The organism is Leptolyngbya sp. Cla-17 (assembly GCF_016807185.1).
Lineage (GTDB): Bacteria > Cyanobacteriota > Cyanobacteriia > Leptolyngbyales > Leptolyngbyaceae > ULC077BIN1.
In genome coordinates this window covers 2,693,491-2,751,037 of record NZ_JAEVYN010000002.1, presented here as the reverse complement: position 1 = coordinate 2,751,037, position 57,547 = coordinate 2,693,491, and the positions used below count along the sequence as shown (strand labels likewise).

Genomic DNA, 57,547 nt, shown 5'->3' with positions numbered 1-57,547 from the left:
CTGGCAGTGACAGCTTCCCCTCCGGCTTGCCGTTGCACCATAGACTTCATCTGGAGTTCTTCTTCCTCTGGCATGTCCTCGCGCTGGATCTGGTCAGCCATTGGTTTCATCTGGAGTTCTTCTTCCTCCGGCATGTCCACACGCTGGACTTGGTCGACCATTGGTTGCATCTGCAATTCGTCTTCCTCTGGCATGTCCACGCGCTGGATCTGGTCAGCCATTGGTTGCATCTGCAATTCGTCTTCCTCTGGCATGTCCACGCGCTGGATTTGGTCGACCATTGGTTGCATCTGCAATTCGTCTTCCTCTGGCATGTCCACGCGCTGGATTCGGTCAGCCATTGGTTTCATCTGGAGTTCTTCTTCGTCGGGTAAAGTTTCCCGTTGAACCGATGGGTCGGACTGAGATCGCCCTGGTGATGGTGGATTCGGGGGCGGGGCGTTGAGACGCTGCACGACTTGTGCCGCCACGCGATCGGCTTCCTGCTCATACACATCATTCGGCGCACCCACCGTTAGCTTGGGCTGAATGCCGAAGTTAATGGTACGGGGTCCCGGATCGTGGGCAAACAAATCGACGTGGGAAAAGTCGTGTCGGGTGGGTTGCGGGTGGGTGTCCTGCTGCTGTGGTGGGTCACTCCACGATCGCGGCTTAATGTTGGCAACCAAGCGATCGCTTGATTCAGAATTGCTGCGACGCTGAAGGGAAGAGCGAATCTGCATAAGGAGGCTCCAAGCACAATAGGGTCGGGAGAATGCTTATAGGTAATGCGATTGTGAAGCACTTTTTTAATCCTGACCATTGACTAAAGTCAGGACTTTTTTTATGGACCAATAAAAACGGTTGGGCATCCCATCACAATTTTGTTTGGTGGACCCACTGCTTCGACAATCGTATTACCTAGAAAACAGGCAGACAACCCATTGATCAACACGGTTTGGCTACCATTAATCACGACACCGGGTCCATGGGGTGGTATTGGCAAGGGAGTCGCGCAATTGTGAATATCGGCTCCGCCTGCGCTGGCTGTGATAGTGCTGCCCATTGTGGTTGCTGCCGTCGCTTTGGTGGTTTCTTCGGTTGCCTTGGCGGCTGGGGCACCGGGAGTTCCAGCCGCAGCGAGGGTGGCGGCTTCCGTGGTTTTAATCGTGGTATCGGAAGCTGCTTTGGCGTTTTGAATGGCAGCAGCGGCAGCCAGGGGCACCCCCCTCCAGGCGGGAAGTCCACCAATAAAAACAGTGGGGCTACCGGGTCCACCCGTGAGTACGGGTGGGAGCGGATGGGCAACAGGATCAGTCAGGCGGGCAGCGGGTTGTCCCATAGTGTTGGTTCTAATTGAGTTTAATCATGGCTCCCTGAACGGTGATCATGCCAGTGGCATTGATGTCAATGTTGCCCCCGGCTTGGATCTTCAGGTTTCCAGTTGATGATAGAGTGATGCTGCGATCTGTATCGTTCATCTGCACCAGATGCCCGCCAACGGTTTTGATGGTGATGCCCGCTTGACTGCCACCGTTGGGTTCTTCAACAAACTGTATTTGGTGCCCTGTTCGGGTTTTAATGGTGCGGAGTCGCACCTTACTTCCCATTACGCTACTGCTGACGCTTTCGGGTGGGCTATCCTGTCCGTTCCACAAACCACCAATCACAAACGGGCGGTGGATATCGCCATGCTCAAACCCAACCAGCACTTCATCATCGATTTCGGGCAAACAATCAAAGCCACGGTTCTTGCCAGCCCCGATCGCCACGACCCTAGCCCATTGACTTTCGTGGTCTTCTGTCAGGGTGGGAAATTTCACCCGCACTCGCCCTAAGCCGTCTGGATCATTATTGTTGGTCACTTTGCCAATGAGCAACGTTTGCCCCGGTTGCAACCGCGTGGCAGGAGAAAGCAGCGACAACAAATCGCCGCCGCGCAAACCGCGCACACTGAAGGAGGTGGTATAGGTGCGTGCGTTAAACACGTGATGAGTTTCGGTGATGTAATACTTGCCTGCATACTTGCCCATTTGCGCACCACTGAGCGTTACCACGCGTCCGGGGCGAATATCAGGATCGCCGGGCGCCTGAGCGTCAGCATGGACAAATTCATCACACAGTTCGTTGAACAGCGCTTTTGCCATCTTTTGTGCTTCGTTGATGTTATCAACCAGTTGGTCAACCACGATTAGTTTGGGGGCTGGGGGCTGAAACTTGGAACTGGTTCTTTGACCTTCACCGTGGTCGGTTTTAGTCAGAACTCCGTTGGTGCTGTGAGTCCCCACGATCGCCTGTTTCTGTTTGTAATTCCAACCGCGCACTTCCACATTGTTCACCTGTTCGGCGCTAGTAACTCGCACCCGAAAGCTGGACAGGTCATCCAGCCATGTCATCGTCAGGGATTGGTCTTGCTTGGGGGCGCGAAAATGCAGTTTACCATCCTGAACAAATAGCTCAAACCCATTGCGGGCAGCCCGTTCGCGCAAAAATTCCATGTTGGTCTGGTTTTCTTGAAACACGTAGTCGTGGGGTGCGCCGCTGTCGTTAATGGTTCCTGCTTGAATCCCGATTTCGCCAATTATCTTTCTGACGAGATCGGTGTCGGTCATGTTTTGGAAAGAACGGTTATACCGACCACGATGCAGACGATGGGAGCGATCGTAACCCCGGATGATAATCGGTGCTTGCGATCCGTCAGTGAAGTGGGTTTCGATCGCCGTCACTTCACCCGAAATCACCCAACCCGTTTTTTCCTGCTGATATTTGCCGGCTTGAGTCGTGCTGTTACTAAAGCCAATCCGAATCTCGGTACCCATCGCAAAATCGTTGCCGTGTTCCCACATCGTTTCGTCTGAGCGGCCGGAAAACGCTGAATTCTCTAACACAATGGTGAACATACTAGGCAGGTGCAAACTCTCCTCTACCGAGACCTGCAAAATGTCATTCATCAGCTCAGTGGACGCATTTGCTCCATTAATCTCTAGTTTCAGTTCGGGAAAATATTGTGGCATTGTGGTATCCCGGTTGGTAACTCAAATTAGCTATTCAAACAGTGGTCTGCCCTGAGTTTGGCGCTGTGCCAGACTCACATTGGGTGTGCCCAGCGATGGCTGAGGTGTACTGTCATCTGCTTGCTCCAGATTTAAATCCAGAATTGCCCGCACGGGTGTGCCATCAGGCAGAAACAGGGTCAGGCGAAAGTTGCAGGTTTTGACGAAACAGCGCAGGTAGGTGTTAGTGCCCCAGGTGAAGATATAGATGGGTGGACGCTGCTGATTTCCCTCTCCCCCTTTGGCGTAGGCAACGGCATCCGTAAACGGTTTGAGCGGTTTCAGCACGTTGCGATCGCCTTCCTTCTTCTCGTAAGTGTCCAGGATAATGTTGCTGATCGTTAGCGTGTAGGGGTTGGGATGTTTGAAGCTAGTTTTGTTTTGTCCAGAGTCTGTCCGCGCTCCTTCCGATTGCTCGATACTGACGCTACGAGCAAATTTCAACTCAGTCGGGTTAAACATAAACTCAATCTTTTGGGCCGTCTCGCCCTGGGCTGGCTGCATAACCGCTTTTTCTAACTGCATGATGATTCACCTCCAGATAATTACAGCCGTCCTGAATAAAACTGTCCCACTCTCTCCCGTTCCAGGGCTAACCGATGCCGCACCAATCGATACACCTCATGCGCCAACCGCTCTAGCTGCTCCGGTGAGGCGATGTCTTGCTGAGAGGCAGACGGCTCCTCGCTGGTTTCAATAGTTGCAGGTAAAGGAGTTGCAGGCAGGGTAATTGAGGAGTCTGGTTCTCGTTGAATCCGATCAACCCCAGCGGTAATGGGATACAAATTCAAATCCGCGTAACCTTCTGCTGTATCTAGTTGTGAGGACTGCGATTGGAACAGATCATTTGGTTCTACCCTGGTTTGCAGTTGAGGCGCAGGGTTAGATTCAGTCGATGATTGAAATAATTCTTCGATGCTTGCCCACTCCGAAACACTTGGCGCTGAAGTTGGGCGTGGCGTTTTCTCCGCTTGAAATAGATCGGCAATACTTGACCACTCAGTTGGTGAGTCAGATGACATACCTGGAATGGTGCCAGTTTGATTGAGAGATTGTGGCTCGTTCCAGTCGGTTTGCCAGTTTGAATGGGTGATCACTGGTTCATCTGTTGGCGTAGTACTCTGATCGTGGCTTGCTACAGGAGAGAGTGGTACTGGAGTTAGGGATTGCATTTGCACCAGAGGTTCCAACACGGATAACCGTTGCAACACCACAGGCAGTTCAGGCAGAGGATTCGATTGACCCTCTTTTTCACGCCTCTGAGACACTTCAGAGATCGCTGGCTCTAGCTTCGGCTGAATCGCTGTTGAAGCAGAGGATTCGATTGCATTAGCAGGAGCATCGACATTATCTAAGTAATTCTCCGCTTCAATCGCATCAGCTTGAGTATCGTTGATACCTGAATGCTCGATAATCGGTTGAGCAAAAGTTGCAAGGCGATCAGGATGACGAGTATCCGAGATCGTTGAAATGTTGGCAATGTCTGAGCGAGTTTCAACAGGTGTTTGAGGAGGTTCAAGGCGATCAAGCTGGACTGGAGTATCTGCGATTGTTGAAGTCTCAGCAATATTTGAGCGACTTTCAATGGTTGATTGAGCCAAAGTTTCAAGACGCTCGGGTTGAACAGGAGTATCTGCGATCGTTGAAATGTCGGCAATGTCTGAGCGAGTTTCAATGGTTGGTTGTGAAGTCTCAATGCGATCAGGTTGGACTAAACTATCGGCGATCGCTGAAGTCTCAGTAACATCTGAGTGAGTTTCAATAGTTGGTTGAGCAAAAGTTTCAAGACGATCAAGCTGGGCTGGAATATCTGCGATCGCTGAAGTCTCAGTAACATTTAATTGATGTTCAACAGGTGGTTGTGAAGTCTCAATGCGATCGAGTTGGACTAAACTATCGGCGATCACTGAAGTCTCAAGGCGATCAAGCTGGACTGGAGTATCTGCGATTACTGAAGTCTCAGTAACATCTGAGTGAGCTTCAACGGTTGATTGAGGAGTTTCAAGGCGATCATCAGCAATCGCTGAAGTCTCAGTAATGTCTGAGCGAGTTTCAATGGTTGGTTGTGAAGTCTCAACGCGATCAGGTTGGACTAAACTATCGGCGATCGTTGAAACCCCAGCAATATCTGAGTCATGCTCAACAGGCAATTGAGGAGGTTCAAGGCGATCAAGCTGGACTGGAGTATCTGCGATCACTGAAGTCTCAGTAATGTCTGAGTGGGTTTCAATGGTTGGCTGAGCAAAAGTTTCAAGACGATCAGGTTGGACTAAACTATCTGCGATCGCTGAAGTCTCAGTGACATCAGAGTAAGTTTCAATAGCTGGTTGTGAAGTCTCAATGCGATCGAGTTGGACTGGAGTATCCGGGATCACTGAAGTCTCAGCAACATCTGAGTGAGTTTCAACGGTTGGTTGAGGAATTTCAAGGCGATCAAGCTGGACTGGAGTATCTGCGATCGTTGAAGTCTCAAGGCGATCGAGTTGGACTGGAGTATCCGGGATCACTGAAGTCTCAAGGCGATCGAGTTGGACTGGAGTATCCGGGATCACTGAAGTCTCAAGGCGATCGAGTTGGACTGGAGTATCCGGGATCACTGAAGTCTCAGCAACATCTGAGCGAGTTTCAATGGTTAGTTGAGGAGTTTCAATGCGATCATCAGCGATCGTTGAAGTCTCAGTAATGTCTGAGTCGTGCTCAACAGGCAGTTGAGGCGTTTCAACGCGATCAGGTTGGACTAAACTATCTGCGATCACTGAAGTCTCAGTAATGTCTGAGCGAGTTTCAATGGTTGATTGAGGAGTTTCAATGCGATCATCAGCAATCGTTGAAGTCTCAGTAATGTCTGAGTCGTGCTCAACAGGCGATTGAGGAGGTTCAACGCGATCAGGTTGGACTGGAGTATCTGCAATCTCTGAAGTCTCAGTAATGTCTGAGCGGGTTTCAATGGTTGGTTGAGCCAAAGTTTCAAGACGATCAAGCTGGACTGGAGTATCTGAGATCGTTAACTGTGACTCTACTGGCGATATTGATGAAATAAGGTTGCTTTGCTCTTGCTGAACTGGAGCATTGCTGATCTCTGGTTCGGTTTCAATCTTCTCAGTCATCGGTTGACTGCTGACATCTGCGATCAATTCTCGTTGAAGTGCAGCATTAGATAATGGATTGGTGGGTGGTTGACTGACTAGTTGAGTCGTAGTTTCAATTGATTTGGGCTGAGTGGCAGCATTTGCCTGACTCACTTTTGGCGATGGGACAGGTGCAACTTGATCGACTTTAGTTGGTGCATCTGTCAAAGTGGGTTGATCATACTGCTCATTAAGAATGGACTGAGCGGATGTTACCGTGGCACTTTCAACACGATCAAGTTGCAGCAAATCAGTGCTATCTGATTGATTTTCAGCGAGTTGATCTGTGGTTTGAGTCGCTTCAACGAGATCGTGAACGTTCAATCTGTCACTGTCAATAACAGCCTCTTGATTTATGGTCTGAGTCGTTTCGATGCGATCAGGCTGAAGTGAAGCAGAGGAATTAGATTGAGACTCTGGCGATCGTTGAATTGGAGACGGAATTGCAATTGAGCTAGGCTCGATCGCGGCATCAACCCTGACATCTGATTGGCTTACTTCTGGTTGAAGTGATGAAGTAGCTCTTGCTGAATCAGACTGCGATACGTTGATACTGTCTGACTGAGGCGTTATAAAACGTATTGGTTCAGGCTGCGATACATCAGCACCCGATTGGTCTGCTTTCAGTTGAACTGTTGGCTCGGACGTTGACTCCGTTCGCTCCGGCTGAATTAATGCCTCACTACCAGATAGTTGCTCGGATGCTGGTTGAATATCAGATTGTGAGAGGTTTTCGATGCGATCGCCGTGAACTGGCGCATCTGGAGTCAATGATTGAGTCTCTGGTGCTGGTTGAATGGCGGATTGAGATGGATTTTCGATGCGAGCAGGCTGGATTGCAGCCGCGATCGTTGATGATTGTTCTAGTGTTGAGGGAATCGATGAAACCTCGCGGCTAACTAGCTCTCGCTGCATAGGTGCATCACTAATGCCTGTTTCACTCTCCATGACGGATGTTGAATCAGATCCCCCTAAATCCCCCTCGATAAGGGGGACTTCATTCACGCCGATTTCCCCCTCATTGTTAAGGAAAACTTCATTCAGTTCTACTCCCCTCTTATTAAGGGGGGCAGGGGAGATCAAATTTGGAGATGGTTGCAACTGCACTTGAGGGGGAGCGGCTTCGGGCGATCTCAGAGTCTCTGGTGGGTCGAAAAAATCAGCTTCAAAGGGAGATTGCCAGTCAGGTTCAGCCGATTGTTGCCTGGATAAGAAGACCGCTGGATTGAGGACTGTTAACGGTTTCGCGCCTAAAGGGGTAAGAAATTTGGGTTGCAGCATTGCCTGCCCCAGCGGTGCAGTTGGCAGGAGGGGCCGTCGAATGCCGAGTGGCTGCTCCTCGGGTGGCAAAGAAAAAGTAGAGGATGGGTTATAGGCGTTTGTCATACAGGCAATTTTCCATACTTGGCGGTAACTCTATTCCGAACCTGGGAAGTAGCCTTTTTGATCGCGCATCATCGTTTGACCAGCCTCAGCCCCGCCGCTTTTATCCACTCGATATTTTGGATCGACGCTATCTTTATGAAACACCGTGAGTCCTTCATACGCGAGCACCAATTCTTCCAGGGCAACGGTACTTGAGTCAGCGTTGAGGGAGGGAGTTTTCCACTTAACAGGCACGGCTCCAATTAACTTCCACGCCTGCATGGTTTCTCCTGCCTGGTTAAATACGAGAATGTTGATATTGCGCCGCCGATAATTGCCAGCAGTCACGCTTTGTCTGATCCAATCCCAAAAGACTGGATCATCTGTGATCCCCCGTTTTAATGTGATGTCACCAAATTTAGTCTGTTTGAGAAAAATCCGCTGTTGGTTGTTCAGTCCGCCTTCTTGATACACCTCCTTCTCAATCTCCACATCCAGGCCAGAACACTCGCTAAACGCGGCAGTAACCAGCCTTTCCATCTCTACATAAAACCGATTGGTTGTGACGTAATTCAGTTCATTTAACTTTGCCATTACCAGCGCCTCCCATAGCCCCGATCTCGTTCTTGTTGCAATTTCAAATCCTGTTGCATCAGTTCCACCACTCGATCGCTCAACCGTTGAACTGCCAGTGGGTCATTCAGCAATTGAGCAGCAAGCTGAGATAGCATTTCTAGTTCAGCTGAGTCAATTTCCAAAAACTGAGCCGGAGCCGCATATTCGCCAGGGCTAACCGCCGCGATCGGACGCGAGTTGTAGGGAGCCTCTGAGCCGAGTTTGGGGGCGAGATCGTCAGGCATGGGAATTCTCCGGTGAGGGTGATTCTAGGTTAGCGTCCGTTGCAGGTTGAGTGCGAGATTGTTGGGCACGGCTTAACAACGCTTGCATCCGATTGGTTTTACTGGTACCACTGCCTGTTTGAGCTGTTGCCACCTTTTGAGCAAACTGTTCCGCCGCAAGTTCCTGTCTAACCTTGGTTGCCATTTGCTCATACAACGCTTTCATTGCAGGTGTGGCGGTTACGCCAGGTTCCATCCCCAGCGAAACCAACGCTGCTGCGTCTTCTCCCTGTCGGGCTGCCCGGGCGCGTCGGACTAAGTTTTCCAGGTAATCGCCTTTGCGATCGCGTCCCGCCCCACCCGACTGCATCTGCTCTCGCAACTGCTCGTACAGCGCTTGAGCATAGCCGCTCCGTTGCGCCAGATCTGCCAATCGTACACCCAACGCCGTTAAAATTGCGCCGATCAAGGTTGGCACAAATGGTATCCATAGCGCCTGAGACAGAAATAGCCCATAGGAAATTCCCCACAACGCTAAACCCGTGCCAATCAGCGCCAATATCAACAGCCCCAGTCGCCGACTGTAAAAGGCAAGCAAGCCGCCACTGATCGACCAGACCCAGATCCACAATGGCTCGCTCACGTCTGACCAACTCCGGATCGGAGGGCGTTGATTCAACACGGCACTGAGAATTTGACTGACAGCATGAGCATGAACTATGACCCCATGCATATTTCGCAGACCAAGCTGAGTTTGAATAAAGGGAGTCGCCAGAAAATCCTTTGACACTTCGGATGTGTTGCCAATCAGCACCACTCGATCGCGGATTGACCCAGGACTAACTCGATTTTGCAACACATCACTGATCGACACCTCCCGAAACACGGGTTTGGCGCTCCGGTAGTTCAGCATCATTTGATAGTCATTCACGTCAGCCCGGACGTAGCTACCAAAACTGGGATCGATGCGTTCCAACACTCGCTTACCCAACTGAATTTCACCCCTGGCATTCGGTTCGGGATTAATTCCCGTTGCCGCTAAATACATCACCGCTAGCTGAAAGCTAAGGGAGGGAATTTCATTCTCGGCGCTGGCATTGTTACAAAGGTGCTGAGTCCGACCTGGCTTTTTCGATGGAGCTGGGGTAGAAATCAGACGAACTCGTCGAATCACCTGATCGGTATCGGGGGGAAAATCGGCAAACGCGGCTCCGCCCTCAGGTGTTCCAGGAGCAGGCGGCGAGCCAGGATGATTTTCTGTACTAAGCAAACAGCCAGAGACGATCGTCTCACTGCTGGCGATTGTCTCAATCAGTTGCTTGCGTCCAGCAGGCGCACCTTGAGGCACATCTCGCGAAATGTCCATGCCGATCGCCCGTGGTTTATAACTCTCCAGCTTTTGAAGTGCCTGAGCTAATGTGCCATCATGAATCGGAAATTGTTGCAACCGCTCAATGTCATTGTCGCTAATGGTCATGATCACAATCCGATCGTCGGGTTGCTCGACCGAACGACGTCGCAAAAAATCATCGTAGGCAGCTAACTCTACGCCTTCAAAACCACCCAGCGATCGCACCGCGACAATCGGCAGGACAAACACCAGACTCGTCAACAACACGGTCTTGAGCACGGAACGTAAAGATGATTTTCCGAGTGCCATACAGGTGATTCCTGACTAAAGTAGGGCTGGCTGCATCAAGAACAATTCATGTTGGTGGGCATCTTGCCCGTCCAGCCAGTCGAGACGACTATTTTACGGGATCAGGTTAGAGTGGCTTGAATTTCCTGAACCCAACGGCGACGATCGCGATGCTCCAGGTTCAAAATATCTGCCAACGACCAATGAAAATGTAACGCGATAAATGCTACCTCCTGGTGGAGCCGTTCCAGTGGGTAGCTCACGACTCCCCCGACAACACCAACTCCGTCTCAAAGTGATGGTGGCATTGAGGACAGTCCACAGGCATCTTCGCGCTTCCCACTTGATTAATCCGGTTATGTAGTTCGCGCAAGTAGGCGAGATCTTGGGTAAACAGATGCTCTAGAGCCTCTGGTGTAAGGGATTCCAGTGTTCCCAGTTGGGTAATCACCTGAGCCAACAGCACCAGCGTTAGATATTCAGGATACACCTGCACCTGACGATGTTTGTGAGCCACCAGTTCATCTCGTGCCGTTGCCAACCGCATCACCCCAGTTTGATGCACCACGCCCCCGGCATCGACCAAACCGCGAGGCAACTTGAAGTTAAATTCGGTCAGAAGGGCTGTCTCCATCGTTCAATCACCTGTTAGATCGCGATCGCATCCAGTGTAGGAGAGCCATTCGTTGATCGCTCTGGTTCCTCCAATTCGTTGACTTGCCGATAAAACTTTTGCAGGTAGCTCAGATCGCAGGCAAAGAACCCTTCCACGACTTGAGGTGAAATTTCTTCTAATGCGCCTAGCTTGGTGATCACCCGCGACAGGATAATCACCGTGGCATAAGCCGGATTTGACCGAACTCGTGGATCACGGAGCGGCACAATTTCGTCGATCGCGGTGGCTAAACGCATCACCCCTTTGCGGTGCAAATTTCCGGCTTCATCCAGATAGCCCTTGGGTAACGTAAACTCAAACTCGGTTTGTAGCACAGCCCCTCCTTATGATGAAATTTCCGTGCCCTTTTCTGGATCCACGCGAACGAAATCGTCAACCGCCAGTTCCAACTCTTCCAGTTCAAAATCGCTACTAGACGCTTTCAAATCTGAAATTTTGTAACTCACAGGCCATGCGTTGTAAAAGCGAAATCGAGCTTTAATGGCCGCTTTCTGATCGTACAGGGTAATGTCTCCATCCCGCCGTTGCGCTCCCCATTTGCCATCCTCCGTCGCCTTAAACCAGCGCCAGAGCGTATCTGAGACATTCAAGCCACGTTTGAGGATAATGTTTTCGCTTTTGTTGTTTCCGGGTAGCTTCGTCCGTACGACTCGCCCCACTTTGGCATCCTTGCTGCCCCACTTTTGCGGCATCACTTCACAAACGGAGATAACTTCTTGCGATCGCTTAAATCCCTGGCAATCCATAAAGTAGCCATCAATTTCATCCTTCGACCCCGCTAGGGTAATCTCCAGATAATACCGAGAACTACTTAAAATTTCATATTTGGGTGCCGTCACAGCAATCACCTCCCCCATGGATAATCAGCCAATTAAACCTTATGCCTGAGTCAGGGATGACATGGCACCCAAACCTTATTTTGTCCGGTGACAGGTTTCATACACAAACTCCACCTTCTCCGTAAACAATTCCGTACTTCCTGGTTCCAGTTTAGACGTTGTGTAGGATTGAGGGAAAACCCCCGAAAAGTTCCACTCAGCCGCCGCTTCTCCTTTCTGGTTATACACCGTGAGCGTTGCATCTTTGCGTTCCCCACCGCTAGACGACCCTTTGCCTGCCGTCGGTCCCCCAGATGAATGGGAGGCTCGATACCAATCATGCATCGATTTATCTTCTTGAGTGGCAACAAATTCCACTGTCATCGCTCCACTCGTGACCCCCGTCACCGTGGCTTGCATAAAGCTGGCTGCGTCTTTACGCACCCCGAACGACTTCGTATCGCCAGCGGTATCGAACGTAACGGACAGCCCACTCACTTTTTTGACAATTAGTCCCGTGTAATCGCCAATGAGTAAATAGAACTTTGAATTCGCCAAAACTTCATCTTTTGCCATGAAACTCTCCAGTGATCAAATTAATGGGGCAAACAATGATTAGAGAAAGCTGATTAGCGCCATCTACTGTGTCGCATAATCCGTTTTCCCCGGATCAACGCGACGAATATCTTCACAAACCAATTCCAGCGTTTCAACGGCAAAATCGCTGCCATCCGCGGCAAAATCGGACAGCTTGTAGCTTTTAATCCAAGCGTTTTTGATGTTCCATCGCAAAATGGGTTTATCGCCGGGATCGTAAGCCGTGATCGCGCCGCTGCGGCGGTTATCGGCCCATTTCCCTTTGCCCGCAGCCCCACCCGTACCAGCCGAGTAGTTGGTAGGCATTGTTTCGTTGAACCAGTTGTAAAAATCCATGTCGCCTTCACGCAGATACACTTCGATCGTGAAGTTGGGATTTTCTTCAAACCCGGTTGAGGTACTCTGACGCAAGGTTTTACCGCCTTTGGTGGATGCTAGGGCTTTTTCGTGACCCTTCACCTGTCCCGAGAACTTAATCTCCTGCACACTTTTGACCGGCTTCTCGGTCAAGCGATCAAATTCAACGTAGAAATAACTCGTTGTAATTGGTTTGACCGGATTTCCACCTGCTTGCATAATCGATTCCTTTGAAATAAAAGGGGAGTGTTGTCACAATGTTGGTTTCATAGGTAGGGAGGTCAGTGGAACATCCCTGCCTATGGTCAATCATCGGTCTAAAGCACGACCGCATGAAAAGTGCTTACTGGTTCGGAGCCCACTGACTGATGCGGAAGATGACAAATTCTGCCGGACGCACTGGGCAAACCCCCACTTCGACATACAGACGACCGAGCATCATCGTGTCAGGGGTATTTAACTCCCCATCACATTTGACATAGAACGCCTCATTAGGACTGGCTCCAAATAGCGCTCCATCCCGCCATAGCCGTGTCAGGAAGCCTTCGACAGTGCGGTTAACTCGCGCCCACAAGTCTTCATCGTTGGGTTCAAAAACGACCCATTGGGTGCCAAGTTCGATCGTCTTTTCGATGTAGCTGATCAAGCGCCGCACACTGATGTACCGCCATTGCACATTATCGGGTTCAACTAGGGTACGGGCACCCCAAACTTTATACCCGCGATTGAAGTTGGCAAAGTTGCGGATGCAATTGATCCCTAGTGGGTTCAGCAGTTCTTGTTCGCGCATATTAGTTTCATATGCCAATCCCAACACACCTCTTGGGGTTTCGTTTGCGGGGGCTTTGAATACGCCGCGAGACTCATCGGTGCGACACCAGATCCCCATCATGTGTCCACAGGGCGGGATCATGATCGGGCGATTGTTGTTGCGCGGATTGGCGACCTTAATCCAGGGATAGTAGAGTGCGCCAAACATTGAGCGCCGATTGAAATGGCTCAGCCACTGCGCTACATCCTGGGGTTTTTGTTCCTCTGGCGCGACTGGCGCTTCACCCCGTCGCAATTTTACGGGCGGTGCATCCAACACCACCATGCGATAAGCAGGACCTGGGAAAGAGTTTTCGCACGTACTCACCATCATTTCCATAATGGCGTGAATCTGGTCGAGATCCAGCATGCCGTTCTGAAATGCCCGCATCAGGTCGGGGCAGGCAATCATCGCCACTTCATCAATTTCAAACAAGCCTTGAATGCCGCATCGTTCATCCCGCACCCCGTGCATGTCTCTCGACAGGCGCTCAACGGGGGCAATGTAAGGCGGCGGTGCCACTTCGTAGCGCCCATTGTTCGGGCGGCGCGACAGGGGGCGACCAGTCTCGGCGGATAGGTCGGCAACCGTGAGATATTCGGATGCTTCCAGAGCCGTCACCGCATAATCTGCCACAGCCGTTTCCACTTGTGGGTTCATCGACAGATGAGGGAAGGTTTCCAGCACCCGACCGTCGCTACTAACCAGCACGGTGAAGAATTCCCCCGTGTTAAACGGTGGTTCAGCGTCGGAGTCAGCATCCTCTACAGGCTTGGGTTCACTTTCCTGGATGGTGACCGTAATTCGATCTGCACCTGGTAATGCCAAAGCACCATCCTCCTCCGCTTCCGACGGCTTGAGGTTGAAACTGAGGGAAGGCTTGCGGGCAGAGGTGAGCAATCGGGTCGCAGTTTCATCGGGCGAGGGGGCTGGAGTTCCCGGCAGCTTGGTGCCAATGCTCACTACCCAACAGCGTCCGCCACCGTTCTGAAACCAGCCCTGCACCGCGAAGGGCAGGTAGGCATCAAAGTCTGTGAAGCCATCTGAACCCGGCTTGGCAAAGCATTCCAGGTATTGTCCCCAATTGGTGATCAACAGGGGTTTAAATAAATCCGCATCGCCCCGCACGTCTTCAGTGAAGCCCACAAACCCCGCCACGCTCATGCTGATGCCTTCGAGGGGGCGACTGCCGCGATCGACCTCTTCAACGTATACACCAGGAGCAAAATAATCCAATGCCATGATTCACACTCCGTTTATGGATGAGGGATGGAAAGCACATTGCCCAGAGACGCGATCGCCTACAGGCATAACCAACAGAAAAACCTCAAGGCATCAGCGCAACCTGATTTAGAGGCAAGTAGGGAACAGTTAAAGTGACGTGTAACGCTAGCTGTAAAGGCGTACACAGTACAGCCCAGAACTGAATAGACTCAGCCAGTGCCTGCGGAAAAAAACGCAACCGTATCGCCCCCCCTCCGCAGAGCGTCCGATCCAAAACGGCATCAGGCAACGATTGATGCTGAGAGAGCATCGCTAACACATTAGAGAGCAAGTCCTGTTCCCCCAGACTGGTGTAATCGGCAACGCTAACTAAAAAAGTCAGATCGAACCAACGACAATCAGAGCTTCTTAGATGGTCTATTTCCTGAACGTGATAGCAATACAGGTTTAACCCTGGTTTGCCCTTCTGCCATAGACGCGGATGCTCAAACGAGATCTGTTCTTTAGAGATCTGAGACATCTCCTGAGCGATTAACCCAGCTAAGGTCTGTGAGGCAGCAGAAATCATAGGTCAGGAATCCAAGAACCCTATTTCCATACTTTAGGAAAAGGATTTGATAGACGAAACTCGACTTTAGTTAGGAATTATGAGTGTTGTTAGAAGTTGAGTCATGGTTTTTCTCGAATTAATACAGCGGATTGCAGTCAGATAGAGGACAATGAAGGATTACAACGTTGGGTCAAAAATGAAGCCGTATTCCATAGACTTTCGAGAGAAGATTGTAAGTGCTATGGAGAAGGGTGATAGCTCGATCCGAAAAGTTGCTGCCCGCTTTGCTGTCAGCAAGAGTTGCGTCGAGAGATGGATGATTCAGAAGCGCACAGAAGGTCACGTCGTTCCCCATAAGCAGGGTGGTTCGGTGAGTCCTGTGATGGAGCACAAAGACCAGTTAGTGGCGATCTTCGAGAACCAGCGCGATGCGACCTTAGCGGAATATTGTGAGCTACTCTTTGATGAGACTGGGCTATGGGTTAGCCAAAGTACTATGTGCCGAACCTTTCAGAGACTCAATTTACCGCGCAAAAAAAAACGCTCCGCTCCAGCCAAGCCACCAGCGAACGAGTCCAACTCCTGAGACAGGAGTACTGGGCACAGGTGACGAGTATAGAACTCAAAGATTTAGTGTTTCTCGATGAGATGGGTGTTCTACTGGGACTCATGCGAACCCATGCCCGTGCTGCACCTGGGGAACGAGCGTATGACTTCAAACCTTTTTATCGGGGCAAGAAGGTGAGTGTCATGGGCGCGATTACCGTCTCAAAGGTGCTGGCTGTGATGACGATAGATCAGTCGATGGACGCGGTTGTCTTTGAGGTGTACGTCTCAAAGTGTCTTGTGCCTCAACTGTGGAAAGGGGCTGTCGTGGTCATGGATAACCTGCCTGCTCACAAGGTAAAAGCCATTGCACCTTTAATTGAGGCGGTTGGAGCGAAGGTTCTGTATCTGTCTCCTTACTCTCCCGAATTTAATCCGATTGAGCATTGGTGGTCACAGTTAAAGGCTTTCCTAAGACAGTTCTCGCCGACAACCTCGAAAAGGGTAGATACCCTCATTGCCACAGCGATGGATTTGATAGATCCTCAACATTTGCACAACTGGTTTGCACACTGCTGTTACTGTCCCTCTTAACACTGCAATCCGCCGTAAAGTTAAGAATTCTAAAAATAAATGAATTGTACTCAGTAGTTTCTTGGAGAAAAACTATTCGCCGTGTAACGTGGGTAAAACTAGACATGAATTTAAAAGCGTCAATTCTACCGATCCGTGGCTAAGCCGGACTCCTTCTTTCGATAGATCTTTGTACCAAGGGGATTCAGGTGTCTATTCCAATCTCGGAATTTTCGATTCAAACTTATTTAGAGGCTGACTGTTATCCAACCGTTTTCCAGACCTCATTAACCCAATTTATTCAGCAATTCAGACTGGCGGGTGGTTGCCTGCTCAGACTTGATTCCAATCATAAACTTCAGCTGTTAAGCTATTACAACGCTTCTCTGAATTTAGCTGATACAGATCTCTCCCAATTATTAGAAATAGCGATTGCGCTTCAATCACGCACAGCGGAATCATTTGAACTAGTATCGCTAGAATGGAGAGCATTTCCTGATCAACATGTTTACGGTTGTTGGTGTCACGGCGTAAGTGGCGCAATCAACAGCTATTACCTGATGAGTTGGCAGAACACACCGCTATCTGAGCATCAGCAGTATGGCATTTGCCTGTACGCTCAAGCCATAAATTCCCAGCTTTTCCCTCAGCCAGTTTCCCAAACAGTTTCCCAGCCAGTGAAGTTAACTTCCGAGATGGGTCAGTCCCAGCTTCAAGAAATTTTGCAGCGCCAGCGCCACCAACTTCGCACGCCTCTGGCACTCATGCTGCTGTATGTTGATCTGTTAAAAAAGACTGTTGTTGATCGACGATCCCAAGACTGGATCCAACATCTGCATACCACGATCCAGGAGATGCATATCAGTCTCGATCACCTGACTGAATCGCCTGACTCCGCTAATCAGCTTGCTCCCTGCGATCTGCGACAGGTGTTGCACCAGTGCCTTCAAGGGATGCATCTCTGGATTGAACAGAAGCAGCTGAAACTGAGTTGCGATGCTGAACCACTGTGGCTGCGGGTAGACGAGTGGAAGATCAAGCAGGTATTTCAGAATTTACTCGCCAACGCGATCGCCTTCAGTCCGATTGCTGGACAAATCACCTGCACCTGGCAAACCTTTCAAACTGAGGTGTTAATCAAAATTAACGATAACGGACCGGGTCTATCCGGAGAAGATTTGCGATCACTGGGCACTCCATTTTACTCGCGTCGCCTTGGCGGAACGGGTCTAGGGCTATCGATCGCCAAGCAAATCATTCTGGAACATCAGGGTAGTTTATGGGGGAGTAACTTACCGGATGGCGGCGCACAGTTCTGCATAGTGTTACCAAGAAGTTCCTGAGACCAACGGAGATGGTTGGTGCATTATTGCCGCTGTACATCCGTATTGATTGATTAATGGTTGGTGCATTATTGCCGCTGTACATCCGTATTCATTGATTAAACGAATCAAATTTAGATTTTGCCTCGAAGGAACCGCCCCCATGTATTCTCTTCCTCCTATCGCTTCCCCTTTTACGCATCCCATTTCAACTCTACTGGTCGATGATTGTGCAGCTTTTCGGCAGGGGTTGCGCAACTTGCTCGACTTTCACAGCACAACCAGCTCTCTCCAGTTTCAAATTGTGGGGCAAGCCGCATCACCGCAACAAGCGATCGCACTGGCAATTCAGCAATCTCCCATGCTAATCTTGCTCGACATGGAACTAGCCCAAGATAGCGGTGTCGAAGTGTTGCAACACCTGCGATCTCACTCCAAAACTAATCACATTCTGGTGCTATCAGGGCATCACGAAGAAGAATGGGTGTTTAAAGCGATGCAAGCCGGAGCGAAAGGCTATATTTTTAAACACACCCTTTCCACCCAGTTGTTAGAAGCAATTCAAGCCGTGCTGCAAAATCAGATTTACTTATCGCCTGAAGTTGCTACCCAATTTTTTCATCGATTTCACTTCTGTGCTGGGCGTTCTATGCCCGGTACTCACACTATTCATTTGACCGAGCGAGAACGAGAAGTGCTGTACTGGCTGGTACAAGGTGCATCCAACGACCTGATTTCCCGGCAGCTCAATATCACTGTCGGCACCGTCAAAGCCTACCTGACTACCATCTTTGAGAAACTCAACGTCTCCAGCCGCACTCAAGCCGCTCTGCAAGCTCTCAAACTCGGACTTATCTCAGCCTAGGTCAGTTTTCCGTTACTCCCACTCCTTAATATTCTTCCCCTTCATGAGTAACTACCTCGCCGTAGCAACTGTCACTGCAACGCTCCAGCGAACGCTTCAAGCAGCCGTGCAGATGGACATTGAAGGAGCGCGAGTTACCACTGTGCGTCCTAGCGATATTGGCAATGGTACACCGGAGTCTGGAGTGAATCTGTTCCTGTACCAGGTGATCGCCAATCCAACCTTAAACAATATGGATGCCACGCCCTTTCGATCTCGGGGAATGCCGACTAAACGGCAAGCGGCGCTGGATCTATACTATATGTTCAGCTTCTACGGCAATGACACTGAGCTAGAACCCCAACGGTTGATGGGTAGTGTGATGCGAACGCTAAACGACAAGCGAGTGATTTCCAATGAGATGATTCGGACTGCCTGCCGCGACTCGACGCTACCGTTTTTGCAGGAATCAAACCTAGCAGAGCAAGTGCAGCAGATGAGCATTGTGCCACTTGACCTGAACTTAGATGACCTCTCTAAAACCTGGTCGGTCTTTTTCCAAACATCCTACATGCTGTCGGTTGCCTATAAAGTTTTGGTGGTGTTGATAGAGGGCGAAGAGTCACCCGCCCGAGGATTACCGATTCGCGATCGCCGCACGAATGGACTTTCACCCTACTTTAGTCAACCGCAAATTGAGCAAATTAGCGCTCAAGGAGGCGTTGCCGAAGCAATTTTGGCAGATAGCACATTGGTAATTACAGGTAGACAATTGAAAGGCGCTTGGGCAACCGGAGTGAGGCTCTGCGGGGTTGAAGTTATGCCGACTGACGTGACTGATTCTCAGATTGTGTTACCCCTTTCTCTAATCCCGTCAACCGTGCTGCAAGCCGGAATTCAAAGCTTGCAAGTGATTCATCCGCCTCAAGCGAGCGACAGTTCCCGCAGGCGAGGCAAGGAATCCAACGCTGCTCCGTTTGTGCTCCGTCCACGCTTGTTGACGGTGACTCAAGCCTCCACAGGCGGAGAAGACGATGAACTGCGATCTGGACGGCTGCAACTCCAAGTCAACTTGACGATTGGAGCTAAACAGCGAGTCGTAGTCGCGCTCAACGAATGGCACACCGATCGCCCAACATCCTATCTGTTTGATGCGCTAGTTCGGACTCAGGATGCTACTTCTGTTATCGTGCCGTTTCACGATGTCAGTCCGGGAGACTATTTAGTCCGGTTGATGATCGACGGCGCTGAAAGCCAACTCCAAGTAGACACCAACCCCGATAGCTCCACCTACGACTGGTATGTAGGTCCCAAAATTCTCATTCGCTAGCCTCCTTCTCTCTTTCCCCTTCTCCCTTCATCTATGCCAGACCCAATCGACAACCACCACCCTGAACCTGAAGCCGTCGAGCCGGACTATAACCAACTCAACACCCTGGGCAATCGGGCGATCACGCTGGGTGTAATTGTGGGGCACGGCTATCGGGGCGGAGACTATGAATTGTTGCAACGGGATCAAGTCGTGCTACTAAAGCCTCAGGAAGCCATTGCTTATTTGCAAACCTTGATCCAATCAACGGAGCAACTGAATGGTTGAGGCGATCCCGGCTGGCGCAGCTACGGCAGTCATATCCCACTGGACAGGGCAAAATTACCACTACTTGCTGGCGGCGATCGAACAGGTAGCCGCGTTTCTGCAACCAGAAGCGCTAACCACCGCGCCCCTAGAACCGCTCAATCCACCCGCTGCGATTGAACAATTGTGCAAGCTGTTGGGGCTATCGCAGTTTGAGCGATCGCTGCTGTTGTTGTGTGCCGGCATGGAGTTGCATAGCGAAATTGCCAAACTCGAAATTTTCCCCGGTCAATCCATTACGCCAACCTTCAGCCTTGCCCTGAGCCGTCTGCCACATGCACACTGGAGTGCTACAACTCCAGAATCACCCCTTCGCCGCTGGCACCTGGTCGAACTGGGAGACGCGCCCACGCTATCCCACCGTCCACTGCGAATTAACGAGCGAATCTTACATTTTTTGGTGGGAGATAATCAGTTAGAGCTGCAACTGCTGGGGCTTGTCACCGCCTTGCCAATTAATCCCTTTCCGCTGCCACCGTCGCAACAGCAGCTTGTGACGGAAATCGCCACCCTATTTCAACAAGCGTCGTCGCCGCCACTGGTGCAGTTGAGTGGTGCGGACAGCGCCATGAAGCAGGCGATCGCGGCGGCAGTGTGTGCCGAACTGGGCTATGGACTTCTAGACCTGACGGCGGAGTTGTTGCCTGCTGACTTTCAGCAGTTTCGCTCCATCCAAACTCTGTGGCAGCGAGAGGCGATTTTATCTCGCAGCCTGTTGCTGTTGGATTGTGACAATATGGCAGAGCCGACTGAAGCAGCCAACCCTTACCCCGCCCAAACCAGCGCGATCGCCCGAATGATGGAAGCCTGTCAGCAGCCGATGTTTGTGTTCAGCCGCGATCGACGTTCCGCCCGTCAGCGTTCTGTTTTCAGCTTTGAGGTGACTCAACCGACAGCGATCGAACAGCGACAATTTTGGCTACAAACTCTGGGAGCGATGTTGAAGACAGACGATCTCACCCTCTCAAACCAGGTTGACAAGCTGGTAAGTCACTTTAGCCTGTCTCCCCTCGCGATTCAAACGATTTGCACTCAAGGATTGTCTGGTCAAGTCAGCCACTCAACCGATCCGACCTTATCAAACCGCCTGTGGCGTGCCTGTTTAAGCCATGCTCGACCGCGCCTGGAAGAATTGGCACAACCGATCGCCAGTCAAGTGGGTTGGGATGACCTGGTGATGCCATTGAAGGAAAAGCAAACCTTGCAGGCGATCGTTGCTCAGGTGAAACAACGGGCAAAGGTCTACGAGCAATGGGGCTTTGGCAACAAAGGACAGCGGGGCTTGGGGATTAGCGCCCTGTTTGCGGGAGCAAGTGGCACTGGAAAAACGTTAGCAGCGGAAGTACTGGCAACCGAATTGCAGCTAGACCTCTACCGGATTGACTTGAGTTCGGTAGTGAGCAAGTACATTGGCGAAACGGAGAAGAATCTGCGGCGAATCTTCGATGCAGCGGAAACGGGTGGCGCAATTTTGCTGTTTGACGAAGCGGATGCCCTGTTTGGTAAACGCAGCGAGGTAAAAGACTCCCACGATCGCTACGCCAATATGGAAGTCGCCTACCTGCTGCAACGCATGGAAGCCTATCGCGGTCTGGCAATTCTGACGACAAACCTGCGAAACTCGCTTGATCAAGCATTCCTGCGTCGTCTCCGTTTCGTGGTGCAGTTTCCTTTTCCCGATGCTGCCCAACGTGCCGAAATTTGGCAGCGTGTCTTCCCCACCCTCACCCCCACCGAGAACTTGTCCTGCTCCAAGCTGGCAAAACTGAACCTTCCCGGTGGCAACATCCGCAACATCGCCCTGAATGCCGCATTTCTGGCAGCCGAATCCGAATCACCCGTGCAAATGCAGCACATTTTGCAGGCAGCGCAAAGCGAATATATCAAGCTAGAGCGCCCCTTAACCGATGCCGAAATTCGGGGCTGGGTGTAGTAGATTGGAGACGAGATGATGCTTGTAGGCTCAACACGATCGATAACTTTGGTCAGTTGCCAGTTTGGGCGAGATCTCTCACCATAAAGCCACGAGAGGTTATGCTGTTCCGTTACACTGGGTAATCAGGCATGAAACACTCCCAGCTATCGCGTCCAACTCACGAATCATCCCTCTTACCGACTGCCCAAATTCAGCCGCCCGGCTGGGGTGAGCCGCAGGTTGAGCCGTCACCGTTGCCCGTTCACGATTTTTCCCACGTCGATTTATTTTCCCACGCGCCACAGCACTCTCCGGTGCAACTGAAGTTGACCACTGAACAGGTTGATAAACCGCAAGATGAGTTGACAGATCGCGCGATCGAGCCAGAGACGACAACTCACGCACCACCCGACAATCCACAGCCACCCAACGGCAACCCATTACAGCCAAAATCCGTTGGCTCCTCACGGCAATCCTTCCCCCATTTTTTGCCAGTCGATGTGTTCACGCACGCGCCGCAACGTTCCCCAGTGCAGATGAAGCTGACGGTCGGTGCGCCGAATGATGTGTACGAGCAAGAAGCAGACCGCGTTGCCCAACAAGTGATGAGCATGGCTCCGCCCGCCACTCCCCATGTGCAACGCCGAACCGACGAGGAAGAAATCCAGACAAAACCCTTGGTTGAGACAATTACGCCGCTCGTTCAGCGCCAGGAAGCAGAGGAAGACGAACCCATTCAGGCGAAGTGTGAGGATTGTCAAGCAGAAGAACCGATCCAGCGCTTTGGCGATAGCCCTGCTCAAGCCCAGCCAGACTTAGAGAATCGGCTGAATGCGAGTCAGGGTGGAGGAAATGCCTTGCCGGATGAGGTGCGATCGTTCATGGAACCCCGCTTTGGTGCCGACTTCAGCCAAGTGCGAGTCCACACAGGCAGCGAAGCCGCGCAAATGAACCGGGATTTGAATGCTCAGGCATTTACCCACAAGCAAGATGTTTACTTTGGGTCAGGGAAGGCTCCTGCGAAGGATGAGTTGACTGCCCATGAGTTGACCCATGTGGTGCAGCAGACGAGTGGAGTTCGGCAAAAGCTGACTGTCGGGCAACCCAATGACCAATATGAACAAGAGGCGCAGCGATCGTATAACGGAGTTCCTCAAGTCCAAGCTGATTTGGATGGTAGGTTGAATGCCAACAAAGGAGGGGATAGCCCATTACCGGATAAGGTGAGATCGTTGGGTGGGTTCGAACCGGGGACGAATGAAGTCCGGCGTTTGCTGGCCCACGGATTGACGCATGTGGTTCAACAGGGCGGGATCGGGGAGCTTCAAGCGAAATCGTTCAGCGTGCAGGAAAGACAGGTGGACAGGGCAGCAATGCCTTTGACGGTGCAGCGGCAGAAAAACACCCCCTCCAAGCCCCGTAACATAACTATTCCCATCGGGCCGAGTGATACCGTTGTCTTTCGCACTTCCTCGGTAGCCTTAGGAACGCTCAGGGTCTATATCACCGGGCGTATGGCCATCCGTGGCAAGGGCTTGTTGACTAACGAAGAGATGCCAAGGAAGGATGCCGACCTGAAGGCGCGCGTACGCGAAGTGGCCAAGACGGCCTTCGATGCGACCAAGCCAACCGGCGACCCCAAAAAGATCGAAATGGTGCTGGGCGGCCAGACGCTGACGCTTGAGCTGGCCGCGGGTGCCGAACAGTCGTTGCCCTTCCAGGTCTCTGGGCGCTTTGAAAATGAAAAGATCAGGCTAACCTTTACCGAGTGTGAGATAACGGAGGCGATGACTACCCTGGATGCAACGGTCTGGATTGAGCCACCAGCGAAGACCGGCGCATCCACGACGACCACACCCGGTGATGCCAGTGTGCAACGTTACGCCTTTGCGGGCAGTGAAGCCGCGTTCGGCGGCTTCACTGCCCGCAAAGGCACGGTGGTCCTAAAATCGGCTATGGAGGCCTTCGATGCCAGGCTGCCGGACTTTGTCAAGCAGATCAAGTTCTTGAACCTGCCGGAACAGCGTGCGGCGTTTTTCCAGGAGATGCGCGCTTACTTTGGCACGGATGAAAACACCGTGGCGCATTTTGCCAGGATGCGCAAGGCCAACGTCAAGGGGGCAACGACGTGGCTTCACGACAAGGCAGCTACTCGGCTGGAGGCGGTGCAGGCTGAGCTTGGCGACGCGATGCCGACCAGCGGCGGTGTGGGTTGGCCGCGCGCGGAGTGTAAGCTATCCGGCAAGCAGGGGTTGGGAAACCTGCACAACATTGGCTATGCGGTTGACTACAATGCCTACCAGACTCCCCATCTCAAAGACCAGCGTATTCTTGACATGATTCAGATCGTCACCGGCGGCTCGGCTTCACTGAGCTACGAAACGCCGAAGGGGCTGGATACCCGTCAAGTCGGTGAGACCTTTACCGGTGGCACGGATGAGGAAAAAGCCAAGCTGGAGGCCGACCCCAAAGTCAAAGAGTGGCTTGATAACATTGGGAAAGGGGTCGAGACTCTAAGTAAGACTTCCGAAGATTTCCGCGCCAGCCTCACCACCACCAATGACAAGAAAGAGGTCGTTGATCTGGCTCCCAAGCTGCAAGAGCTGCGTGAGAAGTGGTTTGCGGCGATTGCTGCTAAGAATGAAGAGGAAAAACAGGCGGTCCTGGCCGAGTTGCTAAAGGTGATTAAGCCGTGGTTGGACAAGGTGGAGACGCAACGTAAGACCACGGAAAAAAAGATTACAGACGTGGGATTGAATCCAGCCGACCTGCCCTCCGATAAGAAACTCACGGCCGCCATCACCGCAGTCCAGGGGTTGGCGAAGCGTATGCAGACTTTGCAGGACAAGCTCGGTGCCACGCTCAAGAAGGGGCAGGGTACGCAGGTGGATAAGTTGATTGCCGAAGCGCGTAAGCTGCTCGCAGAAGCCGTACACCCGCTGGCGGATGATGCGGCGGCTGTGGCAGAGCTGAATCGCCTGCTCAACCTGGTGAATCAGCGCCAGGCGGCGTTGGTGCAGAAGAAATGGCTGGACCGGGTGAGCACGTTGCAGGGTGCACTCACCGGCAACCCATCGTTTGTCTTTGGCGCCACCGCTGACAAAGCCGTCTCGAACCCGCCGTTGACGCAGTTGGTTGACCAGGGCTTCTTCACGCTGCGTGGCAAGCCGGGGACTGGCAAAGGCGCCTTCGATGTCAACTTTGTCAAGAGTATGGCCAAGCACGGTTTCAACCTGGGGGCCACGTGGTCTACGCCGGATTCGATGCACTTTGAGCTGCGCTGGAAGGGGCCGGGGCAGAGCTAAGCGCGACGGTCCATCTTCACCGCTCGCCAGTACAGCCAGGGTAGAATCGCACAGCAGGAGTGCGATCTCTGATCGTGTTGGTGGATTGAGACATGAAACCCAACGTCCACGGGCTTTGATAGTGCAATCGCCACTCTCGTCGTGCGATCGCTGTTGAAAAGGGAAGTGGGCGATCTCCGATCGTCTGAGTGATCGCGTTAACGAAGTAATGCCCTAACTCCATTGATTAGAGAAAGATGAAAGGAACAATCGCCAGATCAACACGATCGCTAACTTTAGTCAAGTTGTCAGTTTAGGGCGAGATCCCCCAAGATCGAGCCACGAGAGGTTATGCTGTCCCGCTACACCTGGTGATCAGGCATGAACACTCCCAGCAATCGCGTCCAACTCACGAAGCATCACCCTTACCGACTGCCCAAGTTCAGCCGCCCGGTTGGGGTAAGCCGCAGGTTGAGCCGTCACCGCTGCCCGTTCACGATTTTTCCCATGTCGATTTATTTTCTCACGCGCCACAGCGCTCCCCGGTGCAACTGAAGCTGAACGCTGGACACGTTGATGAACCGCAAGATGAGTTACTTGATCGCGCGATCGAGCCAGAGACAACAACTCACGCACCGCCCGACAATCCACAGCCATCTAACGACAACCCATTACAGCTCAAACCTGTTGCCTCCCCACGGCAATCCTTCCCCATTTTTTGCCAGTCGATGTGTTCACTCACGTGCCACAACGTTCCCCGGTGCAGATGAATCCGGTGCAAACGAAGCTGACCGTCGGTGCGCCGAACGATGTGTACGAGCAGGAAGCTGACCGGGTTGCCCAACAAGTGATGAGCATGGCTCCTCCTGCCACTCCCAATGTGCAACGTCGAACCGACGAGGAAGAAATCCAGGCAAACCCCTTGGTTGAGACAATTACGCCGACAGTGTCAGGAGTTGGAGGAGGAAACCGTTCAAGCCAAATATGAGGCGTGTGAAGGGGATGAACGGGTACGCCGCTCCCATGTCGTATAGCACTACGAAATCTTATGAGGACGTATAGTTAAGATTGCAAAGAATATCAATGACCTTTTATGCCAGCCCCCTACAGTGACGACCTTCGTCAGAAAGCAATTGCAGCAGTCAAACGAGGAGACCGTAAAACCGAAGTCAGCCGGATGTTAAATATAGCTGTCGCCGGGTGTGTTAGGACAGATTGGTGATGAACATCAACACCCGTGAGCTTTGTGAATTGACCCTTGTCCTAAGTCTTCCGTCCGTTGCTATATCAGCCGCAATACCTTAGACCAGTGGCTCAAACGAGAAGCCCAAACCGGGAAGTGTGGAGCCATACGCAACTATCAGCAGGGGTGTAGACATAAAATCACCGATTGGCAACGGTTTAGGGAGTTTGTGCAAGAGCATGGCGGCAAGACCCAAGGGCAAATGGCAACTTTATGGGGAGAGGGTGTGACGCAACAAAACATCAGTGATGCGTTGCAAAAGCTGGGAATCAGTCGAAAAAAAAGACGTACGGGTATCAAGAGCGAGATGAGCTTAAGCGCCAAGAGTTTCAAGCGCGATTGAAGACCAAGACAGCGGCTCAGATGGTTTATGTCGACGAAGCAGGCGTTGATAATCGAGACGAGTATCCCTATGGCTACTGCGAGATTGGACACCGCTTTCATGCCCTCAAGTCGGGCAAACGCACCGAGAGAGTCATACCAATTTAAACAGTATTCAAGGCAGATAGGGCATCCAGGATAAAGGAATAACCTGTGAGAGAAGCAATTACTTGTGGTGTTAACTCAGCCAGGAGTTGATCGATTTTGACTTGTAGTTGGTCGAGCGTTTTGAACGCAGCCCACTTCAAACTTGCCTTGAGATGTTCCCACAACCTCTCAATAGGATTTAGCTCAGGGCAGTAAGGCGGTTGGAATAACAAGATGATGTTCTCTGGCACCACCAACGCTTTACCCTTGTGAAACCGCCCGTTATCCACTTGCAAGACGTTCAGACTATCCGGATAAGCGTTGGAAAATTCATTCAAGAATCGTTGATAACACTCGGTATCAACATGAGAAAATTGCAGAAAAAAGGACTCTCCCGTGGCAGGTTCAACCGCCCCGTAGAGCCAGAACGCTTTGAACAACCACTGCCACTGCCCAATCGGTTTGATGCCACACGCCGTGATCAATCGTCCCATCAGAGTATGCAGTCCAAAACGACTCTCATCCTGAGCAAAATAGCGAATGGGACGTTCATCCTGCCCCCGGTGGCGAGCATACTGACTCAGCAAGCTGAGGTCGCCCTTGAGGTTTGCTTAAAAGCAGATCGCTGTTCACTATCCTGCTGGCAATTTTGAGGACGAGCAACCTTTAGCTTGGCTTTGAGCCGATAGCGGGTCATTTGGTAGACCGCGTGATACTCCGCTTCTACTCCCAAGGTTTCTGCCAACCACTGTTGTACTGCTCCATAACTTTGAAAGCCGTGTCTCTGTCGTAACCGCTTTGCCAAAGCATCCTCTGCCCATTGGGGTATCACTCGCACTCCCCCCGGCGATTTCTTGATTTCTAGCATCGCCCCCACTCCTCCAGTGCGATACATCAATAGCCAGCTTTGCACCGTGTTTCGATGTTTCCCGACCGCTTTGGCAATCGCACTAATGCTCGGCGCATTCTCTTGTTTCAACCAGTAGAGCACTTGCAATCGTTCTTTAGCGCTTGGCGTTTCGGCTTGCCGCAACTGTTGAGCTAAGTCATCCAAACTTTCTTTCACGTCTATTGACGTTACACCTGCCATGACTAGACTCTCCAAACAACTCCGCTCAGTCTAGTCCATTTGCCGCTTACTCAATTTAAATTGGTATCAGTTGGATTGCGGCACTTAAACAGGGGAAGCTTTTTGCACCGCTGACGTTTATCGGCTCGTGTAACCGGGATTTGTTTGAGGTGTGGTTAGAGGAGTGTCTATTACCGCAACTGCAGCCAGGAGATGTCATCGTCATCGATAATGCTAGTTTTCACCATTCTCAAAGCATTGAGGACAGGGTAGCAGCGGCTGACTGTGAGCTTTGGTATCTGCCTGCCTACTCTCCTGACTTCAATCAGATTGAGCATTGGTGGTTTGTGCTTAAGAATTGGATGAGGCAACGGTGGGATGAGTTTGATAGCTTTCGTGAGTGTGTCGATGCTGCGTTCAATCAGTGTTCCAACATTCATGCGTAGCGCTATACCCCCACTCAAGCTCAACCCAATTTGGAGAGTCGCCTGAATGCGAGTAAAGGTGATGGAAGTGCGTTGTCGGAAGAAGTGAGATCGTTCATGGAGCCGCGTTTCGGTACAGATTTTAGCCAGGTGCGAGTGCATATGGGCAGCGAAGCCGTTCAAATGAACAAGGATCTCAGCGCACAGGCGTTTACGTATAAGCAGGATATCTACTTTGGAGCAGGCAAATCTCCCGGAAAGAATGACCTCACGGCTCATGAGTTAACCCATGTGGTGCAGCAGACGGGCGCAACTCGGTTAAAAAGCCTTGACGCACTGGGTATACAATGTAGCGGTAGGAAAAAAGCCGGACAAAAAAGTTTTGATGTGCGTCACAAAGTTCAAATGGTTCCTCAGCTAACAGATATGTCTTGTTGGGCGGCAGCAGCAGCAATGATTGTTGGTTGGCGAGATAAGATTTCAATAAATCCATTGCAGGTGGCTGCTCGATCAGGATACTGGAATCAGTACGAGGAAGGATATAACTGCGATGATCCAACTATTTTTTCTGTCTGGGGTCTGATACCAGAGTCCCCTCAGACATATACAGTGGATGATTTTAGGGAAATGCTTAAAACAAATGGTCCCTTGTTCATGATTGGCGCCATGGGTGATGGAGTACATGTGCGTGTTGTAACACGTATGTATGGCGATGGGACAGTTGATGGAACGATGGTATCGTTAAACGATCCACTGCCTAAGGGTAAAGGAAAAGTTAAATCTTGTACATACAGGCAATTGGTACAAAATCAAGAAGCAACAGCACGAGATGACCTGGGCCTGCCTGGATTTGAGGGTATTTATGTTGCTCATGCGTAAAGTAATGTAATCGCCCCTCTCATAAGGTGCCTTCCTTCAGACCATCCTTCATCTCAAAGCATAAGTCTTGATGAGAACGCACCATCTCAACCGCGACATAAGCGAAAATGAGACAATCTTGTCCAGTAGGCATTGTTACGTTTTTTTGATGACAAAATTTGGTGTTGACAATGCCCACTCTACTCTCCCATCATCCCTGTCATTGCTTTAGATGGGTTGAAGATCAATGCGGTTGAAAAGGAGAAAGGAGATCGCGGTTATTACAGGAATGAAGGGACGATCGTAGTTAAGGGCAAGAGGGCGATCGCATTCAGAATTTATAATTGAATTTGTTCAAAAGGTTGGTCATATGATTACTACGATCAACATCCCCGAAACTACCGCTCAATTTACCGAACTTCTCCGTCGTGTTCAGGCAGGGGAAGAAATCCTCCTCGCTCAAAACGGGGTTGCGATCGCGCGACTTGTTCCGATTCAACCTCACACCCAACCGCGCATCTCTGGTCAAGACAAAGGCAAAGTCGCGATCTCACCCGACTTTAACTCCCCTCTTCCAGACCCTATCCTGAATGACTTTTTCAGCTCCAACCTACCCAACCCATGAACGTGCTCCTAGACACCCACGCTTTCCTATGGTGGGTAATTGATGATGCACAGCTTTCCACCACCGCGAAAGCGATAATTGCGGAGCCAGCCAACATCATTTACCTCAGCGTCGTCAGTGCTTGGGAGATCATCATCAAAGAACGTACAGGCAAACTTTCGTTACCCGAATCACCCGAAACCTATATCCTATCTCGTCTTACCGCTAATCGATTTGTAATACCAATTTAAATGGTTTCAATGACAGATAGTGCATTGAGGATAAAGGGGTAGCCCGTGAGAGAAGCAATCACTTGAGGGGTTAACTGGGATAAGAGTTGATCTACTCTGGATTGCAGTTGGTCAAGCGTTTTGAACGAAACCCACTTGAGATCCGCCTTGAGATATTCCCATAGCCTCTCAATTGGATTTAACTCCGGACAGTAAGGCGGTTGGAACACCAGGATAATGTTCTGTGGCACAATCAACGCTTTGCCTTTGTGGAACCGTCCGTTATCCACTTGCAGGATATTGAGACTATCGGGGTAAGCCTTGGAGAACTCATCCAAGAAGCATTGGTAGCACTCGGTATCGACATGGGAGAACTGCCAGAAAAAGGATTCTCCGGTGGCAGGTTCCACAGCGCCATAGAGCCAGAATGCTTTGAACACCCGTTGCCATGAGCCAATGGGTTTCACTCCAAAGGCTGTAATCAAACGCCCGATAATGGTATGCAGCCCAAAGCGGCTCTCATCCCCAGCAAAATAGCGAATAGGTCGTTTATCCTGGCGCACTTGCCGAGCGTATTGGCTCAACAAATCGAGGTCGTCTGCAAGGTTTGCTTAAATGCCTCTCGTTGTGCTCGGTTCTGCTTGAGGTTGTTGGGGACGAGCCACTTTTAGCTTGGCTTTGAGCCGATAACGGGTCATCTGGTAGACCGCATGATACTGGGCTTCTATTCCTAAACTCTCCAAGAGCCACTGCTGCACCTCCCCATAGCTGTCAAACCCATTGTCCGGTTCCTGCAATCGCTTTGCTAAGGCAACTTCTGCCCACATTGGAATCATCCGGTTGCCTCCTCCTGGCGTTGGCTTGACCACCAGCAATGCCTCTAATCCTTGTGCTCGATACAGCGCTAACCACTTTTGCACCGTGCCTCGATGCCTGCCAATTGCAACCGCGATCTGGCTGATGCTCGGTGCTTGCGCTCGTTTGAGCCAGTACAACACTTGCAATCGTTCTTTAACTATCGGCTGTTCAACCGTTCGCAAGCGGGTGCCTAACTCCTCGAGACTTTCTTTAATTACGATTGCGCTGACACCAGCCATGATTAGACTCTCACCTCTACATTCCTCAGTTTATCTGATCTGTAACTACTCCAATTTAATTTGGTATAACCCTGCCTGTGGAAATGCAACACGTTCTACAAATTGCCTCACTCCCTGACCATCACCGCGATCCCTTTGACCGTCTCCTGATTGCTCAAAGTCAAGTTGAGAACCTTCCACTTTTGACTATGGATCACTTAATTAGTCAGTACTCTGTCAATGTCATTTGGTAGCGAGATCGTAAGAGTCACGTTCTGTGCCACTTTTTGATCGCCAATCTTCTAGCGATCTCTGTTGAGGGGACGTGGGATCGGTAGGGGGACAAATGGGAGGCGAGATCGGGTTGGGAGCGATCGCTACAGTCCTGGAATTTCGGATAACTCGCCAACAAATTCTTCCACAGCAAAACCAGTCATAGATTGCCACTCGGCGATCGTAAATTCGTAGCCATAGCTCTTTGCCATTTCAGCAAATTGCTCAATTGTTGTGGCCTGATTAAGCCGGTCACGCAGCGTCGGATCAGCTTTAGCCGCTCGAAATAATTGGGCAACAGCCTCCTTTGCCATCACAATTCTCCTGATTTTAACGTGCAACAGTAGCTTAGCAAGTTTTGCAGAGAACCAAGTACTAACTTCCGTCAAGTTTCAAAAGCCATGACATCGCCGTATTCTGTAGCCCATAACTCACGACATTCCATGAAAAAGGTGGCTGAAGTTTTGCTGGGCGCTTTCTTGCGGCGGTATCCATTACCGACGCGAGTCAGCTTGTTTGGCTTCCTGGGACAATATGCCTGGCTGAAGGACATCCTGGAGGAGTTGCGCCCGGAGCTATTTCCACCTCGCCCTGATGCGTTGGAACCAGCCACCGCTGAAGCTGTCTCACCAGCACCCGATGGGCGAGTATTGGGTATCCTAGAGCGATCGCACATTCGAGGACGGATGGGCTACTACAAAGCGGAAATTTATCTGGGTCAACGTGGCAACGGGCACATGTTCAGCGCGATCGAGACGACTTCAAAACGTCCGGTCATCATCAAAGAATTTATCTTGTCTGAGTCGGAGTTTACTAAAGCGGAAGCTTTGCATCGCCAGAGTAACTTTCAGCGGTTAGGCGGAATTCAACTAGCAGATGGACGACTTCAGGATTTTCGAGTCATACAACCCTTGGAAGCGATTGCTGATACTGAGTCTCAATCGCTTTGTTTCCTGGTGACTCCTGATAGAGATCGATCGCCAACGCTGCGGCAGCTTTTACAAACTGCTAGGGTGCTTTCGGTTGAGCAAGTGCAGGAGGTATTGAGCCAGATTTTGCAAACCCTGGATTTTTTGCACAATCAAAAGTTTAATTTTCCCTCTGGCGCGCTGCAATCGGGGCTGGTTCATGGAAATTTAAGCCTAGACAGTGTGCTGTGGACAGAGCAATCAGCACAGTTGTTTGTTTATCTGACTGATCTATTGGTGTGGGAGCAATGTTTTGAGCCATCGGTGCAACTGGGGCGATCGACGCAGCCAACTGCCGAGATGGTGCAACAAGATTTGCGCGCTGTGGGTGACATCGGGTTCTTCCTGCTGCAAGGACTCGCCCTTAAGCCACTGGAAGCATATCAGCCCAATTCTTCCGTCATCAAGCCGCCCTTGTATTCCATTCTTGATTCTCTACAAACGGGTAAATTTGCCAGCGCTGAAACAGCGCGACGGGAATTGCTTCAATTGGGCGATCGCGCGCCCAACGTCCTAGTTCCAGTGGCTGAAACTACAACGGCTGCCCCGGCTTCATCCAATTGGTCGCCGCTGCTACTATTGTCATTGTTGGGGCTGCTAGTAGGGGCGCTGGTGCTGCTTCCCCGGCTGCGATCTACGGCATCTCGCTCTGATCCGGTTATGCGAGTCTCCTCTACCTGTTGTCTATCTGAAGTGAGCGCCGTTCCAGCAGGTGAATTTACTTACACAGCCGTGCAACGAGGTACCTGGTGGACTATACTGCAACAACAGAATTTGTTGAAACGGGGACAGAGCCTTACTACTGCTCTGGAACTGGCGCAGCCTAAACTGCGATTGCGCTACGTTCCCCCGACCTCCGACCCAACTAATCCGACTAGCACGACCTTTAACCCGGATATCTTTGCTCCAGTGTTAACGCAGGTGCGCTCTGGAGCCGTAGATTTTGCCGTGCTGCCAGCGATCGCTCAGTTACCAGGAGACATGCTGGCTCAAACCATTGCTTACGATGGACTTACAACGGTGGTTTCCTTCAGCTATGCGAACCGAAAACAGGGGCTGCCAACAGCGCTAAAGGGTCAGCTCAGCCTGACCCAAGTGCAGCAACTCTTCAATGGGGAGCTTAACGATTGGCAGAAAATCGGTGGTCTCGCTTTGCCAGTGCAGCGCTATGCTTCTAACAATCCGGAGGCGATCGCCATTTTTGAGCAGCAAGTGCTGAACTCCAGAGTGTCAGCGTCTCTGGTAAAGCAGTTACCTTCTCTGGAACTGCTGCGTCAGGTGATCCGTGACTTTGAGGATAAAAACATTGGTAGTATTGGTGTTATGCCACTCAGTGAAATGTGGGGGCAATGTTCGGTGTATCCATTAGCGCTGAATGTTTCTGGACAGGCAGCCGTGCAACCGTTAGTTTTAAGCAATAGGCAGGAAATTACCCCAGCAACCGATTTATGCGATCGCAAAGGAGCTTTTGCACCCGATCCGGATCGGTTTCACATGGGTAGTTATCTTCCGAACTATCCCATTAGTTACCCGATTGTGGTGATCTACCCGCGTAATAATCGCCGATCAGCGATCGGCAAGAAGTTTGTGGAATTGATGCGGACAACCGAAGGACAAAAGTTGCTCCGAGCAGCAGGATTGGTCCCTTTAAGTCCAGAATTGCCCCGTAAAGAGTTGTCAGATCAATCAGCAGCTCCATCTACCCAACGCTAAGTCGTCCATTTTATAGTCGGAGAGTTTGGTGATGAGGACCCCTGATCGAGCGAACCAACCCGCTTTTATCCCTGCCATGCCCAGTGGCAATCTGCCCATAACCGACCCAGCTTTTGTTCCGTTCCCTCCTATTATTTCTTTGTCAGATCGACTAAAAGCAGTGAGTCTGGTAGGTCTACTAACTGCTCTAGGGGTGGGTACAGTCTGGCTGGGACACAAACTTCTGACTCCAGATCCTAACGAATTGTTGTTGCCCATTCCAGAACCTGGCAGCGCCCCTCAATCAGCGCCCCTACGTGATCGGGTTCAGGTGATCATGCCACAACAAACAATTAATTCAGTGGCATCGCCACCGCTGCCCATTCATCGCCAAGCTCAACCCCGTCAACCCGCTAAGACAGAAACCACGCGCACCAGCCACGATTTTGGCGCAGTGGCTCAGCCCTCCATTACCGCGGTAAATCCGACTCTTGAGTCATCCATGCCGCCCCAGAAGCAATTGATCCAGGAGCAACCTCAGAACCAAGCTATCTCAGGTCAAACCGCTGTCAGCCAATCTGCTGGTCAACGCTCGCTCACGTCTGCCCCTCCCCAGAAGTCGTCTCGTCCGTTCCCAGTCGCACTGATTGCCGCCCTGCTGGAAGCGCCACCATCCAACCGCTCTACTGAAACTGTGGCGATCGTTCCTCGGGCTGCCACCAATCCAGCCACACCTCAGGTCATCCCCGCACCGTTAACTCCAATTTCCCCTCGCCCACCTCAGTCCCCGTCCGTCCAAAATCCCCCTGCCACGGTTGGAACAAGCCCCCCCCCAACAACGCCCTCAATCCAGCCAGTTCCAGTCTCCCCCCCTCCAATTGCCAAACTCCCTGATCTGCAAAATCAGATCTCTGTTGATCAGTTGAAGATCACAGGCAGTACGCGATTCTCTCCCAAAGAACTTGCCGCGATTGTCCGCACAGTAATTTCATCTGGGAGTTCCACCACTACACCGAACTCGGCTGGGAGCGATCGCACTAAAATTTCTCCAGCGGAGTTGGTACAGGCAAGTGAATTGATTAGTAAGCTATACATCGATCGCGGCTACATCAACTCTGGAGCCTATGTACCCGCCGAAGTTTTGAGCGGTGCAACTCCAGAAATTCGGGTAGTGGAAGGCAAACTAGAGAAAATCAATGTCCAAGTGCAACGAGCTAAACCGTTGTGGCTTGCCCGACCGCTTTCACCTAACTACGTGCGTCGCCGATTCGATCGCGCCATTCAAACGCCCCTGCAAATCGATCAACTGGCAGATGCCGTACGATTGCTGGAACAAGACCCGATGATTACCAGCATTTCGACGGAACTTGCACCGGGGACTACCACGGGCAGAAGTGTGTTGAATGTGAAAGTGCGGCAGGCTCCGCCTCTTAATCTGACGTTCTCAATAGATAATGGGCGCGCGCCCAGCGTGGGGCGATTTCGCCAGCAAGCCGGGTTGAGTCATGCCAATCTACTAGGTTTGGGCGATCGCTTCCAGGTGGGTTACAACCGCAGTGAAGGCAGCCGCAGTCTAGATTTGGGCTATTCAATTCCAATTAATGCCAGCAATGGCACTCTCAGCTTTCTCTATGGCAGTAGTCAGGGTGAGGTGATTGAAGAGCCGTTTCGGGATCTGGGCATCAAGTCGCGATCTCAAACCTACGAAATTGGCTTCAGGCAACCAATCAAACAAACCTCCACAGAACTGTTTGCCCTCAGCCTAAGGGGAACCCACTATCGCAATGAAGGCGTTTTTCTGGAAGCCTTTAATGACGGTGTTGCCATCCCTTTCCCGGCGCGGGGCACAGACATAGACGGCAGAACCCGGATCACTGCCCTCCGGTTTGGGCAAGAGTGGCTGAAGCGGAGCGAACGGGATGTGTTCTCGCTGCAATCCGAGTTTGGGGTAGGGATTAACGCCCTCAATGCCACCCGGTTAGATGACCCACCCGATGGTCGCTTTTTCTCATGGCAGGGGCGCGGCTTTTGGGTACATTCCTTTGCTCCAGACACGCTGTTTGCCCTCAAAGGACAATTACAGTTTGCTAATCGTCCGCTTGTGCCTGTTGAACAGATCGGCTTAGGTGGCATCGACACTGTACGTGGTTACCGTACCAGCGTCTTGTTAGCAGACAATGGCTGGTTTACATCTGCTGAGTTTTACTTGCCAATTCTCCGAATTCCTCAAGTGAAAGGAGTTCTGCAACTGGTGCCGTTTTTTGATGTGGGGCGTGGTTGGAATCAGGGCGAAGAGCAACCCGATCCTGCTAGCCTGATCAGCACTGGACTAGGTCTTCAATGGAAAATGGGCAATACCTTTCGCGCCCGCCTCGATTGGGGTGTCCCACTGATTAACTCCACTGCTGTCAACGGTCAATCCCTAAGGGAAAGCCTCTTTTTCTCAGTTATCTTCACACCTTGAATCGAGTAAGGAACATATTCCCTACTCGATTCATATCCGAGCGCGTGTCCCTCTAACCAAACCACCAATTGAAGCTCTGGACTGGCAGCTTCCAACTTCGCACGTTCGTCCAATAACCTGAGTTCGGGTTAAGCCGGAAGGAGCAAATTGTGGTCAATGGCAATTGCAGACTTCTTTGGCTGATGGCAATAGGCAATCAGTCCACCCAAAACGTTGACAAAACAGTTGACTGGAAACGATGCCGCGAATGCTCAATCTGAGCTTGCTTTTACTTGACTTAGGCAAAGGTTGGCAATGCGACCGCACAGAAGTCATCGATCGGACTCGTACTGGGCAATTACTAGGAAGGCATCCCATACTACCCATTGTAGTCTAGTGGTATCTTCAAAAAAGAGCAGTTAAATCTCTTTTTTGGAGATGCCTCAAACCAAGCACTTACAAGGGTTTCAAGAATTGTTTAACTTTTTTATTGTGAAATCTCGTTATTGCGTGTCTCAAAACCCAAGAAAAAGTGAGAAATTGTTTAACTTTATTTTTTGGTGCTTCTAAAGATGAACGAAGAATCAGTACTTTCAGGTCACGAAATTGTTTAACTTTTTTATCGCTCCACAGATCTTGTAAAACGCAAATAAAGTTGAATACTAGCAAATAAAGTCGTATACTAAAAAATAAACTTTTCTACTAGCAAATAAAGTCGTATACTTTGGTATAGGACTGAGAGGTTAGTGCTAGTAAAGTGCCTCTCTACGTCTAGAGTTACTAGATCTGCTGGATGAAGTTATCCAATGGCTAAACGTAATCGCGGTACTGACCAGCAGAATATCGAAAAACGACTGAAGGAAGGTCGAGGGGATGGGAGAGGGGCTGACTACCAACCTTGGCTGCGAATTCAGGATGTTCCTTCTCAAGGATTAGCTAGCCGAGCTAAAGGCTGGAAGACAGGTAGGGAGCATCATTTAATGAGCAACCTAGAAACCAGTTACCTCTTTGTTTTGGATTGGTCACTATCAGTACTGGATGTCCGAGAACAGTTTCCCTTACTACCATTGGAAGAAACTCAACAAATTGCAGAGCAGTGCGGATTTATCCATCCTACTGATCCTCAAACTCAGCAATCTGTGGTCATCACCACAGATTTTTTGATCACCTTAAAGCAGAGTGATCGTGAGGTAGAACAATCGCGTGCCATTAAACCTGCTGCTGATCTCCAGTCACAGCGCACTTTAGAGAAATTGGAGATTGAGCGACGTTATTGGGAGCGTCGGAGTATCGATTGGGGAATCGTTACCGAGCAAGAAATTCCAAAAAACCTTATTGCAAATCTCAAATGGCTGCGCTCCTGTTACTGGCTTGAAGATCTGGCTCCACTAGATCAGGGTGATATCACACGAATCGAAACAGTGCTAACGCCGCAGATTCTACAAGGGAAAGTAGCACTAACTAGGATTACAAACACATGTGACGACCAGCTAGGGCTATCTCCTGGTACTAGCCTGTCAATTGTGCGGTATTTAATTGCTAATCGACGATGGCATATTGATCTAAGCCAGCGTATCCAACCCAGTAAGACACTCAAACTCCTTTCTACCCTGTCAACAGGTTTGCATGAGGCGATCGGAGGTGTGGGATGAAACTTTTTGTAAATATGCTTCTGGAATGGCAGGACGATACTGAAACTTCGCGTGTGGAACGCTTACTCTGGATTGATCCTTCCTACATAGATGTAGCTACAATTGAGCTGTTGAATCCCAAAGCACTTCCTCTTTGGCAGAAATGTAAAGACTTGGAAGAGGCACTTGTTACACAACAAGCTTATGTCTTAGAGATAGATCCTTATGCCTCTCTCCTAAAGCCTGAAGACACTATTCCTGCGAAACATCGGGAGCGACGAGACCAAGCATGGGAGATAATTGCCCCTCTTGTAGAAGATAAGGATGGGCGCATCTTCTTCTCCCATGGTCGTGGAGCACTTCTAAATGCCTGGTTTGAAAAAACGGGCTGCACAAAAATGACTCTCTATAAGTATCTCAGACGTTACTGGCAAGGCGGTCAGACGAGAAATGCTCTCTTGCCTCTTTTTGGTAAATGCGGCGCACCTGGGAAAGAACGCCAAAGCCAGGAGAAAAAGCGAGGACGCCCAAGCAAAATTAGTAAAGTCACTCAAATGCCCGTAGGGGTAAATGTAGATGACAAGATACGGGAGAAATTTAGTCGAGGCATTCGCCAATTCTATGAGAATGCTCAGGGACGAACGCTCCAGGATGCGTTTCAGAAAACACTGGAAAAGTCTTTTCATAAAGGCTACATGCTTTCCCCTGATGGAGTCTTGATTCCTTGTCTGCCACCAGCCCATGAGTTACCGACGTTTGGGCAATTTCGCTACTGGTATGAGAAGGAGCGAGATGCAACCCACGCTCTCACTTCACGAGGAGGAAAACGCCGTTATAATCTGCGCCATCGTGAGGTACTGGGAGATTCAACTCAGATGGCTTTCGGTCCAGGCTCCATCTACCAGATAGATGCCACGATTGGAGACATTTATCTAGTCAGTTCGCTTGATCGCACCCGCATTATCGGTCGCCCTGTTATTTACGTTCTGATTGACGTTTTTAGCCGCATGATTATTGGGCTGAGTGTCACCTTGGAAGGTCCAAGTTGGCTAGGGGCAATGCAGGCGTTAGAAAATGCGGCGGTAGACAAAGTCGCGTTCTGCCAAGAATATGGAATTGAGATTACAGAAGAAGACTGGCCTTGTCGTCATTTGCCGGAAGTCATTCTTGCAGACCGAGGAGAATTAGAGGGTTATAACGCGGATAACCTCGTTAAAGCGTTGAATGTAACTGTTTCCAATACCCCGCCTTACCGCGCAGACTGGAAAGGGATCGTAGAGCGGAACTTCCGCTTGAGTAATGACAAAGTCATTCATTGGATGCCGGGAGCGGTTTATAAACCGCGTGAGAGTGGAGATAATGACTACCGACTGGATGCTGTGCTGGATTTGCATCAATTCCGGAAGCTCATGATTCTTGCGATTTTAGATCATAATAAAGAACACCGGATGGATTGGTATCGCATGGATGAGTTCATGATCCAAGAGCACGTTGAGCCATATCCCCTAGACCTGTGGAACTGGGGCATTCGTAACCGGGCAGGACACTTGAGGGTTAAGTCCCGTGACATTCTGCGCTTGAACCTTTTACCTTCTGAACAGGCTTCTGTCACTTATCGCGGCATCCGTTTTCAAGGCTTGTTTTACTCTTGCGACTTAGCTTTACGAGAGCAGTGGTTTGTACGAGCTAGAGAGCGAGGCGGCTGGAAGATTGATGTGGCTTATGATCCTCGTAGCCTAACTGACATTTACTTGCGTCTTGACGAAGGGCAACGCCTGGAGCGTTGCCAGTTGATTGATGCAGAACATACCTTCCGAGGACGAGATTTGTATGAAACTCTTGATTACCTTGAAACTCGCAAGCAGCAGAAGAATTTGTCTAGAAGCCGCAAGCAGCAATCTAGCGCTGCTCTGAATGCTCAAATGGACCAGGTAATCAATGAAGGTCAGGAACAAACCTTGACGGCGCTGGAGCAGGTGACAGGGCAAAGCAAGCGATCGCGCATCAAAGGCATCCGTCCAAATCGCCAAGAAGAACGCGATATAGAACGCGAAGCTCAAGCCTGGAAGTTGGGAGAAAAGCCGCCTGCTGATTTTTCTGGCAAGGTGATTCCTCTGATTGTTCCAACTCAAGATTCAGAACTAGACAAGGATGCTGAAGAGCCTCAGCATGAAGTCTCAGCCGCTGAGCCAATCGATAATCAAGAAGACTCAACCCATGTTCCTCAATCCCAACTAATTGACAAACTGCGTAGACTACGTCCAAAGATGTGGAGCGACGATGAGTAATAGTCAACACATCCCATCTCTTTTAGTAAACAAGGGTAGAGTTGAGCACGCAACTTACCTTGATCCAATCATTCCAAACTATCAAGGTAATCCCTTGATAGAAGCTCTCCCTCCCATCCTAACGCAGGATGAAACCGCAGAGCATCTTGCATTCTACCCACCGTATGACGAAGAGCATCGTAAGATGCCCGCCCATCTTCGACTCCATTTGATTCAAAATACATTGCAATTTTTTGCTCCTCTACCGATTCATTTTGATCTGGAGCAACGATTTTCTCGCATGATTCGGTTAGGATACCAGGCACGGAATCCTGCGATGATAGGGTTTTGGGGAGATGTACAGTCGCGGGTTCAATCTTTAGGCATGGTTCGCCGATCTCCCCGTTCAACCGCAACAGGATTTACTATTGTCGGCATTAGCGGAGTTGGTAAGACCACGGCGATAGAAGCTATTCTGGCTTTGTATCCGCAGGTTATCTTCCATAGCTACTATCACGATCATGACTTTAGCTTCACTCAAATTGTCTGGCTCAAGCAAAACTGCCCCTTTGACGGTTCGGTCAAGGGCTTATGCTTAAACTTTTTCCAAGCGGTCGATGACCTGCTCGGAACTCGTTACTACGACAATTATGCGAGTGGTCGTAAAACAGTGGATGAATTGCTGCCGCGTATGGCCCTGGTTGCTTCGCTTCACTCGATTGGTGTACTGGTGATTGATGAAATCCAGCACCTTAGCCAAGCTAAAAGTGGCGGTTCCAGCAAAATGCTGAATTTTTTCGTTCAATTAATCAACACGATTGGCTTACCAGTCGTGCTTGTCGGCACCTATAAAGCGCGCTCTCTTCTCAGTGGAGAGTTTCGACAGACTCGCAGAGGTACGGGGCAGGGCGATCTCGTTTGGGACAGGATGAAGAATGACGATGATTGGAAATGGTTCGTGAATTGTTTGTGGAGCTACCAGTATGTTAAAAAGCAATCTCACTTGACACAAGAACTGCGCGATGTGTTGTATGAGGAAACGCAAGGCATTACTGACTTTGCCATCAAGGTCTACATGTTGGCTCAAATTCGGGCGATCGCAAATGGCGAAGAAGTCGTAACCAAGCAAGGAATTCGACTAGTGGTTAAAGAGAACCTACGGTTGGCGCATCCTATTCTACAAGCCCTGAAAAACAACGACACTCGGATTCTTGCCAGTGTTGAGGATGTTCATCCTATTGATATCGATCAGTTTTTGCAGGATGCCCTAAACCAATTGAATAAAGCTGAACAACACCAAACATTAGCCAAGACACGAACAACCAATTTCCAAAAACAATCGTCACCGGTCGCGCTCGATTCAACAGAACCACACATACGGCGGATTGCAGTGTTAAGAGGGACAGTAACAGCAGTGTGCAAACCAGTTGTGCAAATGTTGAGGATCTATCAAATCCATCGCTGTGGCAATGAGGGTATCTACCCTTTTCGAGGTTGTCGGCGAGAACTGTCTTAGGAAAGCCTTTAACTGTGACCACCAATGCCTGGCTGACTGACACAAAAACTTGGAAGAGGGGCAAATCCAAGTACTCTGAGGATTACCACATCAACAGAAGTCGTTATGGAAAACACCCCTCGCCTCTATGATGCGCTGCAAGCGTTGCTGGGTCAACACTGTCGCTGGCGAGATCAGCGCCACTTGTACCCTCTGGTCTGGATGGTCGCAGGACTGGTTGCAAGCGGACAAATCAGCTTAACGGCATGGAGCGATTATGTGCGAAGTCGTGCGGTTTATGCTCAGAGTACGCAACGGCGATTTTCACGGTGGCTTGGGAATGAGCGGGTACACGAGCATTCGTTATATGCCCGGTTGATTGGATATGCCCTATCGGTTTGGCAGCAAGAGCGCATTGTTCTGGCACTCGATACGACCCGGTTGTGGGAGCAATACTGTGTGATCCGGATTGTGGTCGTATACCGAGGACGAGGAATTCCAGTGGTCTGGAAGGTGCTGAAGCATTCTAGCAGTACCGTTGCTTATGCCACCTACGCTCCGCTGTTGGATGCCGTCGTTGAGGTATTGCCCGCAGGGGTTGAAGTCTTGTTTTTGGCAGACCGAGGCTTTGCTGACGTGGAGTTATTCAAACACCTGCATCGTTTGGGCTGGCACTACCGGATTCGGGTCAAGTCCAACTTTCTGGTGTATCGCGGTCAGCAGGGTACACCCATCTCGTTCTACACGCTATCGACCAGTCATGCCCTGTTTCTGCATCAAGTCAAGATCACTAAAGCTCGCTATGGGCTGGTGCATCTAGCCTTAGCTCATCACTATCCCAGTCGGGAACGTTGGTATGTCGTTAGTGACCAACCCACTACGACCGAAACCTTTGTTGAATACGGCTTGAGGTTTGATATTGAGGAGAACTTTTTGGATGATAAGTCCAACGGTTTTCAACTTGAATCCTCCCACATCCGTTCTGCTGCCATGCTCTCACGCTTGTGCTTGGTACTCGCCGTTGCCACTCTCTATTTGACCAGTGCTGGCACAGCAGTGGTGGAGCGAGGTGAGCGTCGTCAGGTTGACCCGCATTGGTTTCGGGGCAGTAGCTATTTCAAGATTGGCTGGCATTGGATTCGCAAAGCCCTCGTGCAAGGTTGGGGACTGCCCACGACTCTGGCGCTCAAATCTGCCCTTGACCCTGCTCCCTGCATTTCGTCTAAATCTCAAGCGGCACAGCAACAACCGCTCTATTTCAGATGCACGACTGTTGATTGTGCGATTTCTCTGGAACAAAGTCTCAGCACTGCTTAGAAGGCTAGAGTCGAAAAGATGTGTCAGTCAACCAGCCACCAATGCTCAATCGGATTAAATTCGGGAGAGTAAGGAGACAGATACAGAACCTTCGCTCCAACCGCCTCAATTAAAGGTGCAATGGCTTTTACCTTGTGAGCAGGCAGGTTATCCATGACCACGACAGCCCCTTTCCACAGTTGAGGCACAAGACACTTTGAGACGTACACCTCAAAGACAACCGCGTCCATCGACTGATCTATCGTCATCACAGCCAGCACCTTTGAGACGGTAATCGCGCCCATGACACTCACCTTCTTGCCCCGATAAAAAGGTTTGAAGTCATACGCTCGTTCCCCAGGTGCAGCACGGGCATGGGTTCGCATGAGTCCCAGTAGAACACCCATCTCATCGAGAAACACTAAATCTTTGAGTTCTATACTCGTCACCTGTGCCCAGTACTCCTGTCTCAGGAGTTGGACTCGTTCGCTGGTGGCTTGGCTGGAGCGGAGCGTTTTTTTTGCGCGGTAAATTGAGTCTCTGAAAGGTTCGGCACATAGTACTTTGGCTAACCCATAGCCCAGTCTCATCAAAGAGTAGCTCACAATATTCCGCTAAGGTCGCATCGCGCTGGTTCTCGAAGATCGCCACTAACTGGTCTTTGTGCTCCATCACAGGACTCACCGAACCACCCTGCTTATGGGGAACGACGTGACCTTCTGTGCGCTTCTGAATCATCCATCTCTCGACGCAACTCTTGCTGACAGCAAAGCGGGCAGCAACTTTTCGGATCGAGCTATCACCCTTCTCCATAGCACTTACAATCTTCTCTCGAAAGTCTATGGAATACGGCTTCATTTTTGACCCAACGTTGTAATCCTTCATTGTCCTCTATCTGACTGCAATCCGCTGTAACGGCACTGAACCCGTTAAAAAAGGTTCTGGAAGGCGCAAGAAAACTGCTCCCTTGAAAGGAAGTTTACCTGAGATTGCAGCATCCGGAGAAAAGCAAAAGCTTAGTGCTTATGAAGCCCTTCGGCAAGCAGAACTCATTCGTCCTGTTGCTGAATACCTTCTTGAGAGGATATCCTGATGATTGGATGCTTTCCCGATCCTTATCCGGATGAAATACTCTATAGCATTTATGCTCGTTATAAAGAGCGAATGCTTTATCTAGATGACACGGCTATTTACAAGCTTGTTTTTGGGGCACGCCATAACAGACCTCAACTTCCTTATGATGAGGATGAGCTTGACTACTTAGTTTCAGAATTACAGCCCGGTTACTCATACTCAGTGGCAAGACTAAAATGTGAACATACCCTTACCCCAATTTATAAATTGGGGTGGCGTTGTTGCATGAAGAGGAGTTGCGGAAGGGAGAGAAATGGTAGGTTTTAATTACCACATCAAAAACTGCCATGAAAGCTCAATACCGCATCCGCAACTGGTCTGAGTATAACGCTGCGCTGAAGCAACGGGGAAGTCTCACCTTCTGGATCGACGAAGCAGTGGTAGAGGGATGGATTGACCCGTACTTGAGCGGTAACCCCGGAGCGTCTGTCTACTATAGCGACTTGGCGATTATGACGATGGCAACGGTGAAAGCCGTGTATCGATTGGCAGGAAGGCAATGTCAGGGATTTCTAGAATCCATTTTTGAATTGATGGACATTGAGTTGTCGGTGCCAGAGCACAGCACTCTGTCACGGCGAGTGGGTAAGCTTGCCATCGCGTTACCAGTGCTGCCGAAGAGCGGTGCCCGTCATGTGGTAGTCGATTCGACTGGGGTAAAAGTGTATGGGGAAGGAGAATGGAAAACCCGCCAACATGGAGTCAGCAAGCGCCGCACTTGGCGCAAGTTGCATCTAGGAGTCGATGAGGAAACGGGTGAAATCCTGGCAGCAGTAGTGACAACGAACGATATGACCGATGGAGCAGTGCTAGCCGATATTCTCGATGGAATTGAGGATGAGATTGAGCAGGTGTCGGCAGATGGAGCTTACGACCAGCGCAAGTGCTACGACGCGATTCGAGAACGCAATGCTAGAGCGACCATTCCACCGCGTAAAGGAGCCAAAATCTGGCAGCATGGCAACTCTAAAGCCGAGCGGCACAACCGGGATGAAAATCTCCGTCGCATCCGCAAAGGTGGGCGCAAAGCCTGGAAGCGAGAGAGCAATTACCATCGCCGCTCGTTGGCTGAAACCACGATGTTTCGTTTCAAAACGATCTTTGGGGGGAATCTTAGTCCGCGCAAGTTTGACAATCAAGCGGTTGAATTGTTTATCAAATGTGCGGCTCTTAATCGCATGATCCAGATCTGTAAACCTGATAGCTATGGGGTTGGAGCTTAATTTGCGTTTTTAAATTATTCTTTAATCGTTAAAACCATTGATTAGAAAGGGTTGTAAGAATTTTACTGATTGTTGCTTCGTACTAAATTCAGTACGAAGCAAATCATGGTCTGACCATTGACACTTGAACAACTTGAGAGCAATAAAAGGTCTTGTGTTTAACCGATACGAATTGTTTTTGGGCAAAACACATTTATTCTGGTTTTAACGCTTTAAAACTTAAAAAATGCACTCATATTTTTTATAAAAAATCTATATTTTTTGAATACCTTTAATTGGCTATAAGTAGTTTTTTATTGAATAGTTTGAATTGAACAGTTTCAAGATTATTGAATAGATAAAATTGATAATCACAATTACTAAATATTATGAACCAGCGGGCGCATCCATGCAGAAAGTTACGGTTTCGATGTGTCAGGAAACTCAGAGCTAACCATGTAACCTGATTCTGATTTCTTGATAAGTTTTCTTGTACTGATCAAAACCTGATGGCGGCTAAAAGCGCGGCACAAAGAAAACGGTCGTTTTTCCTAGCTGTTGCCTTTACGGGAAATGAAAACCCTGTGGCATAAGGGTTTCAGCCAAAACTGTAACTTTTTGTTCAAATGCGCCCGCTGGTCCATAAGGAGAAAACCACTGTGTCTAGCGTCTCAGGTGCCACTCCATATTTCCATACAGTCTGTTCGCTACCGTTCAACGGGGGAATGCTGCAATTCAGGGCTTGTGTAGGAGCGTCTGTAACACCTTCGCCAACAACATTAACTACCACTCAAGCTTCTGGCTCAACAATCTAAAGTTTGGGAATTCAACAAAACAGCACGACAATTTGGCCCTGATTTCCTCTTAAATCAGTGATTGGAGGCTGAAGCTAAGGCTAATTTGCCCTATCATACTGCTCGCGTTTAATCACTAGCAGCAGCTAGAAGCTATTTGTTGTGGTTGTGAACCAGAGTGCACCATTTGTAGCTCGGCAAATACTCTGGACTGATTCATCATACGATATTCAATCATTTGTTTCCCAGGGTCTGATCGGCAAACGATGGCTGCCTACGAATTTCTACACGGGATTATACTAAGCCGCCTCGGTGACGGGGTGGCTTAATATAACCCCAATTTGATCAGTCACTTCAATGAACTGGGTTGCGACTGCTGCTAAGGGATCTTCAAAGGTGATGGATTTCATAGTATGTAATGATTCCAGGCTGAATGTAGTGGGTAGCTTTGGAGTAGCTAGCACCATCTGATGGTTACCCACTTTTACGATGGGTTGGACTTTTTCTGGACTGATTCAATTCCAGAATCTTATACTACAAGCGTAATCTTGCGGGCTTTAAGGACTCTAAAGCCCTATCTCATCGTTGACTCATTGCTCGTTTCGCAACTATTCAAGCTCTACAAGCCTATTAGTAAAATTGATGAGTCGCCTGACCGATTAGCAATGTTGGTAAGTATTGATACTTCTCTAGCGCATATGGCCCTTTTTCACACGAATTGTTGCCATACGCCGGGATGGGGATAGAGGAAAACGAGCAGCGGCAGAGAAAAGAGTGTTAAGCCGGAAAGCGTTGCTGTGTAAGGGGTTAAGATGCAGTCGAGTAGGACATCGCTGCCCTACCCCACGTACCGACGATCGCGCCTTAAGGAGTGCTTATGGATGGATCTCATCGGCGGCGACGCTACTAGGTCCGAACGTCAGCACAAAGGTGGTTTGTCCACCGCCACTCTCAACGTGGATTTGACCACCCAAACGTGCGGTGAGCTGTTTCACCAGGGCTAACCCCAGTCCGGTGCCACCATGTTTCCAGGGGTCGTGGTTGGGGATGCGGTAGAACTTGTCGAAGATGCGCTCGTATTCGGTCGCTGGAATCTCGACACCCGTATTGCTGACGCGCAGTTCTAAGGCTGCTGGCGTAGCTCGAGCTGACACCGTAATGGTGCCTCCGGTCGGCGTGTATTTGCAGGCGTTGTGCAGGAGTTCCGTCAGAATCCGTTCCAGGTAAGGTAAATCGGTGGTGAAGGGGGGAAAATTGGTAGGAAGATGGAGGGTTAAGTGCTGCTGCTGTTGCTGGGTTCGTTCGCTAAAAGAGTCTGCCAGGTGCGGCAGATAGATCTGGAGGTTAATGGTGGTGAGAGTGAGTGGTTCTGTGTCAGCATCCAGTCGCGCCAGATCTAGCAGATCGTTGATTAACGTCAGCTCACGTTTCCCCTCCTCGCGCAGGATTTTGAAGTAGTGATTAATCGCGTTGGCGGCATCGTCTAAAACGCCCAACGGCTCCAAACTAATTTCTAGCATTTGGGTCGCCATTTTAATGTTAGACATGGGCGTGCGGAGTTCGTGGGAGACGGTGCTGAGGAAGTCATCTTTCAGTTGGTTAAGCCGCTCCAACGCTTGCACCTGCGCCTGGGCTGCTTGATAGAGACGCGATTGTCGCAGCGCGATCGCACATTGGTTGGCCACCTGCTGCACCAGGCGGACATCCTGGTCATCAAACACCTCACCGGATGGTTTGAATAGCCACAGATCCCCCAAGACACCCTGGTCATCTATAAGAGGCACTGCCAGGGTGGTCTGTCGCTGTTGATCAGCACGCAGCGGGTGAGGCGTAACATCGCTGAACTGGCAGCTTCGCCCACTGAGCAAGTAGGGATACACCTCGGGATGGGTAGCTGTCGCCAGCTCAAAGGTGCAGCCTTGAGCGGACGCGAGGGTGTTGGTCACTTCGTAGGCGATTGTAGACGTGGTTTGTTCCGCGTTGTAAATACCCGCATCGCAGGCACCGATCGATAATCCCTGGGCGAGTGCCTCAACGGACGTTTGCAAAATGTGCCTTTCATCCAGGCTATCGCGCACACGATCGGTAATCCGTTTGAGGAGGGCTTCAAACTCTAAGGCTTTTTGGAGTTGGGCTGTACGCTCCTGAACCTGCAATTCCAGTCTAGTGTTGCAGGTTTGCACCTGCCGATACAATTCTGCTTGCTGAATGGCGATCGCAAGCTGGGTCGCTAGGTGTTGCAGTAGTTCAATTTCTAAAGTTGCCCATAGGCGCGGTGCGTTGCACTGCTGAGCGACTAGCAACCCCCACAGGTGGTTGTCTTGCAAGATCGGCACAACCAGATTGGCCCGCACCTGCATTTGTTCTAACAGTGCCACATGGCAAGGATCAAGCTCATCGGTGTAAATATCATTGGATGCCTTCACTCTGCCTTGGATATAGGGTTTTCCCTCCGTTTCCAAAAAATAGGTATCGGTGATTTGCTTGCCCAGGATTGATGTCCATCCCACCGCCACGGCTTCCGCAATGATGCTGCCACTCCAGTTGGGTTCAAACTGATAGATGATCACCCGATCGGTCTGCAAGAACTGCCGCACCTCGGACACAGCGGTCTGGAGGATGTGGTCTAAGTCGAGCGTTTGACGCATCTGTTGGGTAACCGTCAGCAGCAACCGTCGTTGCTCAGACTGCCATTGCAGGTCCAGTTCTGCCTGCTTCAAACGGCTAATGTCAATGAAGGTCACCACCACCTGCAGCAGGGACCCGTCAGCGGCAAACTCTGGAAAGGCCGTGACTAAGCCCCACTTTTGTGACTGATCGCCCCGCCTGATCCCGACCACATAATTTTTGAGGGGTGCATGCATCGCTAGCACGCGGTTGACCGGATACTCCTCCACGGGCATCACGCTGGCATCTTCACGCAGAAACTGCCAGCCCGGATCAATCGCGACTTTACCCAGCATTTGCTCCCTTGACAGCCCTAATAAAGCACAGGCAGTGTCATTACACTGCAAGATCTGGGTATCTGGAGCATGTACTACCAAACCGGTATTTAAGTGGTTGACCAGGTTATAGTACTGCGCTTCACTTGAGCGTAAGGTGGTGCCTGGGCGATCGCAGCTCACACTCACTAGGCACTGTTGGTGTGAGCTGCAGTCGGTGGCACTGTCTGCTGTCTGCTGCTCTATCTGACTTTCTAAGTGTTGCTGGCGTTGGCGCAGTGTAGCCTGCTGGACAGCGACCCCTAGTGGCAGAGCGATGTGCTGCAAGAACTGCACCTCCAGGGGTTGCCACTCATGCGGGCTGCGACAGTGGTGGGCAATTAACAAGCCCCAGAGGGTACTCTGGCTGAAAATTGGTACCACCAGATTGGCTTGTACCTGTAAGCGTGCCAAAAGTTGGACGTAGCAAGGGTCAATCCTGCCGTTGTGCACGTCGGCAATGGTAGTGGTGTGTCCTTGTTGATAGCGTTCGACCCAAGTGGCACCCAAGCACGGGTCATAGAGCCGTTGTCCCAGCAGCGGTGTGCCATCGGCACCAACAGACTCAAAAGCGACAACAGCATCCTGATCCTCTAGGAAGCGATAGATGAGCACACGATCACATTGCAGCAGGGCTCGGGCATCGGTGATCACCCACTGCAAAAGGCTTTCTAGTGCTAGACCGTGTTGGATCTGGGCAGTAATGTCTGCGCTTTTCTCGAGAATGACCTCCAAAGCAAGCAAAGCGGTTAACGAATCTCTAGACACCCTAATACTCCCAAAGACGGAGTCGTCTTTTTGACACAGCGACTGTATTAATCTTGACCAGAAGACCCTCTCTGCAAACAAGCCACCATCACACCACATCAAAACAACATAATGAGCCAGCAAAGGCTTACAACAGGCTAATAGATTCCTGTTGTCGCCAACTGCTCGATCTCCTACTGTCTAAAAGCTCCATCAACCCAAACGAGTAATCGGTACGCGAATTTATTGCCCAGGCTTCCCAGCCTGAGTGTTCTGTAATAGATTCTGATACAACCAGCGTCTGGAGTAATGAACTCCAGGATAGGGTAAATCGGCTCGTAGACAAGCTTCCTGCAAGATCGCAATAATTTGCAAATGGGAGATCGCCCCACCCTCTATCCAATCTGGAAATAACGCTTCCGTCTGCGGATGGTAGCACTCTAATAACCTCTTGAGCGGCTCTGGAATCGTACAAGGGGTTGAGCCGATACACGACTAAAAAAGTGCAAGATGGGCTGGAAAGCCTTATTTGGATTGAGTTTTAGAGAATCTATTGAAGCGAGGCTCAGCAGCAGCACTTCTGTGGGAGTGGCAGAAGTACTACGAGAGAATGGGGCTTTCAGCCATTGAAACCGCATCAAAAGAGGCTATGTACGATCGATGACATTAATTTGGCCCGACGACCCACATAAATTCACCGTACATTTGTCCTACTGACAGAGTTTTATACAGACTAAGTTATGTGAGTTACCAAGAGAAACCGTCACTCATTTTCTTTACAATGCTTAACTAACTCGCTATATTGTTCCCATGGCTAAGAAATTAGCCCATTTATTCAAACCTACACTGCAATTATTCAAACCATGACCACGACACTACAGCGCGTCGAGCGCCAGTCTGTATGGCAGAACTTCTGCGAATGGGTCACCAGCACCAATAACCGCCTGTATGTAGGCTGGTTTGGAGTCCTGATGATTCCTACCCTGCTCTCTGCCACCCTCTGCTTCATCATCGCCTTCATCGCTGCTCCTCCCGTTGACATCGATGGCATCCGTGAGCCTGTTGCAGGTAGCTTGATGTTTGGAAACAACATCATCTCCGGCGCAGTTGTTCCTTCCAGCAACGCGATTGGCTTGCACTTCTACCCCATCTGGGAAGCCGCATCCTTGGATGAATGGCTCTACAACGGTGGACCTTACCAACTAGTTGTATTGCACTTCTTGATCGGCATCTTCTGCTACATGGGACGCGAATGGGAACTCTCCTACCGTCTTGGAATGCGCCCTTGGATCTGTGTTGCATACTCCGCACCTGTTGCTGCAGCGACCGCAGTCTTCTTGATCTACCCCATCGGACAAGGCAGCTTCTCTGATGGCATGCCTCTGGGCATCTCTGGCACCTTCAACTTCATGTTTGTCTTCCAAGCAGAGCACAACATTTTGATGCACCCCTTCCACATGTTGGGCGTAGCAGGTGTATTCGGTGGTAGCTTGTTCAGTGCAATGCACGGTTCGTTGGTCACCTCTTCCTTAGTTCGTGAAACCACCGAAACTGAGTCTCAAAACTACGGCTACAAGTTCGGTCAAGAAGAAGAGACCTACAACATCGTTGCAGCCCACGGCTACTTCGGACGGTTGATCTTCCAGTACGCCAGCTTCAACAACTCACGTTCTTTGCACTTCTTCTTGGGTGCATGGCCTGTGATTGGCATCTGGTTGACCTCCATGGGCATCAGCACCATGGCGTTTAACCTGAACGGATTCAACTTCAACCAATCCATCATCGACTCGCAAGGTCGAGTGGTGAGCACTTGGGCGGATGTATTGAACCGCGCCAACTTGGGAATGGAAGTGATGCATGAGCGCAATGCTCACAACTTCCCACTAGACTTGGCTGCGGGCGAAGCGACTCCGGTTGCTCTGACTGCTCCTGCCATCAACGGTTAAGTTACAGGTTAATAGAATCGACAAGGTGCCCCTCAACTGAGGGGCACCTTTTTAGTATGTGGCTGAGGAACTGGCAGGCTGAGGTAAGTCGTAGCGCTTAAACTGATACCAAATTAAATTGGAGTAGTTACAGATCAGATAAACTGAGGAATGTAGAGGTGAGAGTCTAATCATGGCTGGTGTCAGCGCAATCGTAATTAAAGAAAGTCTCGAGGAGTTAGGCACCCGCTTGCGAACGGTTGAACAGCCGATAGTTAAAGAACGATTGCAAGTGTTGTACTGGCTCAAACGAGCGCAAGCACCGAGCATCAGCCAGATCGCGGTTGCAATTGGCAGGCATCGAGGCACGGTGCAAAAGTGGTTAGCGCTGTATCGAGCACAAGGATTAGAGGCATTGCTGGTGGTCAAGCCAACGCCAGGAGGAGGCAACCGGATGATTCCAATGTGGGCAGAAGTTGCCTTAGCAAAGCGATTGCAGGAACCGGACAATGGGTTTGACAGCTATGGGGAGGTGCAGCAGTGGCTCTTGGAGAGTTTAGGAATAGAAGCCCAGTATCATGCGGTCTACCAGATGACCCGTTATCGGCTCAAAGCCAAGCTAAAAGTGGCTCGTCCCCAACAACCTCAAGCAGAACCGAGCACAACGAGAGGCATTTAAGCAAACCTTGCAGACGACCTCGATTTGTTGAGCCAATACGCTCGGCAAGTGCGCCAGGATAAACGACCTATTCGCTATTTTGCTGGGGATGAGAGCCGCTTTGGGCTGCATACCATTATCGGGCGTTTGATTACAGCCTTTGGAGTGAAACCCATTGGCTCATGGCAACGGGTGTTCAAAGCATTCTGGCTCTATGGCGCTGTGGAACCTGCCACCGGAGAATCCTTTTTCTGGCAGTTCTCCCATGTCGATACCGAGTGCTACCAATGCTTCTTGGATGAGTTCTCCAAGGCTTACCCCGATAGTCTCAATATCCTGCAAGTGGATAACGGACGGTTCCACAAAGGCAAAGCGTTGATTGTGCCACAGAACATTATCCTGGTGTTCCAACCGCCTTACTGTCCGGAGTTAAATCCAATTGAGAGGCTATGGGAATATCTCAAGGCGGATCTCAAGTGGGTTTCGTTCAAAACGCTTGACCAACTGCAATCCAGAGTAGATCAACTCTTATCCCAGTTAACCCCTCAAGTGATTGCTTCTCTCACGGGCTACCCCTTTATCCTCAATGCACTATCTGTCATTGAAACCATTTAAATTGGTATGACGAAACAACAGCGTCAGCAAAAACCGACTTCTTTGGCTCCGCTTTGCAAGATGATTCAGCCCCAACAGCGATGTTGATGTCTGAGTTGAATTTGCAGCCGCTGAATACGACCGTTAGACTGCAACTTTTTCTATTGAGGCAGCAGTTAAGTTGGGATGTCAAAGAAGCATGAGTTCATGGTTAGGGTATGATTAGAGGCTTTTCATAGGGATATGATTGCTAGTACTGAAGGTCTTGTTTTAGTAGAGTTATATCGTGATGAGTTAAGGAATTAAATCAGCCAAGTGAACATAATTAAAATCCAACCCTACTAAGCTACAAGGGTATGTTTATGACCAACTTACCAAATTTCGGGAATACCCCTCTTCTATCTACTATCGGTAATAATTACAGCCAACTACACAATCTACTTGTAGAGCAAAATTGGGAAGAGGCTGACCGCCAAACTCTTAGAGTGATGGCGCGAGCAGCAGGACAACCTGAAGGTCATTTAAGTAGCGACAGTATTGAGATGGTTCCCTGCGAAGACCTATGTATCATCAATAACCTCTGGTTGCGAGCTAATGGCTTACGCTTTGGCTTCTCTGTCCAAAGTAGAATTTGGGAAAGTATTGTCAAATCTTATGCAACCGACAATGATGAACCTGCTCACAAACAGTATGAAAACTTCAGAGACAGATTTGCAGTAGAGGTTGGATGGGCTACTGAGGAAAAGGGCGTACCGCTATACTTTGGTTCTAATAGAGAACCTCAAGGTGAAAAGCTTAATTCTCAGAATTGTACCTTTATTCCTTCTGGTTACTACCCCCAAAGAGTTCTTATTTATAGAGCGTGGGGATGCCAACTTATTAATTGGAATGTTCTTTTTAGCAGAATGGAGTATTGTCTTCGTAATGTAAGTCAACAAACTTAAGTCTGCCGGGATATTCAGAGATATTCATTCATGCAATGGTCAGAGCGATCTAAATAACGCCCATGCACCTGACCGTCGAGAGTTAATCGGTTGTGATGCAAGGGGCACCTGCGGCGGTTGATGGGCTAAAGATTTCTGCCAAAAGCAGCGTGATTAAACCCTCTTCTATATATCTATATGTATCTAGCACACAGCCGAACTCTCTAAGGGGTGGAAGTCTACAATTGGAGACTAATGAATGTTAGAATTCAACAGTTTTAATCAGAAGTTAAAAGCTGCTAAGGATCATAATACTTCACTAGAAATCCTTATAAAGCTGACTGAGGACGAAAATTGGCAAATACGTAAAGAAATAGCAAGAAATCCTAAAACTCCAGCGGAAGCTCTAGAAAAATTCGCTAAAGACAATCACTTGGTTGTCCGTACTCAAATTGTAAACAACCCTAATGCAACAGTAGCCATATTGGAAAAACTTGCCGGGGATAAAGACTGTGCAATTCGTCTGAGAGTTGCTGCCCATCCTAATGCAACTTTGCCTATTCTTGAAAAGTTATCAGAAGACACTGATGTTCAGAATCTTCGAGCTAAAGAAGCTTGTAAGTGCATTTTTAAGCAAGAGATTCAATATGCTAGGGATCAAGAAGCTACTGCTGATGTGTTGTTAATTTTTGCCGAAAATTCTCATGCTGTAGTTCGTGAAGCAGTTGCCATGAATCCTAAAACTCCAGCTTCAATTCTTGAAAAGTTAGCTATCGATCCAGTCTGGTTTGTTTGTAAAGCAGTTGCTGCCAACCTAAATGTTCCTAAAGTTGGATTAAAATCACTAGTTACCCATCCGTTAAAAGATATTCGGTTAGCAATAGCAGAGAATCCTAATGCTTCTATTGAAGTCCTAGAGAGATTAGTTAAGGATAAAGAATTGGATGTAGTTTCTGCAGTAGCACAAAATCCGAATGCTCCGGCAGAAATATTAACAGTACTTGCTGAAAGAAAGGATAGGGTAATTAATCTTGTTGCTGGGCACCCTAATACTCCTACAGAAATTCTTGAGTTTCTAGTTCGAGAACAACCCTACGATCCTATACTTCCTCCTCATACTCTGTCCTATCACGGGTTAATTCAGCTAGCTACGAATCCTAATGCTTCCGCACAAATACTGACATTGTTAGCCGAGAAAGTGCCATCAATATTAATCGACTCCGTAGCGTCAGAAGACTTTATTCAAAGAGAGTTTGGTTTAGCCTTAGGTAAGGCAATCTCAGAAAACCCACGTATATCTGAATCTATTCGGAAGAAACTATCTCAAGAGACATTAGACCTGTTTTATGGAAAAGTAACTCAACTATTCAACGAGAAACTCAACGAGATGCGTAAAGATGGTTCCACCAGCTTAGAGTCATTTTGGGCGAGAGTAGCTCAACTATCCGAGGTTTGGCGAAAGGGTTAATCTCTAGGGAATTACGACTGATAGACAGCTAACACCTTGGTGCAGTGGATTTCCAAAAGCTCCTTATATGGCAAAGTCTCTGGCAACCGCTGACTAAAGTCGTTATGCGGCTTCGGCTACACGTTATGGCGACAATTAGCAGTTTGTCTGTTGGCGCTGATATCTAGTCAGATTTGAAAGGGTTGGTAGAACTGTAAATACAGAAACTTAGCTTCAACCCCCAATAGTCAATCAAACCACCGGATACCGTTGGCGAACTCCGATTGGGATCACACTCCGGTGCTTGAGCTGTAAATTTCCGACTTCTTGTGCACTAATTCTTCAACGCGATTTTGCACTTTGAGTCAATTTCCCTCGGCTCACCCTGACAAATAGGGTTCATTCCAATTCGTCTGTTGAATGACCAGGAATTTCAGGCGTTGACTGAGCGGAAAAACACCGCCAAAAAGAGTGTACTCTATTTGGTAGTGCACTAAAGGATTGTGGGGTAGGTAACGACATCCTGCCAGGTCCAAGGCTGCTCAGCCAGTTTTGCTCGTTGAGCCGCAGTTGTTTTGAATCGACTATGCCGCCAAATCCAATTGAAATAGCTGACTACTAAGCGTGTTGTCACTTTCGTTTGCTCCCACCGTTTGCCGAACTTGTTTTGCCTGCGGTGCCATCGAGCAGTTTGTTGTCGGACGATGCCGTTGGTTCGCTCTAAGCGCTGCGTTTTGTCTTTGCCAACATAGTGCAGAATTTCAGGCGGAAGGACTCGTTCATAGCCTCCCCAGTCATCACTGTTCCACTGTTTGCAAGCCGTTTTTCCCTGTGTACTAATTACCAATTCCTCAATAAGTTCGTCTGTATGCTTGCCCACTCGTGCCGCTAAAATCAGTCCACTGGAGTCCGCTAAACTCAGACCTATCCAGCAGTCTCCCACTTCTAATTCATTGGAAAGACATTGCTTCTGTTTTTTTGCACGAAAGACCACATCTCATCCGCACTCACCTCTGCGGTTGCCACTTGCTTGACCTGGTCGTTATGAATTAGCTGAGCCTTGGCACTCGATGCCCGAACAATACTGACCACGGTGTTGTATGCCAAGCCTGTAATTCGGCTAATCCCTCGTAAGCTGCTGCCCTCACTATGAGCTTGTAGCACCTGCTGAACTTGTTCCGGACTCACTCGTCGCCAGTAGTACAGCGTGTCAAAGCTCTCACAGAAGGTTTGCTGGCAGTGAGGGCAGAAATAGCGTTGGTGTCCATTGGGCAGCTTGCCATGCTTATGACACTTAGGATGACCACAAAGTCGGCATTCCATAGCTTCTTGAGGGGAAAGAATTGATCCTACTTTACCAAGCCCACAATCCTTTAACCTTTACCAAGCCCACAATCCTTTAACGCACAATCCTCTATTTGGCATCCTCTTCCCGCTTCACCATGTCCCGCTTGATCGCGTGTTATCTTCGGGTCTCTTCTCGCACCCAGAAAACGGATAGCCAGAAAGCCGAAATTGAGCAATGGCTAATTCGCCACGGGCACGATCTAGCATCCGTGCAGTGGTTTGAAGATAAGGAATCTGGCAAAATGTTGAAGCAACCTGCATTTGAATAGTTGCTCGTTTCGCAATGAGTGATCACCAAAAACAAGATGAGCAGAAATTATCAATCAAGCACCGCCACTATTCCCTCGCAGCGGATTCTGTTCATCAATTGTGTCTAAAATAGGCACGATCACAGTCTGAACCTTCCACCCAGAAAAGGTTTCAGCCGATGTGGTACTTAATTGCCAGGAACGGTGTCATACGTGCGATTCGTTTAGCTGAAACAAGCGAAAGCTTGGGGATAGCTAGCAAGGAATAAAGGAGGTTAACAACTCAAACAACCTTGTAACTGAATAATCATGAGGGTGAAAGCCCCTCCCCACAAGTGCAGTGGTGACAGCAT

56 protein-coding genes and 2 pseudogenes (1 of these 58 cut by a window edge) are annotated in these 57,547 nt (G+C 49.9%); 29 read left to right on the top strand and 29 right to left on the bottom strand.

Annotated elements, in window-relative coordinates; all coding sequences use genetic code 11:
• From JOY44_RS23645 to JOY44_RS23570, 16 genes are all read right to left on the bottom strand, one after another.
• A protein-coding gene (locus JOY44_RS23645) for an eCIS core domain-containing protein (protein ID WP_197985713.1) crosses the window boundary here: on the bottom strand, nt 1-722 show its 5' portion. 1,960 nt of this gene lie to the left of the window's left edge; only the first 722 of its 2,682 coding nucleotides appear in the window; its start codon is at nt 720-722; the stop codon falls past the left edge of the window.
• 101 nt (nt 723-823) lie between these two features.
• Nucleotides 824-1,321 carry a PAAR domain-containing protein gene (locus tag JOY44_RS23640; RefSeq protein WP_171575819.1) on the bottom strand — a complete coding sequence of 166 codons (498 nt, stop codon included), beginning with the start codon at nt 1,319-1,321 and terminating at the stop codon, nt 824-826.
• 10 nt (nt 1,322-1,331) lie between these two features.
• Nucleotides 1,332-2,993, bottom strand: coding sequence for a VgrG-related protein (locus JOY44_RS23635; RefSeq protein ID WP_171575818.1), 1,662 nt, complete (start codon nt 2,991-2,993; stop codon nt 1,332-1,334).
• A gap of 30 nt (nt 2,994-3,023) precedes the next feature.
• Nucleotides 3,024-3,557, bottom strand: coding sequence for a hypothetical protein (locus tag JOY44_RS23630; protein WP_171575817.1), 534 nt, complete (start codon nt 3,555-3,557; stop codon nt 3,024-3,026).
• Between the two features lie 20 nt (nt 3,558-3,577).
• Nucleotides 3,578-7,546, bottom strand: coding sequence for a hypothetical protein (locus JOY44_RS23625; protein WP_171575816.1), 3,969 nt, complete (start codon nt 7,544-7,546; stop codon nt 3,578-3,580).
• Between the two features lie 30 nt (nt 7,547-7,576).
• Complete coding sequence (locus JOY44_RS23620; RefSeq protein ID WP_171575815.1) at nt 7,577-8,119, bottom strand: phage tail protein; 543 nt, start codon at nt 8,117-8,119, stop codon at nt 7,577-7,579.
• Nucleotides 8,119-8,385, bottom strand: coding sequence for a hypothetical protein (locus JOY44_RS23615; RefSeq protein ID WP_171575814.1), 267 nt, complete (start codon nt 8,383-8,385; stop codon nt 8,119-8,121). The genes JOY44_RS23620 and JOY44_RS23615 overlap by 1 nt, the downstream gene beginning before the upstream one ends.
• Nucleotides 8,378-10,024 (bottom strand): CHASE2 domain-containing protein, encoded by a 1,647-nt coding sequence (locus tag JOY44_RS23610; protein WP_171575813.1) that lies wholly within the window; start codon nt 10,022-10,024, stop codon nt 8,378-8,380. Before JOY44_RS23610 ends, JOY44_RS23615 begins: the two co-directional genes overlap by 8 nt.
• Before the next feature lie 101 nt (nt 10,025-10,125).
• Nucleotides 10,126-10,266 (bottom strand): DUF6760 family protein, encoded by a 141-nt coding sequence (locus tag JOY44_RS23605; protein WP_171575812.1) that lies wholly within the window; start codon nt 10,264-10,266, stop codon nt 10,126-10,128.
• Complete coding sequence (locus tag JOY44_RS23600) at nt 10,263-10,637, bottom strand: phage tail assembly protein (RefSeq protein ID WP_171575811.1); 375 nt, start codon at nt 10,635-10,637, stop codon at nt 10,263-10,265. The genes JOY44_RS23605 and JOY44_RS23600 overlap by 4 nt, the downstream gene beginning before the upstream one ends.
• 14 nt (nt 10,638-10,651) lie before the next feature.
• Nucleotides 10,652-10,993 carry a hypothetical protein gene (locus tag JOY44_RS23595; protein WP_171575810.1) on the bottom strand — a complete coding sequence of 114 codons (342 nt, stop codon included), beginning with the start codon at nt 10,991-10,993 and terminating at the stop codon, nt 10,652-10,654.
• A 9-nt stretch (nt 10,994-11,002) separates the two neighbouring features.
• Entirely contained in the window at nt 11,003-11,518 is a 516-nt protein-coding gene (locus JOY44_RS23590) for a phage tail protein (RefSeq protein ID WP_242541816.1), read from the bottom strand.
• Nucleotides 11,519-11,593: 75 nt separating this feature from the next.
• Nucleotides 11,594-12,073, bottom strand: coding sequence for a phage tail protein (locus tag JOY44_RS23585; RefSeq protein WP_171575808.1), 480 nt, complete (start codon nt 12,071-12,073; stop codon nt 11,594-11,596).
• Nucleotides 12,074-12,136: 63 nt separating this feature from the next.
• The gene (locus JOY44_RS23580) at nt 12,137-12,670 is read right to left on the bottom strand and encodes a phage tail protein (protein ID WP_171575807.1); all 534 of its coding nucleotides are present in this window, start codon (nt 12,668-12,670) and stop codon (nt 12,137-12,139) included.
• 124 nt (nt 12,671-12,794) lie between these two features.
• Nucleotides 12,795-14,504: a phage tail sheath family protein gene (locus JOY44_RS23575; RefSeq protein WP_171575806.1), complete on the bottom strand. Its 1,710-nt coding sequence runs from the start codon at nt 14,502-14,504 to the stop codon at nt 12,795-12,797.
• Nucleotides 14,505-14,589: 85 nt separating this feature from the next.
• Nucleotides 14,590-15,054, bottom strand: a complete 465-nt coding sequence (locus JOY44_RS23570; protein WP_171575805.1) for a Pvc16 family protein — start codon at nt 15,052-15,054, stop codon at nt 14,590-14,592.
• Nucleotides 15,055-15,205: 151 nt separating this feature from the next.
• Here JOY44_RS23570 and JOY44_RS23565 point away from each other — a divergent pair, with 151 nt between their 5' ends.
• The 7 genes from JOY44_RS23565 to JOY44_RS23535 all read left to right on the top strand — a co-directional run bounded on the left by JOY44_RS23565 (nt 15,206) and on the right by JOY44_RS23535 (nt 21,890).
• Nucleotides 15,206-15,622: a helix-turn-helix domain-containing protein gene (locus JOY44_RS23565; RefSeq protein WP_171571820.1), complete on the top strand. Its 417-nt coding sequence runs from the start codon at nt 15,206-15,208 to the stop codon at nt 15,620-15,622.
• Complete coding sequence (locus JOY44_RS23560) at nt 15,535-16,176, top strand: IS630 family transposase (protein WP_171571819.1); 642 nt, start codon at nt 15,535-15,537, stop codon at nt 16,174-16,176. Before JOY44_RS23565 ends, JOY44_RS23560 begins: the two co-directional genes overlap by 88 nt.
• A gap of 539 nt (nt 16,177-16,715) precedes the next feature.
• Nucleotides 16,716-17,498 carry a sensor histidine kinase gene (locus tag JOY44_RS23555; protein WP_207211206.1) on the top strand — a complete coding sequence of 261 codons (783 nt, stop codon included), beginning with the start codon at nt 16,716-16,718 and terminating at the stop codon, nt 17,496-17,498.
• Nucleotides 17,499-17,640: 142 nt separating this feature from the next.
• Nucleotides 17,641-18,342, top strand: a complete 702-nt coding sequence (locus JOY44_RS23550; protein WP_171575803.1) for a response regulator — start codon at nt 17,641-17,643, stop codon at nt 18,340-18,342.
• Between the two features lie 43 nt (nt 18,343-18,385).
• Nucleotides 18,386-19,651: a DUF4255 domain-containing protein gene (locus tag JOY44_RS23545; protein ID WP_171575802.1), complete on the top strand. Its 1,266-nt coding sequence runs from the start codon at nt 18,386-18,388 to the stop codon at nt 19,649-19,651.
• 33 nt (nt 19,652-19,684) lie between these two features.
• Entirely contained in the window at nt 19,685-19,918 is a 234-nt protein-coding gene (locus JOY44_RS23540; RefSeq protein ID WP_171575801.1) for a hypothetical protein, read from the top strand.
• Nucleotides 19,911-21,890, top strand: a complete 1,980-nt coding sequence (locus tag JOY44_RS23535) for an ATP-binding protein (RefSeq protein ID WP_171575800.1) — start codon at nt 19,911-19,913, stop codon at nt 21,888-21,890. Before JOY44_RS23540 ends, JOY44_RS23535 begins: the two co-directional genes overlap by 8 nt.
• 99 nt (nt 21,891-21,989) lie before the next feature.
• On the opposite strand, the gene JOY44_RS23530 is transcribed toward JOY44_RS23535, so the two are convergent.
• Nucleotides 21,990-22,340, bottom strand: a complete 351-nt coding sequence (locus JOY44_RS23530; protein ID WP_171575799.1) for a hypothetical protein — start codon at nt 22,338-22,340, stop codon at nt 21,990-21,992.
• 68 nt (nt 22,341-22,408) lie between these two features.
• On the opposite strand from JOY44_RS23530, the gene JOY44_RS23525 reads away from it, so the two are divergent.
• Nucleotides 22,409-25,177: a DUF4157 domain-containing protein gene (locus tag JOY44_RS23525; RefSeq protein ID WP_171576224.1), complete on the top strand. Its 2,769-nt coding sequence runs from the start codon at nt 22,409-22,411 to the stop codon at nt 25,175-25,177.
• Nucleotides 25,178-25,193: 16 nt separating this feature from the next.
• Here JOY44_RS23525 and JOY44_RS23520 read toward each other — a convergent pair whose 3' ends face one another.
• Entirely contained in the window at nt 25,194-25,400 is a 207-nt protein-coding gene (locus JOY44_RS23520) for a hypothetical protein (protein WP_171575798.1), read from the bottom strand.
• 131 nt (nt 25,401-25,531) lie between these two features.
• Nucleotides 25,532-25,813 carry a hypothetical protein gene (locus JOY44_RS23515; protein WP_171575797.1) on the bottom strand — a complete coding sequence of 94 codons (282 nt, stop codon included), beginning with the start codon at nt 25,811-25,813 and terminating at the stop codon, nt 25,532-25,534.
• Between the two features lie 85 nt (nt 25,814-25,898).
• Between JOY44_RS23515 and JOY44_RS23510 the strand changes: the two genes are divergently transcribed.
• Both JOY44_RS23510 and JOY44_RS23505 read left to right on the top strand, forming a co-directional pair.
• Complete coding sequence (locus tag JOY44_RS23510) at nt 25,899-26,144, top strand: hypothetical protein (protein WP_197985711.1); 246 nt, start codon at nt 25,899-25,901, stop codon at nt 26,142-26,144.
• A gap of 105 nt (nt 26,145-26,249) precedes the next feature.
• Nucleotides 26,250-26,876, top strand: a pseudogene (locus tag JOY44_RS23505) (hypothetical protein); the annotation flags it as partial.
• Between the two features lie 8 nt (nt 26,877-26,884).
• Here the strand turns inward: JOY44_RS23505 and JOY44_RS23500 are convergent.
• Nucleotides 26,885-27,454 carry an IS630 family transposase gene (locus tag JOY44_RS23500; protein WP_171572047.1) on the bottom strand — a complete coding sequence of 190 codons (570 nt, stop codon included), beginning with the start codon at nt 27,452-27,454 and terminating at the stop codon, nt 26,885-26,887.
• Nucleotides 27,448-27,957, bottom strand: a complete 510-nt coding sequence (locus JOY44_RS23495) for a helix-turn-helix domain-containing protein (protein ID WP_171573305.1) — start codon at nt 27,955-27,957, stop codon at nt 27,448-27,450. Before JOY44_RS23495 ends, JOY44_RS23500 begins: the two co-directional genes overlap by 7 nt.
• Nucleotides 27,958-28,022: 65 nt before the next feature.
• Here JOY44_RS23495 and JOY44_RS23490 point away from each other — a divergent pair.
• From JOY44_RS23490 to JOY44_RS23475, 4 genes and pseudogenes are all read left to right on the top strand, one after another.
• Nucleotides 28,023-28,382, top strand: a pseudogene (locus tag JOY44_RS23490) (transposase); the annotation flags it as partial.
• A gap of 84 nt (nt 28,383-28,466) precedes the next feature.
• Nucleotides 28,467-29,240 carry a papain-like cysteine protease family protein gene (locus tag JOY44_RS23485; RefSeq protein WP_281063336.1) on the top strand — a complete coding sequence of 258 codons (774 nt, stop codon included), beginning with the start codon at nt 28,467-28,469 and terminating at the stop codon, nt 29,238-29,240.
• A gap of 349 nt (nt 29,241-29,589) precedes the next feature.
• A complete protein-coding gene (locus JOY44_RS23480) occupies nt 29,590-29,844 on the top strand; it encodes a type II toxin-antitoxin system Phd/YefM family antitoxin (protein WP_197985710.1) in 255 nt (84 codons plus the stop codon).
• Nucleotides 29,841-30,074: a type II toxin-antitoxin system VapC family toxin gene (locus tag JOY44_RS23475; protein WP_171575795.1), complete on the top strand. Its 234-nt coding sequence runs from the start codon at nt 29,841-29,843 to the stop codon at nt 30,072-30,074. The genes JOY44_RS23480 and JOY44_RS23475 overlap by 4 nt, the downstream gene beginning before the upstream one ends.
• Here JOY44_RS23475 and JOY44_RS23470 read toward each other — a convergent pair.
• Both JOY44_RS23470 and JOY44_RS23465 read right to left on the bottom strand, forming a co-directional pair.
• On the bottom strand, nt 30,071-30,637 hold the full coding sequence (locus tag JOY44_RS23470; protein ID WP_171571904.1) for an IS630 family transposase: 567 nt from the start codon (nt 30,635-30,637) through the stop codon (nt 30,071-30,073). The two genes, JOY44_RS23475 and JOY44_RS23470, sit on opposite strands and share 4 nt — an antisense overlap.
• A 27-nt stretch (nt 30,638-30,664) precedes the next feature.
• Nucleotides 30,665-31,150 carry a helix-turn-helix domain-containing protein gene (locus JOY44_RS23465; RefSeq protein WP_171571905.1) on the bottom strand — a complete coding sequence of 162 codons (486 nt, stop codon included), beginning with the start codon at nt 31,148-31,150 and terminating at the stop codon, nt 30,665-30,667.
• Nucleotides 31,151-31,233: 83 nt separating this feature from the next.
• Between JOY44_RS23465 and JOY44_RS33015 the strand changes: the two genes are divergently transcribed.
• The gene (locus JOY44_RS33015; RefSeq protein WP_415881132.1) at nt 31,234-31,383 is read left to right on the top strand and encodes a type II toxin-antitoxin system VapC family toxin; all 150 of its coding nucleotides are present in this window, start codon (nt 31,234-31,236) and stop codon (nt 31,381-31,383) included.
• A gap of 123 nt (nt 31,384-31,506) precedes the next feature.
• Here the strand turns inward: JOY44_RS33015 and JOY44_RS23460 are convergent, their stop codons facing one another.
• A complete protein-coding gene (locus tag JOY44_RS23460) occupies nt 31,507-31,716 on the bottom strand; it encodes a Nif11-like leader peptide family natural product precursor (protein ID WP_171575794.1) in 210 nt (69 codons plus the stop codon).
• A gap of 87 nt (nt 31,717-31,803) precedes the next feature.
• On the opposite strand from JOY44_RS23460, the gene JOY44_RS23455 reads away from it, so the two are divergent.
• The 6 genes from JOY44_RS23455 (at nt 31,804) to JOY44_RS23430 (ending at nt 43,215) form a co-directional block, all read left to right on the top strand.
• Nucleotides 31,804-34,083 carry a hypothetical protein gene (locus JOY44_RS23455; protein WP_203032101.1) on the top strand — a complete coding sequence of 760 codons (2,280 nt, stop codon included), beginning with the start codon at nt 31,804-31,806 and terminating at the stop codon, nt 34,081-34,083.
• Between the two features lie 31 nt (nt 34,084-34,114).
• Nucleotides 34,115-36,526 (top strand): ShlB/FhaC/HecB family hemolysin secretion/activation protein, encoded by a 2,412-nt coding sequence (locus tag JOY44_RS23450; RefSeq protein WP_171575792.1) that lies wholly within the window; start codon nt 34,115-34,117, stop codon nt 36,524-36,526.
• A 785-nt stretch (nt 36,527-37,311) separates the two neighbouring features.
• Nucleotides 37,312-38,157 carry a TnsA endonuclease N-terminal domain-containing protein gene (locus JOY44_RS23445; RefSeq protein ID WP_171575791.1) on the top strand — a complete coding sequence of 282 codons (846 nt, stop codon included), beginning with the start codon at nt 37,312-37,314 and terminating at the stop codon, nt 38,155-38,157.
• Nucleotides 38,154-40,424: a Mu transposase C-terminal domain-containing protein gene (locus JOY44_RS23440; RefSeq protein ID WP_171575790.1), complete on the top strand. Its 2,271-nt coding sequence runs from the start codon at nt 38,154-38,156 to the stop codon at nt 40,422-40,424. The genes JOY44_RS23445 and JOY44_RS23440 overlap by 4 nt, the downstream gene beginning before the upstream one ends.
• Complete coding sequence (locus JOY44_RS23435; protein WP_171575789.1) at nt 40,417-41,919, top strand: ATP-binding protein; 1,503 nt, start codon at nt 40,417-40,419, stop codon at nt 41,917-41,919. The genes JOY44_RS23440 and JOY44_RS23435 overlap by 8 nt, the downstream gene beginning before the upstream one ends.
• 105 nt (nt 41,920-42,024) lie before the next feature.
• Nucleotides 42,025-43,215 (top strand): transposase, encoded by a 1,191-nt coding sequence (locus JOY44_RS23430; protein WP_171575788.1) that lies wholly within the window; start codon nt 42,025-42,027, stop codon nt 43,213-43,215.
• A gap of 23 nt (nt 43,216-43,238) precedes the next feature.
• On the opposite strand, the gene JOY44_RS23425 is transcribed toward JOY44_RS23430, so the two are convergent.
• Complete coding sequence (locus tag JOY44_RS23425; protein WP_207211205.1) at nt 43,239-43,601, bottom strand: transposase; 363 nt, start codon at nt 43,599-43,601, stop codon at nt 43,239-43,241.
• 1 nt (nt 43,602) lies between these two features.
• On the bottom strand, nt 43,603-44,079 hold the full coding sequence (locus tag JOY44_RS23420) for a helix-turn-helix domain-containing protein (protein ID WP_171575786.1): 477 nt from the start codon (nt 44,077-44,079) through the stop codon (nt 43,603-43,605).
• Between the two features lie 207 nt (nt 44,080-44,286).
• On the opposite strand from JOY44_RS23420, the gene JOY44_RS33010 reads away from it, so the two are divergent.
• Nucleotides 44,287-44,595 (top strand): TniQ family protein, encoded by a 309-nt coding sequence (locus JOY44_RS33010; RefSeq protein WP_415881124.1) that lies wholly within the window; start codon nt 44,287-44,289, stop codon nt 44,593-44,595.
• A 20-nt stretch (nt 44,596-44,615) separates the two neighbouring features.
• Complete coding sequence (locus tag JOY44_RS23415) at nt 44,616-45,551, top strand: IS5 family transposase (RefSeq protein ID WP_171575785.1); 936 nt, start codon at nt 44,616-44,618, stop codon at nt 45,549-45,551.
• Between the two features lie 1,072 nt (nt 45,552-46,623).
• On the opposite strand, the gene JOY44_RS23410 is transcribed toward JOY44_RS23415, so the two are convergent.
• The gene (locus JOY44_RS23410; RefSeq protein WP_203032100.1) at nt 46,624-46,791 is read right to left on the bottom strand and encodes a hypothetical protein; all 168 of its coding nucleotides are present in this window, start codon (nt 46,789-46,791) and stop codon (nt 46,624-46,626) included.
• 408 nt (nt 46,792-47,199) lie between these two features.
• Nucleotides 47,200-50,073 (bottom strand): GAF domain-containing protein, encoded by a 2,874-nt coding sequence (locus JOY44_RS23405; protein WP_171575784.1) that lies wholly within the window; start codon nt 50,071-50,073, stop codon nt 47,200-47,202.
• An 842-nt stretch (nt 50,074-50,915) separates the two neighbouring features.
• Here JOY44_RS23405 and psbA point away from each other — a divergent pair.
• The 5 genes from psbA (at nt 50,916) to JOY44_RS23380 (ending at nt 55,620) form a co-directional block, all read left to right on the top strand.
• Complete coding sequence (gene psbA, locus JOY44_RS23400; RefSeq protein WP_171574740.1) at nt 50,916-51,998, top strand: photosystem II q(b) protein; 1,083 nt, start codon at nt 50,916-50,918, stop codon at nt 51,996-51,998.
• A gap of 172 nt (nt 51,999-52,170) precedes the next feature.
• Entirely contained in the window at nt 52,171-52,656 is a 486-nt protein-coding gene (locus tag JOY44_RS23395; protein WP_171571905.1) for a helix-turn-helix domain-containing protein, read from the top strand.
• Between the two features lie 27 nt (nt 52,657-52,683).
• A complete protein-coding gene (locus JOY44_RS23390; protein ID WP_171571904.1) occupies nt 52,684-53,250 on the top strand; it encodes an IS630 family transposase in 567 nt (188 codons plus the stop codon).
• Nucleotides 53,251-53,591: 341 nt separating this feature from the next.
• Nucleotides 53,592-54,173 carry a GUN4 domain-containing protein gene (locus tag JOY44_RS23385; protein WP_171575782.1) on the top strand — a complete coding sequence of 194 codons (582 nt, stop codon included), beginning with the start codon at nt 53,592-53,594 and terminating at the stop codon, nt 54,171-54,173.
• Nucleotides 54,174-54,411: 238 nt separating this feature from the next.
• Nucleotides 54,412-55,620: a hypothetical protein gene (locus JOY44_RS23380; RefSeq protein ID WP_171575781.1), complete on the top strand. Its 1,209-nt coding sequence runs from the start codon at nt 54,412-54,414 to the stop codon at nt 55,618-55,620.
• 472 nt (nt 55,621-56,092) lie between these two features.
• Here the strand turns inward: JOY44_RS23380 and JOY44_RS23375 are convergent.
• A protein-coding gene (locus JOY44_RS23375; RefSeq protein ID WP_171572121.1) for an IS1 family transposase occupies nt 56,093-56,922 on the bottom strand; the annotation gives its coding sequence in 2 pieces (ribosomal slippage) (nt 56,093-56,578 and nt 56,581-56,922; 828 coding nt in all).
• Between the two features lie 95 nt (nt 56,923-57,017).
• On the opposite strand from JOY44_RS23375, the gene JOY44_RS23370 reads away from it, so the two are divergent.
• A complete protein-coding gene (locus JOY44_RS23370; RefSeq protein WP_171575780.1) occupies nt 57,018-57,215 on the top strand; it encodes a recombinase family protein in 198 nt (65 codons plus the stop codon).
• Nucleotides 57,216-57,547: the final 332 nt, after the last annotated feature.

What these genes read in the sequence shown, in the direction of transcription:
- JOY44_RS23385 (WP_171575782.1), top strand. Translation starts at nt 53,592, where the DNA reads ATGACCAACTTACCAAATTTCGGGAATACCCCTCTTCTATCTACTATC.
- JOY44_RS23620 (WP_171575815.1), bottom strand. Translation starts at nt 8,119, where the DNA reads ATGGCAAAGTTAAATGAACTGAATTACGTCACAACCAATCGGTTTTAT.
- JOY44_RS23545 (WP_171575802.1), top strand. Translation starts at nt 18,386, where the DNA reads ATGAGTAACTACCTCGCCGTAGCAACTGTCACTGCAACGCTCCAGCGA.
- JOY44_RS33010 (WP_415881124.1), top strand. Translation starts at nt 44,287, where the DNA reads ATGATTGGATGCTTTCCCGATCCTTATCCGGATGAAATACTCTATAGC.
- JOY44_RS23585 (WP_171575808.1), bottom strand. Translation starts at nt 12,073, where the DNA reads ATGGCAAAAGATGAAGTTTTGGCGAATTCAAAGTTCTATTTACTCATT.
- JOY44_RS23475 (WP_171575795.1), top strand. Translation starts at nt 29,841, where the DNA reads ATGAACGTGCTCCTAGACACCCACGCTTTCCTATGGTGGGTAATTGAT.
- JOY44_RS23600 (WP_171575811.1), bottom strand. Translation starts at nt 10,637, where the DNA reads ATGGAGACAGCCCTTCTGACCGAATTTAACTTCAAGTTGCCTCGCGGT.
- JOY44_RS33015 (WP_415881132.1), top strand. Translation starts at nt 31,234, where the DNA reads ATGCAACACGTTCTACAAATTGCCTCACTCCCTGACCATCACCGCGAT.
- JOY44_RS23555 (WP_207211206.1), top strand. Translation starts at nt 16,716, where the DNA reads ATGAGTTGGCAGAACACACCGCTATCTGAGCATCAGCAGTATGGCATT.
- JOY44_RS23430 (WP_171575788.1), top strand. Translation starts at nt 42,025, where the DNA reads ATGGAAAACACCCCTCGCCTCTATGATGCGCTGCAAGCGTTGCTGGGT.
- JOY44_RS23640 (WP_171575819.1), bottom strand. Translation starts at nt 1,321, where the DNA reads ATGGGACAACCCGCTGCCCGCCTGACTGATCCTGTTGCCCATCCGCTC.
- JOY44_RS23625 (WP_171575816.1), bottom strand. Translation starts at nt 7,546, where the DNA reads ATGACAAACGCCTATAACCCATCCTCTACTTTTTCTTTGCCACCCGAG.
- JOY44_RS23525 (WP_171576224.1), top strand. Translation starts at nt 22,409, where the DNA reads ATGAAGCTGACGGTCGGTGCGCCGAATGATGTGTACGAGCAAGAAGCA.
- JOY44_RS23460 (WP_171575794.1), bottom strand. Translation starts at nt 31,716, where the DNA reads ATGGCAAAGGAGGCTGTTGCCCAATTATTTCGAGCGGCTAAAGCTGAT.
- JOY44_RS23610 (WP_171575813.1), bottom strand. Translation starts at nt 10,024, where the DNA reads ATGGCACTCGGAAAATCATCTTTACGTTCCGTGCTCAAGACCGTGTTG.
- JOY44_RS23565 (WP_171571820.1), top strand. Translation starts at nt 15,206, where the DNA reads ATGAAGGATTACAACGTTGGGTCAAAAATGAAGCCGTATTCCATAGAC.
- JOY44_RS23635 (WP_171575818.1), bottom strand. Translation starts at nt 2,993, where the DNA reads ATGCCACAATATTTTCCCGAACTGAAACTAGAGATTAATGGAGCAAAT.
- JOY44_RS23435 (WP_171575789.1), top strand. Translation starts at nt 40,417, where the DNA reads ATGAGTAATAGTCAACACATCCCATCTCTTTTAGTAAACAAGGGTAGA.
- JOY44_RS23480 (WP_197985710.1), top strand. Translation starts at nt 29,590, where the DNA reads ATGATTACTACGATCAACATCCCCGAAACTACCGCTCAATTTACCGAA.
- JOY44_RS23445 (WP_171575791.1), top strand. Translation starts at nt 37,312, where the DNA reads ATGGCTAAACGTAATCGCGGTACTGACCAGCAGAATATCGAAAAACGA.
- JOY44_RS23575 (WP_171575806.1), bottom strand. Translation starts at nt 14,504, where the DNA reads ATGGCATTGGATTATTTTGCTCCTGGTGTATACGTTGAAGAGGTCGAT.
- psbA (WP_171574740.1), top strand. Translation starts at nt 50,916, where the DNA reads ATGACCACGACACTACAGCGCGTCGAGCGCCAGTCTGTATGGCAGAAC.
- JOY44_RS23395 (WP_171571905.1), top strand. Translation starts at nt 52,171, where the DNA reads ATGGCTGGTGTCAGCGCAATCGTAATTAAAGAAAGTCTCGAGGAGTTA.
- JOY44_RS23615 (WP_171575814.1), bottom strand. Translation starts at nt 8,385, where the DNA reads ATGCCTGACGATCTCGCCCCCAAACTCGGCTCAGAGGCTCCCTACAAC.
- JOY44_RS23440 (WP_171575790.1), top strand. Translation starts at nt 38,154, where the DNA reads ATGAAACTTTTTGTAAATATGCTTCTGGAATGGCAGGACGATACTGAA.
- JOY44_RS23630 (WP_171575817.1), bottom strand. Translation starts at nt 3,557, where the DNA reads ATGCAGTTAGAAAAAGCGGTTATGCAGCCAGCCCAGGGCGAGACGGCC.
- JOY44_RS23420 (WP_171575786.1), bottom strand. Translation starts at nt 44,079, where the DNA reads ATGAAGGATTACAACGTTGGGTCAAAAATGAAGCCGTATTCCATAGAC.
- JOY44_RS23570 (WP_171575805.1), bottom strand. Translation starts at nt 15,054, where the DNA reads ATGATTTCTGCTGCCTCACAGACCTTAGCTGGGTTAATCGCTCAGGAG.
- JOY44_RS23535 (WP_171575800.1), top strand. Translation starts at nt 19,911, where the DNA reads ATGGTTGAGGCGATCCCGGCTGGCGCAGCTACGGCAGTCATATCCCAC.
- JOY44_RS23580 (WP_171575807.1), bottom strand. Translation starts at nt 12,670, where the DNA reads ATGCAAGCAGGTGGAAATCCGGTCAAACCAATTACAACGAGTTATTTC.
- JOY44_RS23520 (WP_171575798.1), bottom strand. Translation starts at nt 25,400, where the DNA reads ATGGAGTTAGGGCATTACTTCGTTAACGCGATCACTCAGACGATCGGA.
- JOY44_RS23465 (WP_171571905.1), bottom strand. Translation starts at nt 31,150, where the DNA reads ATGGCTGGTGTCAGCGCAATCGTAATTAAAGAAAGTCTCGAGGAGTTA.
- JOY44_RS23380 (WP_171575781.1), top strand. Translation starts at nt 54,412, where the DNA reads ATGTTAGAATTCAACAGTTTTAATCAGAAGTTAAAAGCTGCTAAGGAT.
- JOY44_RS23450 (WP_171575792.1), top strand. Translation starts at nt 34,115, where the DNA reads ATGAGGACCCCTGATCGAGCGAACCAACCCGCTTTTATCCCTGCCATG.
- JOY44_RS23515 (WP_171575797.1), bottom strand. Translation starts at nt 25,813, where the DNA reads ATGGCTGTGGATTGTCGGGCGGTGCGTGAGTTGTTGTCTCTGGCTCGA.
- JOY44_RS23425 (WP_207211205.1), bottom strand. Translation starts at nt 43,601, where the DNA reads ATGGGTGTTCTACTGGGACTCATGCGAACCCATGCCCGTGCTGCACCT.
- JOY44_RS23455 (WP_203032101.1), top strand. Translation starts at nt 31,804, where the DNA reads ATGACATCGCCGTATTCTGTAGCCCATAACTCACGACATTCCATGAAA.
- JOY44_RS23410 (WP_203032100.1), bottom strand. Translation starts at nt 46,791, where the DNA reads ATGGTGCTAGCTACTCCAAAGCTACCCACTACATTCAGCCTGGAATCA.
- JOY44_RS23540 (WP_171575801.1), top strand. Translation starts at nt 19,685, where the DNA reads ATGCCAGACCCAATCGACAACCACCACCCTGAACCTGAAGCCGTCGAG.
- JOY44_RS23550 (WP_171575803.1), top strand. Translation starts at nt 17,641, where the DNA reads ATGTATTCTCTTCCTCCTATCGCTTCCCCTTTTACGCATCCCATTTCA.
- JOY44_RS23495 (WP_171573305.1), bottom strand. Translation starts at nt 27,957, where the DNA reads ATGGCAGGTGTAACGTCAATAGACGTGAAAGAAAGTTTGGATGACTTA.
- JOY44_RS23415 (WP_171575785.1), top strand. Translation starts at nt 44,616, where the DNA reads ATGAAAGCTCAATACCGCATCCGCAACTGGTCTGAGTATAACGCTGCG.